Origin of the sequence: Prauserella cavernicola (assembly GCF_016595675.1) — a bacterium.
Lineage (GTDB): Bacteria > Actinomycetota > Actinomycetes > Mycobacteriales > Pseudonocardiaceae > Prauserella_A > Prauserella_A cavernicola.
In genome coordinates this window covers 57,672-113,477 of the sequence record NZ_JAENJH010000008.1, presented here as the reverse complement: position 1 = coordinate 113,477, position 55,806 = coordinate 57,672, and the positions used below count along the sequence as shown (strand labels likewise).

Here is a 55,806-nt window from a genome sequence, read left to right as displayed (position 1 = left end):
GCGGTGCAGGTGGGGATGAGGGCGTTGAGGGGCACGTAGGGGACGGCTCGGATGTTGCCGGGAAGGGGACCGAGCCGCCGTCGTGTCAGCTCGTCGATGGTGGCGACGATTTCGATGTCCAGTTCGGACAGTGCGGCGAGCGCGTCGCGGAGGTCGAAGGTGTAGCCGTCGAACCGTTCCGTCGCGGTGATGCCGAGGGTGAGTGCGACGCGCGGGTGTTCGGGCGGATGGTGCAGCCAGTCGGGAATCGTGGACGGTCCGCCGTAGGGGGTGTAGCGCAGGGAGGTGTAGTGCAGATCCGCCGGCATCCGGAGCGAGGGTGGGAACTGGTCGATGGTGAAGTGGCCGGTGATCATGTCCTCGGAGAAGTCGCTGCCGTAGCGGCGCGCGTAGGCGCCGAGCCAGTCGGCGAGTGGGTCGGCGCGGTCCTCGGGTGGCTGCTGGGCTTTGAGCCGGACGTAGAGCTCCCGGGTGCGGCCGAAGACGTCGATGCTCCACAGCAGTCTCGCGTGCGCGGCGCCACTGGCCTTGGCGGCGATGGCGCCCGCGTAGGTGGTGGGTTCCCAGATCACCAGGTCCGGTTTCCAGTGCCTGGCCAGAGTGACGAGGTCGTCGATCATGGGGAAGTTGACGACCTTGTGCCATCCGGCCACCGCCGCCTCGTAGCCGGAAAGCAGGCGCTGCCACGTCACCGGTTCCACGGAATCGGCCGCGGCGTAGGGCTCGAGCAGCCCCGGTCTGGTCACGGCGGTCCGCGTGGCGCCGTAGCGCATCGTCCTGGAGAACGCGTCGTCGGCCTTCAGCGGCACCGCGGTCAGTCCGGCCTCGGTCACCACGTCGGCGAAGCCCGGCTGGACCGCGAACAGGACCTCGTGGCCCTCGGTGCGCAGCGCCCACGCCAGCGGCACCATCGACAGGAAGATGCTGCGATCGGAGTAGGTGGTGAACAGCACGCGCATCGTTTCCCCGCTCCCGTCAGCCTGCGAGTGCCGGCGCCGCGGCGCGGTGGTCGGCGGTGAGCTCCTCCAACCGGGCGACGAGGTCGTTCGGGCTGGGCAGGGCCAGGAATTCCTCCCGGAGGTCGGCGGCGCGGTCGCTGAACGTGGGTTCGCCCAGCAGCCGTTCGGTGGCTTCTCGGATGGACCGTCCCGTGGCCTCGTCGTTGGCCAGGGAGAGACCGGCGCCGTGCCGGGCCAGCCGCCGCGCCAACTCGGGCTGGTCGAAGTGCAGGTGTACGGCCAGCTGGGGGACGCCGTAACGACAGGTGGTCGCAAGGGTGGCGGCACCGGCGTGGTGGATCACGGCGGAGCAGGTCGGGATCAGCGCGTGCATCGGTACGTACGGCACCGTGCGGACGTTGTCCGGCAGCTCGCCCAGCCGGGGGCGCTGTTCCTCCGCGACGGTGGCGACCACTTCGATGTCCAGAGTGGACAACTCGAGCAGGACGTCGCGCACGTCGATGCTGTAACCGTCGAAACGCTCCGTCGCGGACAGGCCCATCGTGAACGCCACGCGCGGCCGCCTCGGTGGCTCCCGAAGCCATCCCGGCACGACCGCGGGCCCGCCGTAGGGGATGTACTGCGTGTTCACGTAGCTCAGCCCGGCGCCATACATCTGCAACGAGGGTGGGAACTGGTCGATGGTGAACCCTCCGGTAGCCAGGTCCTCGGAGAACTCGGCACCGTAGGCGTTCGCGTTGCGCTCGAGCCAGTCGGCGAGTGGGTCGGCGCGGTCCTCGGGTGGCTGCTGGTGTGTGAGCCGGAGGTAGTTCTCGCGCGTGACGCCGAAGATGTCGAGGCTGAAGAGCAGTCTCGCGTGCGCGGCGCCGCAGGCTTTGGCCGCGATCGACCCGGCGAAAGCCAGCGGTTCCCAGATGACGAGGTCCGGCTTCCACTGCCGGGCGAAGTCCACGAGACCGGCGATGACCGGGACGTTGTTCAGCCGGTGCCACCATGTGACGGCGTCCTCGTAGCCGGAGCGCAGGTACTCCCACGTCGCGAGCTCGGGTTCCATGGCGGCGTCGTACGGCCGCAGCACGCCGACCCGCAGCGCGTCGTGCAGGTCGGGCTTCCACTCGACCAGCCGCCACGGGTCGCGGTCGCGGCCCACGGGGACGGCGGTGAGCCCCGCCTGGGTGATCACGTCGGCGAACCGTGGCTGGCTGGCCACCACCACCTCGTGGCCCGCGGTGCGCAGGGCCCACGCGTGGGGCGCGAGGTACTGGAAGATGCTCTTCTCGGGGTTGGTGACGAACAGGACTCTCATCGCGGCTCCCCGTGGCGACCGGTGCGGTACTTGGTGACCAGTTCCTCGAGCTGCGGCACCAGCTCGTTGGGTGTGGGCAGGTCGAGGAACTCGGCTCGGAGAGCACGGGCCCGCTCGCGGAAGCGTGGCTCGGTCAGCAGCCGGGACAGGTTCTCGCGAATCACCTCACCGCTCGCGGAGGCCGCCTCGACGACCCGCGAACTTCCCTGCGCGGCCAGCCTGCGCGCGAGCTCGGGCCCGTCGATGTCGCCCGGCAGGACCAGATGGGGCAGGCCGTGCAGCGCGACGGTGGACAGAGTGCCGAAACCCGCGTGGTGGATCGCAGCGGTGCAGGTGGGGATGAGGGCGTTGAGGGGCACGTAGGGGACGGCTCGGATGTTGCCGGGAAGGGGACCGAGCCGCCGTCGTGTCAGCTCGTCGATGGTGGCGACGATTTCGATGTCCAGTTCGGACAGTGCGGCGAGCGCGCCACCGAGATCGAAGGCGTAGCCGTCGAACCGTTCCGTCGCGACCATGCCGAGGGTGAGTGCGACGCGCGGGCGTTCGGGCGGATGGTGCAGCCAGTCGGGAATCGTGGACGGTCCGCCGTAGGGGGTGTAGCGCAGGGACGTGTAGTGCAGATCCGCCGGCATCCGGAGCGAGGGTGGGAACTGGTCGATGGTGAAGTGGCCGGTGATCATGTCCTCGGAGAAGTCGCTGCCGTAGCGGCGCGCGTAGGCGCCGAGCCAGTCGGCGAGCGGGTCGGCGCGGTCCTCGGGTGGCTGCTGGGCTTTGAGCCGGAGGTAGAGCTCGCGCGTGACGCCGAAGATGTCGAGGCTGAAGAGCAGTCTCGCGTGCGCGGCGCCGCAGGCTTTGGCCGCGATCGAGCCCGCGAACGTGGTGGGTTCCCAGATGACGAGGTCCGGCTTCCAGCGTCGCGCCAGTGCGACGAGGTCGCCGATCATCGGGAAGTTCTCCATCTGATGCCACCGGCTGACCTGTGTGCCGAACTCCGTGCGCAGGTACTCCCAGTCGACGTCGCCGGGTTCGCGGGTCGCGACGTCGTAGGGAGGCGGCAGCCCGAGTCTCCCGCTCTCCCTCCACTCCGGAGCGAGCTCGATCATGCGTTGCGGGTCGCGGTCGCGGCCCACCGGGACGGCGGTCAGCCCCGCTGTGGTGACGGTGTCGACGAACCCCGGTTGAACGGCGCACAGGACCTCGTGGCCCGCGGTACGCAGCGCCCATGCCAGTGGCGCCATGGCGAGGAAGTGGGTCTTCTCCGGGTAGGTCGTGACGAGGATGCGCATCGGGAGCCCCGGCGCTCAGCGGCGCGAGTCGCCCAGCTCGGCGGCGACCGCTGCCGCGGTCCGGTCGAGGCTCCCGATCAGGGACTCCCGCGGCGTCCACCCACAGGCCTGCTCGAACCTGGCGGGCGTCGCGACGAAGTCGACCAGATCCGTCGCCAGCGAGTGCTCGGCAGGCGGCACGGACAGCACCGGCACCGGTGGCAGCTTGGTGTGCGACGACACGACCTTCGCGATGGTGCTGAACAGGTCGAAGATGGAGGTCGCCTGTCCGGTGCCGATCGTCCAGTGTTCACCGGCCAGGCGGTCGGGGTGCTCGAGTGCGGCAACGAAGGCTCGCGCCGCGTCGTCGACACAGAGCATGTCGCGCTTCACCGTTCCGTCGTGCCACATCGTCAGCGGTTTGCCGGCGAAGGCCCGGCGCATCATGACCGCGACCACGCCGCTGTCGAGCGCGATGGGATCGGATCCCTGGCTGAACAGCGTTGCCAGCCGGAGCGTGATGCCCCGCACCAGTCCCTCCCGCGTCGCGGACTCGAGTGCCTGTTCCGCCTCCAGCTTGTGCCGGTCGTAACCGGTCAGTGGCAGATCAGGGCCGGTCCCGTCGGCGCTGGCCGCGGAGTGACCCGCCTGGGACACCGAGCCCGCGAAGGCGACGACCGGTGGCCGGGAGCGCCGCTGCGCGCGGATCGCCTCGATCACGTCGTGCACGAGGCCGACGTTCACGCGCTCCGCCACCCGGTCGCCGTCGGCGACCCGCCACGTTCCCGGGCCCGCGATGTGGGCGACGAGGTGGACGACGCTGTCGGCGTCCGCCACCGCGTCGGCCAGATGCTCACCCGTGGTCAGGTCGGCTTCCCGCACCTCGATCTCGGCCCGGCAGTCCGGCGGGGGAGTGCTCGGCCTGCGCCCGACCAGCCGCAGCCGCACGGGCTGGGTCGCGAGCTCCCGGGTGAGCGCCGTTCCGAGCATGCCGGACGCGCCCAGCACGGTGATCAGCGGAGCAGCGGTGCTGTCGGCCACGGAAATTCTCCTTGTCGTTTCCCGGGTACGGAGGTGCGCGATGCGGCCGGGGAAGCCGGGCATGGGCGCGAAGCGTTAGTGCGGTGGGGGTTCACGCCATTCCACAGTGTCCGGAAGCACGCCGTCGAGGAACCTGTCGACACAGGCGTCCCAGTCGTCCCGCGTGACCTTGTAGCTGTGCAGGTCCCAGTGCCGACCGCGGAAGTACAGGTGCTCGCGGAGGATTCCTTCCTGCTCCTCGGGATCGAGCGCCGTGCCGAACCCGCCGAAGCTGGCCTCGGTCGTCTGCAGGATCATCTTCTCCAGGTCGAACGTGGCGAAAGCGTAGTTGATCGTGAGGTGCGTCGCCTCGGAACCGACGCCGAACCTGGCCTTCGCGGGATCGAGGTAGATGCCCGAACGGATGTGCCCGGCAGGGGAGCGGGCCTGCAACGTGCTGAACCCGAGCACCTCGTTGGTGCCACGCCGAAGAATCAGGAACAGCGCGTCGAAGCGCCGCAGGGTCTCCTCCATCGGGACCGACGTACGCACGCTCTCGAATCCGGTGTCCAGCAACGTTCTGCGGAACGTCCCGTCGGTGGCGCTCGCGGGTACCAACTCGATTCGCCGGGAAGCCCGGTGCGGAAAGAGTGCTTCGGCGCGTGTCTGCACTGTTCGTTCCCTCTCGACGACGTGGTGGTCCCGCCAGCGGGACACCTCAGCCGGCCGGGTCCTCGACCGTCCGGGCACGATCCCAGTTCATCAGCTGCCGCGGCACGGGTAGCCGCTCGATCTCGTGCAGATCCGCCGCGGTGAGCTTGAGTTCCGCCGCGGCCGCGTTCTCGTCCAGCCACCGCAGCGTCTTCGTGCCCGGGATCGGGACGACGTTGTCGCCCTGCGCGAGAGTCCAGGCGATCGCCACCTGCGCCGGTGTCGCTCCGTGCCGCTCGGCGATGTCGCGCAGCCCTCGAAGGATGACCTCGTTGTCGGCCATCGCTTCGGGACTGAAGCGCGGGTCGCGCACCCGGGAGTCGCCTTCCACCAACGTGGAGCTGTCGACTTTGCCGGTCAGGTAGCCGCGGCCGATCGGGGCGAACGCGAGGAAACCCACGTTGTTCTCGCGTGCCCACACGAGCACGTCGTCGCGACTGTGCCGCGCCCACACCGAGAGTTCGTACTGCACCGCGGCGATCGGGTGGATCGAGTGGATGCGATCCAGCTCCGTCACGGTCCCGTGCGAGACCCCGAGCGCGCGGACGTGGCCGGCCCGCGCGAGATCCGCCATCGCGCCCCAGGTCTCCTCGATCGGCACCTCGGGGTCGACGCGGTGGAGCTGGTACAGGTCGATGACGTCGGTGCCCAGCCTGCGCAGGGAGTCGTGGCACGCGGCCTTGATGTGCTCCGGTCGGCCGTCGCGACTGAACTTTCCCGTCGGTTCGCAGACCAGTCCGCACTTCGTCGCGATCGAGACCGCGTGGCGCTGCCCGCCGAGTCCTTTCGCGAGCAGCCGTTCGTTGCTGAATGGGCCGTACACATCGGCCGTGTCGAACAGCGTGATTCCACTTTCGACCGCGCGGTGGATAACCCGGAGGGATTCCTGGTCATCGCGTTCTGAGGGGCCGTATCCGTGAGACATCGAACTGCAGCCGAGCCCCAGTACGCTCACTTTCAAATCCTGTGCCAGAAGAGTTTTGCGCATACCAACCTCTAGCTAGCTGAAGATGGCCGGAAGGCTCGTCCGCCCTGTGCGGGCCGCAAAATACTGTGGTGAATGAGCCTGCGAGAACTGTGCCCCACAACAGAAGTAGGCGCAACAACCCGCGAACTAACCGCGTTCCCGGGAGTCGAGATAGGGCCGCACCAGTTGCGGCGCGATGGTGCCCGCGAGCGGAGCACCGTCGACGTCGCGGACGTCGACCACCTTGTAGCCGCCGTCCCCGGCCGCCGTCGTGGCGACGACCGTGATCAGCCCGAGCCTGCGCTGGAAAATGGACTGGCGGAACTTGAGCCCGACCGTGGCACGCGTCTGCAGTGCCGCGGTGCTGCGGCTCATCAGGCCGCGTCTGGTCACGAGGTACCTGCCGACGATCGTGTGTCCCAGCGCGCGATACGCGACGACGGCGAGTGGGACCGCGATCGGGAGCAGCGCGGGTCCGAGCAGCCACGCCCAGCCGGGCACGAGTCCCGTCGTCGCGTGCAGCCAGGCGAGTACGCCAGCCGGGACGGCGGCGACGAGCAGTGCTCTGCCGAGCCTGCGGCGCAGGGCGTTGCCGGGGTGGCGGCGCAGCGGAGCCTCGAGTGGCCGAACGCCGTCGTCGAGCACGTCCACGGCCACCTCGCGGGCGAAGCGCACCGGGCCTCGCGGCAGGATCACGCTGGGCGGTTCGCCGCCCTGCAACCTGCCGAGCCCGGTCGAGATGACCATGGTGTCGGCGGCGCCCATCCATCGCCACAGCAGTGGCTCGCTGATCTCGATGCCGCGCAGTCGTTTGTCCTCGCGGTGCACCTCCCTGGTCTTGAGCAGCCCCTGGGTGGTGCGCAGGACCGAGCCGCGTTCGGTACTCACCCGGGTCAGCCGGAAGTTCCAGTTCTCGCTGAAGAAGAAGATCGCCAGCATGATGACGCCCACCACTCCCCAGAGCGAGACGCCGATGACGATCGTCCACAGCAGACCCAGCGAGTCCCAGTCGGTCAGGTTGGTGATCACCGACTTGACGTCGATGTTCACCGTCTGGCCGCCCCAGTAGGCAGACCAGAGCAGCAGCGCGGCGGCGAAGAACGCCCAGGCGTTGAAGAGGTTGTAGAACACCCAGCTCCGCCGGAGCGTGGCGATGACGTGCTCACTGCCCTCGTCGGCCGTCGCGCGGTGACCGAGGAGCTCGACGCGGAGCTGTTCCGCGCCTGCTTTCGACAGCGCGTCCAGATGCAGCGGAGCCTCGCCGGTCGTCGCGTTCTGGCCGGTTCCGACGGTGACCACGCGCAGTCCGCTGAGGCGGTGCCGCAGCTTGGCGCTGGCGTCGACGCTGCGGATGCGGTCCCTCGGCACCGTCCGGACCTTGCGCACCAGCAGCCCGGTGCGGCGTTCCACGCTGTGTTCGGTGATGCGGTAGCGGGTCTTGATCCAGCGCAGGGCGTCCTTGACCGAGCCGATGATGCCGATCGCCGTGACGATCGCGACCGGCCAGATGTTCCAGGGCGTGAACGGGACGTCGAAGACGAGGGTCGCGATCAGGGTCGGGATGAGTGAGACCACGAGCTTCACGGCGTCGACCCAGATCACCCGGCTGTGCAGTCGTTGCCAGGTGACCTCGGCGTCCGGTGGCTCGGTGGTGTCCGTGTCCGTGTCCGGGCCGGGAACCGGGGGAGCGGGAACGTGGGCGCTCACGTCGCGTCGCCCGTGGTCCGCTGGGTCACCCGGGACAGGTGCCCGGCCGCCTCACTGGCGATCTCGGCGTCCAGTCCGGTGATCTTGACCGGTCCCTGCGCCGACGCCGTGGTCACGGTGACCGTCGCGAGCCCGAGCAGTTGCTGGAGGGGACCGCGTTTGGTGTCCACGGTCTGGATGCGCGACGCCGGCGCGATCTGCCACTGACGCACCAACCATCCCGACGCCGAGTACACGCCCTCGTCAGTGGTCTCCCACCGGTGGATGAGAAACCGCCAGGTCGGCATGATCGCGACATAGAGGACACCGGCGACGGCGGTGCCGACCAGCAACTGGTCGATCGCGGGCCGAGCCGCCTCCGCGACGGCGCGCAGCGCGGCCAGCAGTCCGAGCACAACGCCCACGGTGATGACGGCGCGCAGGGTCCACCAGACGATGGCCCGCGGTGCGAGACGGTGGCGCGGCTCCCGCAGTCGAACCGGTGCCTCGTCGTCCACCACGTACTCGGAGTCGATCGGCGATGAGGTCATGACGAGATCCTGCTTCAGCGTCGAGAGAAGGAAAAGGCCGGCGAGGGGAGCCCGGCGGAGGGGCGACGTGTCCCGCCGGCGGGACCGGGCCTGGTCGGCGGGGTCGCGGAAACCCCGTCCTGGCAACGTTTTCTAGCAACCGCCGAGGGTCCGGAGTGCCGGATGTCGCGGTCGAGGACCGCGACATCCGGTGCGGAGGGCTTGCGCTTCGTCGGCGTGAACCTACTCTGGAGTCGGTAACTGACGGCGGCGCCGGTGGGCTGGGCGACGGGGTGGGGATTCGCTCGCGCTCTCCGGTCGCGGACCGTCGTATCCGGACTCCGGGTCACACCCCGTCGGGCTCCTGCCTGGAGCTCGCCGCTCGATCGAGAATGGAGACCATCCACGTCAGCAGGTCCTGCTCTGCCCTTTCGGCGGCGTCCTGCCACCGTTGCTTCTGGCTGCCGTCGAGGTTGACCTTGAGGTGCACCTCCTCCGCCTCACCGCGGGCGATGCGCCGGGTCTCCCTGATCCGCCGCCTGAGCTCGTTGCGCGACCAGCGACCGAGCTCGGCCTGGGTCAACCAGGACTCCTGGTCGGCCTCGGGAAGACTGGCCACTTCGGCGTGGTGCTGGAAACTGAGCCGTTGCCGCCTGCGTTCCGGCGGGAACCGGCGAGCTACCCACGCGTAGTTTCGCAGCGTCTGATAATCGAGCGAGGTCGCCTTGATCGCGTCCTTGTAACGGTTCGGGTACTCGACCTCGCCGTAGAGCAGCCAGTCGCCCAGCCACCACGCGGACGAGTTGGTGACGAGATAGATCTGTCTGCCGAGGTCTCGCCACGACTCGATCGGCAGTCCCTTCGGGATGCCGAGCATCGTTCGTTCTGCCTGTGCCTGGCCGTCGAGCTTCAGTCCTGCGCTCACGGACCGTGTTGTCGGAACTCGATGAGCCCTCGGGGCGGGCGTGGTCATGCCTTTGGTACTGAGCATCGGTCGTGACCCCCAGTGTCGTGTCTCTGCTCTGCGGCGAGACGGTGCCAACCGTGTCTCTACGACAGCTAGACACGATCAAAACGAGCAGGTGAGAGGGTGTGACCGACGGTCGTCCGATTAGACCTTTGTTCAGGCGGGTACAGGACCTGAGTCGTGATCACGGCCCGGACGGCTGCGGGCACGGGCCACGATTCTCGTTGGTGTCCAACGGAAAACGGCACGTTCTGGCCATTGCAGAAGACATCTCTGCTGATCGGGTGTATGAACGTCCCTACTGGAGTATTAGTCCTTTTGGGGTGTCTGATCACTGTTTGCTACGGAGTCCCAGGGCGCCGTTCCCAGCCCTGTTAGCTTGATCGGGTGAGCTGGTTCAACCACTGATGGCAGCTGTTTGGGCAAGCTCGACAAGTACGATCTGGGGGTGTGATAGTTGCCGAAGTCCATGAGCGTCTTACTGCTCGGGCCGGTGATCGCGCGCAGCGAAGGGACGGAGATATGTCTCGGCCCGCCGCGGCAGAGATCGGTCTTCGCCGTCCTCGCGGCGCACGCCAACCAAGTGATCACCCGCGAGGGACTCGTCAGTGCCGTCTGGGGCGCGAAAGCACCGGCGACCGCCGTCAACAGCGTCTACACCTACGTGTCGCGCCTGCGGAGCAGCCTCGAGCCCGCCCGGTCCCGGCGCGGCTCCTCCGAACTGATCACTTCCGACAGCGTGGGGTACGCCCTGCACCTCGGCAGTGAGCGAGTGGACACGGAGCGTTTCGACGACAGACGTGCCGAAGCTCGCGTTCTGGCAAATACCGGACAACTCGATAGCGCCGTGCAGCAACTCGACGCAGGCTTGGCGTTGTGGCAAGGCGAACCGTACGGCGGCGCGCTGGGTCCGTTCGTGGAGAGCGAACGTGTCCGGCTCGCCGAGCTGCGCCTGACCGCCGTCGAGGAACGCGCCGGTCTGCGCTACGAGCTGGGCCGGTACGCGGAGCTGGTCGGCGAGCTGTCCGCGCTCGTGCGGGTGCACCCGCTGCGCGAGCACCTGAGGCACCTGCTCATGTTGTGCTACACGGGCCTCGGGCGGCAGGCGGAGGCGCTCGCCACCTACCACAGCCTGCGCACGATGCTGGCCGACGAACTCGGCATCGAGCCGAACCCGCGGTTGCAGGATTGCTACCAGCAGATCCTGCGTTCCGGCGGGCCAGAAGGGCGGCGAGCGCCCGCTCGTGCGCTCGAGACGGCGTACACGGTCGTGGAGCCGGCGCGGGCCGCGGCGGCGGCGCTGACCGCGCAGCTTCGCCGTGGTGTTCCTGGTTTTGCGGGGCGCGCCGGCGAGCTCAAGCAGCTGCACGACGAGGTCGCCGCCAGTCAGGAACGCGGTGTCTCCCCGCTGGTGGTCCTGACCGGTGCGCCCGGAGCGGGCAAGACGGCCCTCGCCGTGCGGTTCGCCCGCGAGTCGGCGGAGTCCTTTCCCGACGGACAACTGCAGCTGGATCTGCGGGGCTTCTCGGGCGACGAGAGCCCGATGGACCCGGGCGAGGCCATGCGGCGCCTGCTCATGGCTCTCGGCGTCACGGTGTTGCCGGAGAACCCGGAACGACAGAAGGCGTTGTACTGTCGGCTCGTGTCGGGCAGGCGACTGCTGCTCCTGCTCGACAACGCGTTCTCCGCGGACCAGGTGCGTCCCCTCCTGCCCGACGGGCCGTCGTGCCTGGTCATCGTGACGAGCCGGTGCACGCTGTCCGGTCTGGGGGACACCGCCGGAGCCAGGTCGCTCGTCGTGGACGCGATGGAGCACGGCGACGCCCTCGAGTTGTTCCACACCGTGGCCGGTGTTCGGGTGCACGAATCGTCGACAGTGGCCGCGCTTCTCGAGGACTGCGGACATCTGCCGCTGGCGGTGCGGATCGCCGCGGCGCGCATCGGTCTCGCTCCGAACGCCGACTGGGCGCTGGCGCAGCTGCGTGGCAGGGAACTGATCGACGTGCTGCAGGTTCCCGGTGACCCGCAGTCGTCGGTGCGAGCCGCGTTCGGGCAGTCTCTTCGCGCGCTCGGCGACGACGCGGTGGCGCAGTTCGTCGCGCTCGGCAACCTGACCACTCCCACCTTCACCTCACTGACCGCCGCCAGACTCGCGGGCACCGCGTCGGGAGTCACGCGCGACGCGCTCGACGCCCTGATCGACGCGAATCTGGTGCGGGAGCCGGTTGAGGATCACTTCGTCCTCAACCCACTGATCTTCGCCTACACGCGTTACCTGAACAAGAGCAGCGAGACAACGCAAGGGCCGCAAGCCATGCCGGTGTGACGGTATGGTCCTGGGCATGTTGTCCACGTCGGCCCCCCTCGGGTTCGAGGCAGGCGTTCCTACGAAAGTAGGGCTGGTGTCCACTGTGGTATCGCCGCGCGGGACCCGGCTGCGACGGGCGACGCGCGGGTAGATGCCGGTAATGGAGCAGCGGTCACCACGAGCGCGGCGCAGGGACGCCCGTGCCTGGGTCGTCGACACGGCCTTGTTCCTGTTCGCTGTCGCAGACGGTGTCTTCACGGCCGTCACTCGCATCGAGTCGGTCGCGGCCGTCGACCCCGCGCTGTTCGTCGCGGACCAGGTGGTGGCCGTGCTGGGTTGCCTCGCGTTGTGGTTGCGGCGGCGCTGGCCGGTCGGTGTGGCGCTGGTGTTGGTGGCCGCGTCGACGTTCTCGGAACTGGTCGCGGGGGCGTTGTTCGTCGCGGTGTTCACGGTGGCCGTGCGCTGCTTGTTCCGGACGACGTGCGTCGTGTTCGGCCTCGGCCTGCTCGCGGCGGTGACCTACGGGCTGCTGCGGCCGGAGCCTGGGCTGTCGATGGCCGTCATGGTGATGCTCATCGCCGGGGCGATGGGCACGGCCGTGGGCTGGGGCCTCTTCGTGCAACGCAGGCGCAATCTCATCGAACGTGCACGCACGGAGGAACAGCTGCGCGCGCAGCACGCCCAGCTGGAGGCGCGTGAGGCGGTCGCGAGGGAGATGCACGACGTGCTCGGGCACCGGCTGACGCTGTTGAGCCTGCACGCGGGAGCACTGGAGTACCGGCGTGACGCCTCGCCCGACGAGGTCGCCAGTGCCGCGGCGGTGATCCGGCAGAGCGCGCACCAGGCGATGCAGGACCTGCGCGAGGTGATCGGTGTGCTGCGAACGCCCGTCGAGGAACTGCCACAGCCCACGTTCGACGACATCACGGGACTCGTCGCCGAGACCAGTGCGGCGGGCCTGCCTGTCCGCCTGGACAGCGACGTGGAGGCCTCGGTTCCGGACAAGGTCGGTCGTACGGCCTACCGCGTGGTGCAGGAGGCGTTGACGAACGCGCGCAAGCACGCGCACCTGGCGCGGACCACAGTGCGTCTCTCGGGCGACGCGATCGAGGGGTTGACCGTCGAGGTGGTCAACGCGGCGTCCACGGCAGAGGCGCAGACCGCCACGTCTGCGGGATACGGGCTCGTCGGGCTCACGGAGCGGATCGCACTGGCCAACGGCAGACTGGAGTACGGCCCGGACTCGGGTGGCGGCTGGCGGATCTGGGCATGGTTACCCTGGAAACCATGACGTCTCCGGAGTCTTCCACGATCGGGGTGCTCGTCGTCGACGACGATCCGCTGGTCAGAGTGGGCGTGAAGATGATGCTGGGCGGCGCCGCCGACATCCGCGTGCTGGGCGAGGCGGCCGACGGCACCGAAGCGCTCGAGCTTGTCGCCGACTGCGCGCCCGACGTCGTCCTCATGGACATCCGGATGCCGGTCATGGACGGACTCAGTGCCACCGAGCGGTTGCGTGCGCGGAAAGCCGCGCCCGAGGTCATCGTGCTCACGACCTTCGAGGCCGACGAGTACGTCCTGCGTGCGTTGCGGGCCGGTGCGGCGGGCTTCGTGCTCAAGGACACCCCGCCGGAGGAGATCGTGACAGCGATCCGGCAAGTGTCACAAGGAAACCCGGCGTTGTCGTCCGCGGTGGTGCGGCGGCTGATCGGCCGGATCGTCGAACCGGGAGCGACGTCGGCGAACGCGCGCCAGCAGAACGCCAGCGCGAAGCTGGAGCAGCTGAACCATCGGGAGCACGAAGTCGCGATCGCCATCGGTGAGGGAAAGCCGAACGCGGAGATCGCGGCGCAACTCTGCCTCAGCGTGCCGACAGTGAAGAGTCACGTGTCGAGCATCTTTACCAAGCTGAGGCTGAACAACCGGGTCCAGATCGCACTGCTGGCGCACGACGCGGGGCTGCTCGACGAGGACACCGGAAGCTGACCAGCAGTCCGTCTACTGTGGAGAACTCAGCTGCTCGCCGCGCGCGATCCTGATGATCTCGGAGTCGTCGTGGCGAGCGAGGCCCGCGCGCCTGCCCGCCAGGTAGAGCTGCTCCGCCGCCGAGGCCAGTGGAGTGGGGTGGTCGCCGGCGCGGGCGGTGTCGGTGACCAGTCCCATGTCCTTGACGATGATGTCGAGCGCGCTCGTCACCTCGTCGGTGCCGCGCACCATGCGGGCGCCGCGGTCGTCGAGCATGAACGAGGACGCGGCACCGCCGCGGATGACGTCCCAGGTGGTCTCCGCGTCGAGGCCCATCGCCTCCGCGAGCGAGAGTGCCTCGGCCGCGGCGGCGATGTGGACCCCGCACAGCAACTGGTTCACCAGCTTGACCTTCTGACCGTCGCCGGGCGCGGTGCCGACGTGTGGCGCGGTGCGGGCCAGTGCGTCCAGCAGCGGCCGGACGTGGTCGACGGCCTGTTGTGGCCCGCCGGCCATGATCAGCAGATCCCCGGTGCCCGCGCGCACGGCGCCGCCCGAGACCGGCGCGTCGACCAGCTCGATCCGCGCGCGGGACAGTCGCTGTGCCCACGGGCCGACGGGGCCGGGACCGACCGTGGCCATCACGGCCACGGTGCTGCCGGGTGCGAGTGCGTCCGCCGCGGCGTCCTCTCCGAACAGCACGCCCTCGACCTGCTCCGCCGTGGCGACCATGACCACGAGGACGTCCGCGTCCGTGGCCGCCGCGCCGATCGAGGCCGCCGGCCGTACCCCGTCGCCGGCCAGCGCCTCGGCTCTGGCCGGGTCGAGGTCGTAGGCGTGCACGTCGTGTCCCGCGCGTGCCGCGCAGGCGGCCATCGGGGAGCCCATGGCACCGAGTCCGACCCATCCCACTCGGGTCATCGTATGTCCTTTCTGGAGTGTCAGACAGCTTCGCGCAGCGTGCGCGCGACGTCGACGATCAGGTCCTCCTGGCCCACGATCAGGCCCCGCTTGCCCACCTCGACGAGCAGCCTGCGCACGTCGACGTCGTAGGTGCGGGCCGCCTTCTCCGCGTGCCGCAGGAAGCTGGAGTACACCCCGGCGTAGCCCAGCGTCAGCGTCTCCCGGTCGACCCGCACGGGCCTGTCCTGGATCGGCCGCACCAGGTCGTCGGCCGCGTCCTGCAGGGCGAACACGTCGCAACCGTGCTGCCAGCCCAGCAGATCCGCCACCGCGACGAAGGCCTCGAGCGGGGTGTTGCCCGCGCCCGCACCGTGCCCGGCCAGCGAGGCGTCCACGCGGTCGCAGTCCTCCTCGACCGCGGCCACGGAGTTCGCGACCGACAGCGAGAGGTTCTCGTGGGCGTGGATGCCGATCTCGGTCCCGGGGTCGAGCGTGTCGCGGAAGGCTCGCACGCGGGCTCGCACGGCGTCGGTGGTCAGCCGCCCGGCGGAGTCGGTCACGTAGACACAGTGCGCACCCGCGCGCTCCACCAGCCTGGCCGAGCTGGCGAGCTCGTCGGGTGGCAGGACGTGCGACATCATCAGGAAGCCCGACACGTCCATGCCGATGTCCCTGGCCCACTCGATGTGCTGCAGTCCGGTGTCGGCCTCGGCGCAGTGCACGGCGATGCGCACCGAGCGGATACCGAGCCGGTAGGCGCGGCGCAGGTCGTCGACCGTGCCGATGCCGGGAATGAGCAATGTGGTCAGTCGCGCCCTGGTGACGACCTCGGCGAGTGCGGCGATCCACTCGTCGTCGGTGTGGCTGGCCGCGCCGTAGGTCAGGGTGGATGCCGCCAGTCCGTCGCCGTGGGAGATCTCGATGGCGTCGACGCCGGCCGCGTCCAGTGCCGCGGCGATCCGCACGAGCCGGTCCTTGTCGATGCGGTGCCGGATGGCGTGCATGCCGTCGCGCAACGTCACGTCCTGGATGAACACCCTGGTCATGTCAGGCCACCTCGCTCTCGACGTCGCGGGCACCGAGCCGGGCGGTGACGTCGAGGGCCGCTGTGGTCATGATGTCGAGGTTGCCCGCGTAGGTGCCGAGGTGATCGCCCGCGCCCCGCACCTCCAGCGAGACCGCCACCTCCCAGTGCTCCCGCGACGCCTCGCCGATCAGGGTGCGCAGCGGTTCGTCCCGCTCGATCGGCCGGAACCCGACGTCCTGCTTGAGCCGGTAGCCGGGCACCCTGCCCGCCACGTCGGTGACCGCCGCCTCGACCGAGGAGGAGATCGCCGCGCAGCGGGTGTCGTCCAGCGCGTCGACGAGGCCGAGCACGGTGACGCGCATGGCCATCGGCGGATCGGCCGGGTTGAGCACCGTGACCGCCTTGCCCCTGCGGGCGCCGCCGATCCGCTGGATGGCCTGGCGCGTGGCCTCGGTGAACTCGTCGAGGTTGGCCCGGGTGCCCTGGCCCGCGGACGACGAGGCGATCGAGGCGACGACCTCCGCGTAGTGCACCGCCACGACGCCGCTGATCGCGTGGACGATCGGCACGGCGGCTTGGCCGGAACAGCTGACCAGGCCGACGGCGGGGCCGTCCGTCAGCTGGTCCAGGTTGACCGAGGGCACCACCATTGATGTCGTTGCCGCCGGGGTGAGGGCGACCAGCCGCCGCTCGTGCGGAGCGAGCACCGCCACGTGCTCGGTATGGGCGGCCGCCGTGCTCGCGTCCAGCACCACCGCGACGTCGGCGAAGGCGTCCAGTTCGACCAGCCCGGCCACGCCGCGGTCGGTGGTGGCCACCCCCAGCTCGCGGGCCATCGCCAGCCCGGGGGAGTCCGGATCGGTCCCGGCCACGGCCACCGGCTCCAGTCCGGGGTGCCGGTGCAGCTTCACGAGCAGGTCGGTGCCGACATGGCCCGGCCCGATGATGGCGACCTTCGTCGTCATGGCTCACTCCTCACTAGGGCTGCGCGTGCGGTGCTCAGTGGCTGGCCCGGGGTACGCCCGAGCCGCGCTTGCCACGCAGGAAGTCCAGGTCGGCGCCGGTGTCGGCCTGCGTGACGTGCTGGAGGTAGAGCTGCGTGTACCCGCCCGTGTCGGGGATCGGGTGCTCGCCGCGCACGGAGCGTCTGCGCTCCAGTTCGGCGTCGTCCACCTCCAGGTGCAGCCGCCGCGCGGGCACGTCGAGCTCGATCACGTCGCCGTCCTGGACGAGCGCAAGCGGTCCGCCCGCCGCCGATTCCGGCGCCACGTGCAGCACGACCGCGCCGAACGCGGTGCCGCTCATCCGGGCGTCGGAGATGCGCACCATGTCGGTGACCCCGGCGCGCAGCAGCTTGGCCGGGATCGGCAGGTTGCCCATCTCGGGCATACCCGGATAGCCCTTCGGTCCCGCGCCCTTGAGTACCAGCACCGAGTCGGCGTGCACGTCCAGCTCGGGGTCGTCGATGCGGGCGCGCAGATCGTCGATGTCCTCGAACACGACGGCGCGACCGCGGTGCACCAGCAGGTCCTTCTCGGCCGCGGACGGTTTGATGATCGCGCCGTCCGGGGCGAGGTTGCCGCGCAGCACCGCGATGCCCGCGTTCTCCTGCAGCGGATCGTCGACCGACCGGATGACGGGGGAACCCCAGCCTGTCGCACCGGCCACGTTCTCACCGAGGGTGCGTCCGGTGACCGTCGGCGCGTCGAGGTGGAGCCGGTCGCCGAGCCGGTTGATCACCACCGGAATGCCGCCCGCGTCGAAGAAGTCCTCCATCAGGTACCTGCCCGAGGGGACCAGATCGACCAGCAATGGCACGTCGGCGGCGACCGCGTCGAAGTCGTCGAGGCTCAGCTCGACACCCGTGCGACCGGCCACGGCCAGCAGGTGCACCACCGCGTTCGTCGAGCCGCCGATCGCCGCGTTGACACGAATCGCGTTCTCCAGCGACTCGCGGGTGAGCACAGTGGACAGTCGCAGGTCCTCGCGCACCAGCTCCACCGCCCGGTGGCCGGTGTCGTGGGCGAGGCTCCTGCGCCGCGCGTCGACGGCGGGGATGGCGGCGTTGCCGGTGAGCGCGAGGCCCATGGTCTCGACCATCGAGGCCATCGTCGAGGCGGTGCCCATGGTGTTGCAGCTGCCGTTGGAGCGCCACATGCACACCTCGGCGCCCACGAAGTCCTCCGGCGTCATCGTGCCGGCCCGCACCTGGTCGTACATCGCGTAGGTGCCGGTGCCCGACGGGAGCTGGACGCCGTTGCGCCGACCGGTCAGGGTCGGCCCGCCGGAGAGCATGATGCTCGGCAGGTCCACGCTGGCCGCGCCCATCAGCAGAGCGGGGGTGGTCTTGTCGCAGCCCGCCAGCAGCACGACGCCGTCCAGGGGGTTGGACCGCAACGTCTCCTCGACGTCCATGCTGGCCAGGTTGCGATACATCATCGTGGACGGGCGCATGAGCGTCTCGCCCAGCGACGTCACGGGGAACTCCAGCGGCAGCCCGCCCGCCTCGTACACGCCGCGGGCGACGTGCTCGGCGAGATCACGCAGGTGCGCGTTGCACGGCGCGAGCTGTGACCAGGTGTTGCAGATGCCGATCACGGGACGCCCGTCGAACATCCGGTCCGGCAGCCCCATCGCCTTGAGCCCGGAGCGATGGAAAAACCCGATCTTGTCCGCGCCACCGAACCAGGTCTGCGAACGGCGCTGCTCGCTCATCCCGCCTCCACCAGCTGCTCGCTGACCGAGCGAGCGGCCTCGTGCACGGCCTTGGTGATCTGGGCGCCGGACTTCTCGAAGGTGCTGCGGATGGTGGTCACCGAGATCGCGGCCACGGCGAAGCCCGTCGCGTCGATGATCGGCGCCGCGGCGCAGCAGACCTCCTCGACCAGTTCGCCGTCGTCGAGCGCGTAGCCCTTCTCCCGAGTGGTCTCCAGGCGCTCGCGCAGCTCGGCGATCGAGCCCGCGGTGAACCGTGTGTAGGGCGCGGGGTGGAAGTCGCGCAGGTAGCGGTCGCGGATGTCGTCGGGGGAGTGGGCCAGGATCGCCTTGCCCAGCGCCGTGGCGTAGGCGGGCACCTCGCTGCCCGGCACCGGCTCCACGCGGATGAGCTGGCGCGACGGCACGCTGTCGGCGTAGATGATGGAGCCCTGGTGCAGGGTCGCGAGGTTCACCGTCTCGTGGAACGCCTCGGCCAGCTCGATCAGCTTGGGCCGGGCGAGGTCGATCAGGCCAGTGCGGTCCTTCACGGAGTTGGCGATCGCGACCAGTTTCATGGTGAGCCGGTACCGCCGCGTCTCGGCGACGTGTTCGACGTAGCCGGCGCTCATCAGCGTGCTGAGCAGCCGGTCGACGGCCGGTTTGGACAGTGCCAGCTCGCGCGCGAGGTCGGAGACCCCGCCGGACTCGCGCCTGCCCAGTGCCTCGATCAGGCGCATGGCGTTCGCCACCGAGGTGACCTCCCGGTCCCGGCGGGCCGACGCAGCCTGCGCGTCGGGCGGATCCAGTGACACATCGACTCCTCATGGTTCGCGTCGCGACAGGACAACTTGCGGTGAGCTTATGGTTCGCCATGCGAGACGTCAATCCTCGCAAGAGCGGCCAGTCGGGATCATTTCGTTGACTTCGTCGCCGATGGATCCTACTTTGACTCGCTATACGAACAATTGTTTCGCTAGTCGGGTCGATCGGCTCGATGGAGGGAGATGCGGTGACGTACGAAATCGCCACGCTGCGCGGCGACGGCATCGGTCCGGAGATCACCGACGAGGGCGTCAAGGTGCTGCGCGCGGCCGCCGAGGTCACTCCGGGTCTCGACCTGGAGTTCACCCAGCTCGCGGGCGGTGCCGACCACTACGCCGAGCACGGCGAGGTCGCTCCGGACAGCACCTGGAAGACCATGCGGAGCGCGCACGCGATCCTGCTCGGCTCGATGGGACACCCCGATATCCGGATGCCGGACGGCACGGAGGCACAGGGGCACTTCATCGTCAACGCGCGCAAGTCGCTCGGGCTCTACGCGGGTGTGCGCCCGATCAAGCTCTACCCCGGCGCGCGTGGCATCGACCCGAACCAGAAGCACGTCGACCTGGTGCTGGTCAGGGAGAGCACCGAGGGCCTGTTCGCCTCCTTCGGCGGCGGCGCGGAGATCTCCGGCGAGGTCTACGCCGACACCATGATCGTCACGCGCAAGGGCACCGAGCGAGTCGCCCGCCACGCCTTCGAGCTGGCGCGCACCCGCAGTGGCAGGCCGCAGGACGGCGACCGCCGCGTGACCTGTGTGGACAAGGCGAACATCTTCCGCTCGCTGGCGTTTTTCCGGGAGGTCTTCGACGGCGTCGCCACCGAGTACCCGGACGTCACCGCAGACCACGCGCTGGTCGACTCCTTCGCGATGCTGCTCATCCAGCATCCCGAACGCTACGACGTGCTGGTCACCGAGAACATGTTCGGCGACATCCTGTCCGATCTGGCCGCCGCACTGGTCGGCGGACTCGGGCTCGCGCCCTCCGGCGACATCGGTGACGAGCACGCCATGTTCCAGCCCGCGCACGGGTCGGCGCCCGACATCGCCGGACAGGACAAGGCCAACCCGGTGGCCACCATCGTCTCCGGCCGCATGATGCTGGACTGGCTGGCGAGCCGGCACGACGACGACGCCCTGCGCGCGGCGGCCGATGTCGTCGAACGTGCCGTGGTGACGACCATGGAGTCCGGCGCGCTCACCGCCGACCTCGGTGGTGAGCTGAGCTGCTCGCAGTTCGGTGACGCGGTGGCGGCCACCGTGCGACGGCTCGCCGCGGAGGCCGGCTGATGCGTCTCGTGGCCGCGATGGCGGCGCAGGAACCGGCCGCCACCGCGGCCATCGGCCAGGGCCCGCTGCTGGGGCTCACGGTCGCGACGATCGTGATCGTCATCGTGCTCATCGCCTGGGCGAAGCTGCACCCGCTGATCGCGCTGATTCTGGGCTCCGCCGTGCTGGGCCTCGGTTCCGGGCTCGGCGCCGAGTCCACCGTGGCCGAGTTCGTGGACGGGCTCGGCGGCACGATCGGCGACATCGGTCTGCTGATCGCGCTCGGTGCCATGCTCGGTCAGCTGCTCAACGTGTCCGGCGCGGCCGACCGGCTGGTCGACCGCTTCGTCCACGCGGTGCCCGAGCGCGCCATTCCCTGGGCCATGGCGGCGATCGCGTTCCTCATCGGACTGCCGCTGTTCTTCGAAGTGGCGCTGGTGCTGGTGTTCCCGATCATCGTGCTCGTGGTGCGCCGCACCGGCGTGCCGCTGCTCAAGGTGGCCATCCCCGCGCTGGCCGCGCTCTCGTTGCTCAACGGGTTCCTGCCGCCGCACCCCGGCCCGCTGCTCGCCGTCTCCGCGTTCGACGCCGACCTGGGGCTGACCCTGTTGTACGGCCTGATCGTCGCGATCCCGACAGTAATCATCGGCGGCCCGCTGCTCGGCAACGTCCTGGCCAGGGTGGTGCCCTCGCCGCCGGTCGAGAGCCTGCCCTACGACCGGCGCGACGAGAACGACGACGAGGGCAACGACGAGAAGGACGGCGCTGGCAAGGGTTCCGGTGGTGCGCGGGTCGCGGCGCGCGAGAAGCCGGCGCTTCGCGTGCCGAGCATCGGCGCCACGCTCGCCACGATGTTGCTGCCGATCGTGCTGATGCTCGTCAGGGCGATCGCCGAACTCGTGCTGCCCGAGGGCAACGCGGCGCGGCGTTTCGCCGAGACCATCGGTGAGCCGACGGTCGCCCTGCTCGCCGGGTGCCTGCTCGCGATGGTCACCTTCGGGCTGGCGACGGGAATGGGCAGGCAGAAGGTCAGCGGCGTGATGGGCTCGGGCCTGCCGCTGGTCGCCGGAGTCATCCTCATCGTCGGCGCGGGTGGTGGCTTCAAGAACACGCTCGTCGCGACCGGGGTCGGCGACACGATCGCCGAACTGACCCGCGATCTCGGCCTGCCCGCACTGGTGCTGGCGTGGCTGCTGGCCGCGCTGATCCGCATCGCGGTCGGCTCCGGAACGGTCGCCATCATCACCACCGCCGGGCTGCTCGCGCCGTTGGCCACCGGGATGGACCCCAGCAACGCGGCGCTGCTCGCGCTCGCCGTCGGCGCGGGCTCGCGGTTCGGGTCGCACGTGAACGACGCCGGGTTCTGGATGGTCAAGGAGTTCCTGAACCTCAGCGTCAAGGACACCTTCCGCACGTGGACGCTGATGGACTGCGTGGTCTCGCTGGTGGCCGGAGCCGGAGTGGTGGCGCTCGGCGCGGTCGTCGGCTGAGCGCTCAACGAGGAAGTAGAGGGATTGCGTTGGGAATGCGAGACAGGGTCGTCGTGGTGACCGGGGGAGCGGGCGGCATCGGCCAGGCGTGCGTGGAAGCGGTTCTCGCCGATGGCGGGCTGCCGGTGGTGCTCGACGCCGCCCCCGGTCCGGCCTCCGGCACGGTGCCGCACCACCAGGCCGACGTCACCGATTCCGCGCGGCTGACGGAGGTGATGACCGACATCGGAGCCCGCTACGGCCGGATCGATGTCCTGGTGAACAACGCCGCGGCGGTCAGGGCGGGCGACATCGAGGAGACCGCGCTCGAGGACTGGACGACGCTGTGGGACGTCAACGTGCTCGGTTACGCCCGGGCGATCCGGGCCGCCCTGCCGTATCTGCGCGCCTCGCCCGCGGGCGCGATCGTGAACATGTCGTCGTTCACCGCGGCCGCGGGGTTCCGGCGGCGGGTCGCCTACGCCACGACCAAGGGTGCGATCGAGGCCATGACCCGGGCGGTGGCGGCCGACCTGGCGGCCGAGGGGATCACGGTCAACGCGGTCCGACCAGGCACAGTGGACACCGCTCTGCTGGCCTCGCTCGCGGCCAAGGCGCCGGACCGCGACGCCGCGCGCGCCACCTACGCCGCGCGCCAGCCCACCGGGCGGATGGTCGACGCGGCCGAGATCGCGCACGCGGTGCTCTTCCTCGCCGACCCCGTCAACCGGTCCACGACCGGAGCGGTGATCGCCGTCGACGGCGGGATCTCCGGCACGCGCAGCACTCCGATGGACTGAGGCGAGCCGGGTCAGCGCGACGGGAAGTACTCCAGCGCGATCCGGCCCGCGTAGCCGCGGGAGCGCAACCGGGTCAGGAGTCGGTCGAACTCGATGTGGCCGGTTCCCGGTTCGTGCCGCCCGGGGTGGTCGGCGACCTGGACGTGCACGATGCGCCCGGCGTAGGCGTCGATGTCGGCGTCGAGGTCCGATCCGTTGGCCGCCAGGTGATAGAGATCTGCCAGTAGGCCCACCGAGCCGTGAACGCCGGTCGCCGCGTCGACCTCGTCGAGTACGGCGACCGCGTTCGCCGCGGTCACCAGCGGGTAGGACGGTACGCCGCTGAGTGGCTCCAGCATGGGTACTCCGCCCAGCGGGCCCAGCCGCCCGCAGGCGTGCACGAGGTTGGCCACTGCCGTCGCGCGCTGCTCCGGTCCGGACAGGCCGGGACGGCGCTCGCCGAAGGGAACACAGAACAGTCGCACTCCGAGCCGCAGTGCCAGCTCGCGGATCACCTCGACGTGCTCGCGGAATTCCGCGCCGCGGTGGGGATGCGACAGGATGCCGCGTTCACCGGCGTCAGCGTCACCGAGGACGAAGTTCAGTGCGACCAGGTCCAGGCCGGCCGTCTCGATGGTGGTGGCGAAGTCGTCGAGCTCTATTGCGGACGGAACCGCGGTGCTGAACGGCCACCACGACTCCACGGCGGTGTAGCCGTCCCGGGCGGCGGCCGAGGGTCGGTCCCCCGTGGGCAGGCAGGCGTAGAGCGTGGACAGGTTGGCGACCGTCTCGGCCGGATCGAGCACGAAGACCCTCCTTGTCGCATATCGAAGCAATGCTTCGCTATGAGGAACAAACCGTTGCGTGACACTGAGAACTATCCGATATCGGCCGTTGACCCTCGACCCACGCCTGCTTAGCATAATCCGCACAGCGAATCTATCTTCACAATTCGAAACAACTACGGAGCCTCAATGAGGAAGCTACGTCTCGCTTGTCTCGGTCTCGCCGCGCTCGGGGCGCTCGTGCTGGTCGTCGGCCTCGTCGTCGGGGCACCCTCGGTCTGGCAGCCCGCTCTGGTGGTGACCGGGTTCGGGATCGCGATCGGACTGGGCGCACTGCCCGCGCTGTCCGGCTACCAGTACACGGGCTGGGTCATCGCGTGTGTCGCCGCCGCCCTGGTCTACCCCGGCGGATTCGAGAGCTGGGGCGGAGTCGAGCTCACCGACAAGTTCCTGATCAACACGATCATCCAGCTGGTCATGTTCGGCATGGCCATCCACATGCGCATCAACGACTTCAAGGGCGTGGCGCGTCAGCCGCGCGGCGTGCTGGTCGGCCTCTTCGGCCACTACCTGATCATGCCGACCACCGCCGTGATCCTGGTGCAGATCTTCGAGCTTCCCCCCGAGGTGGCGCTGGGCGTGATCCTCTACGGCTGTGTCTCCAGTGGGCTGGCCTCCAATGTGATGAGCCTGCTCGCCAAGGCGAACCTGGGGCTCGCCGTCACCATCACCGCGATGTCGACGATCCTCTCGCCGCTGGCCACGCCGGCACTGATGCAGCTGTTCGGCGGCACGATCGTCGAGGTCGGTTTCGTCAGCACGATGTTCGACGTCATCAAGATCACCGTGGTGCCGGTGGGTGCCGCGCTGCTCGTCGACTACCTGCGCACCGCGAGCCCGCGCGCCACCCGCGTCGTGAACATCGCCGCGGGCGTCTCCGCGGTCTGGCTCGTCGTCGGACTGAGCCTGTGGAACACGGTGACCGCAGGGCTGTCCGCCAACGCGGTTCTCGCGCTGCAGCAGGCCTGCTACGTCGCCGCCGCCATCATCCTCGCCAGGGCCTACTACGCGGTGGAGACCCACTACGCCTGGATCGGCCGCGCCATGCCGTACGTGTCGATGTTCGGGATCATGTACTACAACACCGTGGTCACTGCCGCGGCCCGCGACACCGTGCTCACCGTGGGCGGAGTGCTCCTGCTGATCGGTCTGATCCACAACCTGACCGGCTTCAGTTTCGGGTACTGGGCGGCGCGGGCCGCCCGGCTCGACATCCCGGCCTCGCGGTCGGTCTCCTTCGAGATCGGTATGCAGAACGGCGGCGCGGCCAGCGGGCTGGCGGCTTCGATGGGCATGATCGCCACCGCCGGAGTGCCCGCCGCCGTGTTCAGCCCACTGGGCAACGTCACCGGATCGCTGTTGGCGAACTACTGGTCGCGACGCCCGGTGTCCGCGGACACCCAGGACTCCGCACCGGATTCCGGTGCCGAACTCGCAATCGAGGAGAAGCGATGACGGGCTACGAGGTGCTCGCGGTCAAGTTCGGCGAGTGGCACACCACCAAGAGCGTGCTGTACCACTCGTTCCACGCCTACGACGAGCCCGACGCCGACGTGCTCATCGACTACTACTTCTGGGTCGTGCGCGACGAACGGCGCACGGTGGTCGTCGACTGCGGCTTCCGCCCGGAGGTGGCGTTGCGGCGCGGCCGGCAGCTCGTGACGCCGGTGCGAGAGGCGCTGAGCCGCGTGGACGTCGACCCGGACGACGTGTCGCACGTGGTGCTGACCCACTTCCACTACGACCACATCGGCAATCTCGACCTGTTCCCTCGTTCGACCGTGGTCACCGGCGCCGCCGAATACGGGTTCTGGACGGGCCCGACCGGGTCCCGCCCGCTGTTCGCTCCCGCCGTGGAGGCCGAGGAAGTGGCGTGGGTGCAGGAGGCCCACCACGAAGGGCGGTTGCTGCGGCTGCCCGAGGACGACCCGCGGCTGCCGGGTATCTCGTTCCACCAGGTGCCCGGCCACACTCCCGGCCAGATCGTGGTCGATGTCGAAGGAGCGAACGACCGGCGCGTGGTGCTCGCCTCCGACGCCTCGCACACCTACGAGGAGTTCAAGCTGGAGCGACCCTTCCACATCGCGTCCAGTCTGCCCGACATGTACGACGGGCTGGCCTGGCTCAACCGGATCCAGGGTGAGGCCGAGGTGGTGCCGGGACACGACAGTCAGGTGCTGAGCCGGTATCCGGCTGCCAAGGCCGACCCGGAGATCGCGGTGCGGATCGCCTGAACGACATCTGATCCACTGTGGACACAGCGGGCGGCGGCTAGGTGATCCTGACCGTGGCCCGGCCGAGCCAGTCCCGTGCTCGCCGGACGTAGTCCTGTGCGACGGAGGTCCTGGGCGCCCACGACTCGAACCCGTGCGGCGCCCCGGCGACGATGTCGAGGTCGCAGTCGACGCCCGCGTCGCGCAGTCGCTGGGCGTAGTCGGTGTCCTCCGCGTGGAACAGATCGATGTCACCGACCCCGATCCAGGCCGTCGGAAGGCCCGCGAGGTTCTCGCGTCGGGCGGCCGCCGCGTGTGGCGCGGTGGGCCGCCCGGGTTCGTGGCCGAGGTAGGCCGACCAGCCGAATCGGTTGTCGGGGTTGCTCCAGATCCAGTGCCGCAGGTCGTCGAGTTCGGTTCTGGCGGCCGTCCGGTCGTCGAGCATCGGGCAGAACAGGAGCTGGGCGCACGGTTGGATCCCGCCCCGGTCGTGGATGCGGTGGGCCAGGCAGGCGGCCAGTCCGCCACCCGCGCTCTGGCCACCGATCGCGATCCGCGCCGGATCCACGCCGAGTTCCGCGTACGAGCGCTGGAACCAGTCCCACGCCGCGGTGCAGTCGTCGATGGCCGCGGGGAACGGATCGTCCGGGGCCACGCGGTAGTCGACGGAGACCACGACCATGCCCAGTTCCCGTGCGGTGACGGCGCAGAACCTGTGGTCCTGGGTGTGCAGACCCGCGACGTAACCGCCGCCGTGGATCCAGAGGAGCCCGGCCCCGGAAGCGCCGGACTCCGGCCGGTAGACGCGGACGGTGCGGCCGTCCGCGTCGACGTCCTGGAACCGCACGCCGTCGATCGCGGTGTCGGGAAGGAACCGGCGCAGCATGGCCCGGGACAGGCGACGTAGCCAGCTCCAGCGCATCGGGAGCGCGGGAACCCGCCGGACGGCCCGGCGCAACTCGGGGTGGACCTTGGTTAGCTCCATGCTTCACTCCCCGCGGCCGCGCCCGATGATCTTGTCGTGATCACCGACAGCCTACCCGCGCGCGACAGACTGGGGCGGAATCGTTACGCCCCAACACAATTCGCGACGCACAGTGATCGTCGCGCCGGGAAAGGTGCGCGCGTGGTCCGGTCACCGACTGCCAGGACGCCGCGTCGAGCCGCTGACGGTGATAATGATCGTCTGCGTCGTGCTGTGGTCCGGGCTCTCGACGTTGTCGATCGCGCTGGGCGCGTCGCCGCGGAGATCATTCGGCGACGCCGGGATGGCGATTCGGGTCAGCCGCCGGAACCGGCGCTGAGACCGGTTCCGGAACCGCCGATGCCTACTCCGCGCCGGTGACCGCCGTCAGGCCCGCCGCCTCGATGCCCGCCACCGCGGCGGCCTCGTCGTTCAGCGACGCGTCGCCGCTGATGCCCACGGCGCCCAGCAGCTCACCCGAGGCCGAGCGGACCAGCACGCCGCCGGGGACGGTGAAGATCTTGCCGCCGGCCAGCGCGGCGACGGAGGTGAAGAACTCCGGCGAGTCCGCGGCGCGTGCGGCGATCTGCCGGTTGGTCATGCCCAGTGCGAGGACGCCGTAGGCCTTGCCGGTCGCGACGTCCGGCCGGGCGAAACCCGAGCCGTCCTGCCTGGCCAGCGCCACGACCGCACCTCCGGGGTCGAGCACGGCGACCGTGAGCGGGTTGAACCCCGCCTTGCCCCCGTGGTCGAGTGCGGCGCCGATGATGGTGTTGGCCTGCTCGAGCGTGATCGTCACACGTTCTCCCTACGCCGTTGTCGTGCTTCGAGTCTAGAGATCTTGGTCGAGAAGAACAGCGATGCCCTGACCACCTCCGCCGCACAGCGTCGCCACGCCTCGGCGCAGGCCGCGTCGCCGCAGTTCGAGCGCGCAGGTGAGGACCAGTCGGAAGCCGGTACCGCCGTAGGGGTGACCGAGCGCGATCGCGCCGCCGTTGGGGTTCACGCGGTCCGCGGAGATCCCCAGCTCGCGGCACGCGTGGATCACCACGCCCGCGAACGCCTCGTTGATCTCGAAGAGGTCGATGTCGGCGACGTCGAGGCCGGTGCGCTTCAGCAGGTCCCTGGTCGCGTTGCCCGGCTGTTCGTGCAGTGAGCTCGTCGGCCCGGCCGAGTAGCCCCAGCCCGCGATGCGCGCGAGCGGCCGCAGCGAGTGCCGTTCGGCCGCGGCGAGGGTGCCGACCAGGCCCACGGCCGCTCCGTCGGAGATCTGCGAGGCGTTGCCCGCCGTGATCGTGCCGCCCTCGAACAGCGGCGTGAGCGAGGCGAGCTTGTCCGGGTCCGAGTTCGGCCGGATGCCCTCGTCGGTGGCCAGGACATCCTGCTCCGGACCCGAGGCGGGGTCGCTCCAGCGGGGCAGCGGGGCGAGCTCACCGGTGGAGGCGAGGTCCGCGCGGCTCGCGCGCAGGTGGGACTCGACCGCCCACGCGTCCTGCTCCTCGCGGGCGATGTCCAGTGCGGTGTTGCGCCGGTCCGACAGCTCGGCCATCGACAGCCCGGAGATGTGGTCGAGCAGCGAGTCGTGCTCCAGCGCCGACCTCGGTTGCTCACCGGGAGGCGCGACCTGCGCCGCGCGCGACGACGAGTCGAAGCCGCCCACCAGGTAGAGGTGGCCCTCGTCGCGCTCCACCCGGCGGGTGGCGTCCACGACGGAGTCGACGCCCGCGAGGCAGGCGTTGTTGAGCGTGGTCGCCGGGATCTCGGCACCGAGGCCGGAGCGGTAGAGCGCGGTCCTGGCCGGGTTCGGCCCGTGGCCCGCCTGCATGACCATGGCGAACAGGGCGCCGTCGGCGTCGCTGACCCCGGGATGGCGTTCCCGCAGCGCGCGCAGCGACGTCCCGGCCAGCGCCATGGTGTCGTACCCGGCGAGCGCGCCGTTGTAGCGACCGTAGGGGGTGCGCAGACCACCGAGTACGTACGCGGCGGTCATGCCGGCACCTTTCCGTCGTCGAGTCGGGTGCCTCCGAGGCCGGCGAACTCCCGGAGGCATTCCGGGTTCGCCAGCGACGTGAAGCGGCTGAGGTCCTCGCCGGAGGCCGCCTTCCTGGCCGCGCCCTCCACGCGTTTTCCGTTGAGGGTGTAGGGGATCGCGCTCACCTGGTGGATCTCGGCAGGCACGTGCCGGGGAGAGGCCTGCCCCCGGATCGTCGCGCGGATCTTCGTGGCGAGCTCGTCGTCGAGCACCAGGCCGTCCTGCAGGACGACGCACAGCACGATCCGCTCGTCGCCACCGTGCTTCAGGCCGAAGACCACCGAGTCGCTGATCTCCGGCACCGACTCCAGCGGCCGGTAGACCTCGGCCGTGCCGATCCGGACGCCCTGCGGGTTGAGCGTGTTGTCGGAGCGGCCGTGGATGATCACGCCGCCGGACAGGGTCATCTCGGCGAGGTCGCCGTGCGTCCAGATCCCGTCGTAGGCCTCGAAGTACGCCTGCCGGTACCGCTCGTCGCCGCCCTCGCCGACGAACGTCAGCGGCATCGACGGGAACGGCCGCGTGCAGACGAGCTCACCGGGCACCCCGACCACCGACGAGCCCTTCTCGTCGAGCACGTCGACGGCCTGGCCGAGGATCCGGCAGCTCATCTCACCAGCGCGGACCGGGTGCAGCGGTGACCCGCCGAGAAACGACGAGAGCAGTTCCGTGCCGCCGGAGATCGGCGACAGCCGCGCGGCGGGCACCTGGGCGTGGACCCACTCGAACTGGTCGGCGCTCAACGGGGCGCCTGAGCTCAGGAAAGTCCTGATGGCGGAGAGGTCGTGGTGCTCGCCGGGCCGGTACCCCGCCGACTGCAGCGCCGCGAGGTAGCTGGGACTGGTGCCGAAGGCGGTGACGCCGCACTCCTGCGCGAGCCGCCAGAGCACGCCGTGGTCGGGCCGCCCGTCGACCCGCGGGATCGCGGCGTCGTCGTAGAGGACGATCGCGCCGCCCCGCACGAGGGTCAGCGCCAGCCAGTGGAACATCATCCAGGCGATGTTGGTGAACCACAGGGTCACGTCCTGACGGTGCAGGTCGGTGTGGAACGCGTGCTCCATCGTGAGCTTCAGCAGGATCCCGCCACCGGAGTGGACGATCGCCTTCGGTTTGCCCGTGGTCCCGGAGCTATACATCACCAGCGCGGGCGTGTCGAACGGGTGGGTGTCCCAGGTGAAACCGGTGCTCCGCGGCAGCTCGCCCGCCGCGAGCGTCGCGTAGTCGACGGTCGGGACGCCCAGGTCGAGCCCGGGGCCGGTGCTCTCGTCGGCGAGCAGCACCACCCCGCGCAGCGAGCCGAGCGCCGAGGCCAGGTCGGCCACGCGGTCGCGGTAGTCGTGGTCGCGGCCGTTGTACCGGTAGCGAGTGGGGGCGAACAGCACCGCCGGTGACACCTGGCCGATGCGGTCGAGCACCGCGTCCGCCGAGAAGTCGGGGGAGCAGGACGTCCACGTCGCGCCCACCGCGAGGGTGGCGAGAAACGACACGAGCGCGGGCTTGCCGTTCGGCGCGATGGTCGCCACGACCGAGCCCGGTCCGACCCCGGTGGCGCGCAGCCACGCGGCCACGGCCTCGGTCTCGGCCTTCAGCTCGGCGTAGGTGGTGCGGCCGCGCACGCCCTCGGCGCCCGCCTCGAACACCGCGGTGTCCCCGGGCCCGCCCGACAGCAGTGCGGCCGCGACGTTGACCCTGCCCTCGGGGAAGAACCGGCGCCCTGCCATGTCGGCGGCGCCGTTGTCGTCGACGGGGCCGAGGTCGACGGGCAGGTCGGTGAACTCGGCCGCCGCCCGCCAGAAGTCCGCGGGAGCCGACACCGACCAGCGCCAGAGCGCGTCGTATTCGCCGAGACCGAAGCCGAGCCGGGTGGCGAACCGCCCCAGCGCCGAGGCGGCCGCGGTGTCGGCGTCCGGTTCGGAGATGACTCGGTGACGGGCCACGATCTTCATCGTTCGGGCCTCCCAGTACGAAGAGGACGGTGCGGGTTCACGGTAGGTCGGGCGTGCGCGCCCGGGGAAGGCACAGTTGCGCCCGTCGCTCTGCACATCTGCACGCTCACCCAGGCCTGCTGGTCTCGGCGCGGGCATTACTGCAGCCCGGTGTGCGCGATTCGCCCTTGTCGTGGCACGCGGGTTTTTCGACAATTCCTCGAACGACCGGTTGCGAGGAGGCACACGAGCATGAGCGAGGCACAGTCCACCGATCCCTGGGCTCGCACGCGCAAGGGCAAGCCGAAGGTGGGGGACGTCGCCACTCGTCCGTACACCCTCACCATGGAGGACACCGAGGCGTGGGCGCGGATCAGCGAGGACTACAACCCGTTGCACTTCGACGACGCCGCGGCCGAGAAGTCGCTGTTCGGCAGGCGGGTCGGCCACGGAGGGCTGATGCAGGCGATCCTGCACGGAATCGCGGGCACCGATCTGCCGGGTCCTGGCACGGTCTTCCTCCAGCTCGACTGGAAGCTGAAGAACCCGATCTACTTCGACGAGACCGTCATCGGTGAGGTGACGGTGCTCGAGGTGCGCGACGACAAGCCGATCTGCAAGCTCGAGGTCTCGATCACCCGGCCCGACGGTGCCGTGGCACTGACCGGCACCTGCACGACCTGGACGTCGCAGCTCGACTGACCGCGCCGCGTGATCGCGCACCCGGGCTCCGGACGGTGGTCACCGTCCGGAGCCCGTGGTCGTTCAGCGGTGGTAGGTCGAGCCGACGTGGTCCTTCGGGAGCCGAGGACCGGTCCCGCCCAGGCGTTCCCGCAGCGTCGGGCCCCGGTCGGGAGCCACGGCCCGGCCGCGGCGGCGCAGCTCCGGCACCACGTACTCGGCGACGTCGGCGAAGGTCCCCGGCGTCACCGCGAAGGCCAGGTTGAAGCCGTCCGCGCCCGTCTCGTCGATCCAGCGCTCCATCTCGTCGGCGACGCGCTCGGGCCCGCCGACGGCCACCGGTCCGCGGCCGCCGACGGCGAGGTGCTCGGCGATGTCGGCCGTGGTCCAGTCGCGGTCGGGGTCGTCGGAGGTGAACACGGCCAGCGCCGAGCGGCCCGCGTCGGTCTCGGCGTAGCGCAGCGGCTGGTCGGAGGGCACGCCGGCCAGGTCGAGGCCGGTCCAGCCGCCGAACAGCGACAGCGCGGCCTCGCGCGAGGCCAGGTCCAGGTACGACCGGTACTTCGCCTCGGCGAGCGCGTCGGTCTCGGCGACGATCGGCGTCAGCTGGGCGTAGACGACGACCGAGTGGGGATCGCGTCCGGCGGCCTCGATCTGCTCCCGCAGCTTGGCGATGTTGCGGGCCAGCACCCCGGTCGACGGGCCCGACACGAACACCGCCTCGGCGTGCCTGCCCGCGAAGCTCAGCCCCGACGACGACGCCCCTGCCTGGAACAGCGTGGGTGTGCGCTGTGGCGAGGGCTCGCACAGGAACGCCCCGGGAACCGTGAAGTACGTGCCCTCGTGGTCGATGTCGTGCACTTTGGACGGATCGGTGAACAGCCCGCGCTCCGGGTCGTCGACGACCGCGTCGTCCTCCCAGGAGCCCTCCCACAGCTTGTAGCAGACCTCGAGGTGCTCCTCGGCCAGTGCGTAGCGCTCGTCGTGCGGCAGCCGGGTCAGGCCCAGGTTCTCGGCGGCGCTCGTGAGGTAGCCGGTGACGACGTTCCAGCCGACCCGGCCCTTGGTCAGGTGGTCGAGCGTGGTGAAGCGCCTGGCGAGACTGAACGGATGTTCGTAGCTGACCGAGGCCGTGATCCCGAAGCCGAGGCCGCGCGTGGCGGCCGCCATGGCCGAGACGGCCATCATCGGATCGCCCTGCGGCACCTGCACGCCGTTCGCCAGCGCCGCGTCCCGCGAACCGGCGTACACGTCGGACATGCCGAGCACGTCGGCGATGAACAGCGAGTCAAAGTCCGCCTCGTCGATGGTGCGGGCGAGCTCGACCCAGTGTTCGAGGTCGGTGTAGCGGCGGCCTCGGTCGTCGGGGTGGCGCCAGAGCCCGGAGGATTGGTGGGTGACGGCGTTCTGCACGAACGCGTTGAGCCTGATGGGCTTTCCTGACCGTCCCGAGTTGTCCACTGTACTTCCTTTCGGCGTGGAGACTTCAGAAGTGCGCTCGCCATCGAGCTTTCGAGGGCCACACTCGGTTTCCTGGAATGTCCACAAACCACAGACGCGGTGTTGCGGGACCGTTCGCTGTAGTATTGCTCCATGCTCGAGGCGCGTCATCGGGATCTGGGAACAATGTCGGGGTGTTCGTTGTGACGGGGTCTCAACGCGGCTTCGAGGATCCGGAGGAGATCGGCAGGCTGCTGACCGAGACGATCTGCGCGCAGCACCCGGACTACGCGGCCCTGTCTCCCGAGGTCTACGCCGACGTCGTGGACGCGAACGTCCAGAACGCCAGGTTGTACGCCTACGTCGTGCTGGAGGACAAGCGCCCCACACCCGCCCAGCTGGCCAGCCTCGCGGACGCCGCTCGCCGCCGGGTCGGGCAGGGCGTCACGCTCGAGAGCCTGCTGCGTGCGTACCGCATCGGCGCCCGCCGGATGTGGAAGGAGATGAGCGAGCGCAGGCCGGATCTCGACCAGCACGCGCTCACCGATCTGACCCTGAACTACATCGACTGGATCAGCACCACGGGCGAACACGCGTACCTCGGTGAGCAGCGCCGGTTGCTCGCCTCCGGCCACGACCGCACGCGGCTCTCGCTCGGGGCGCTGGTGGAGGACCACTTCACCACCGATGACGAGCGGGACGCCGCGGTCGGGGAGCTGGGACTGGACCCGGCGGGAGCGCACGTCGGCGCGGTCATCGCAGGTGCGCACACCGGGGTGGCGGTGCCGGTCGAGCAGCTGTGGGGCGTCCTGCAGTCCGTCCGGCGGTCCGCGCCGACGTCGGTCGCCGCGGTGCTGCCGCGGGGTGCGGTCGTGCTGTTCCCCGCCTCGGCCACCACGGGGATCTCCGAGCTCCTCCACCGCGCCCTGCAGTCCGCCTCCGGCCCGCACGCCGACGTCCTGCGCGCCGGGGTCGGCGAGCCACGGGCCGGTGCCGCGCAGATCGCCGCGACGGTGCGGGAGGCCGAGCGCGCACTGCTGCTCGGCGGCATCCTGCACCCGGGCAAGCCCGTGCACGGCTACGAGGACATCCGGTTCTTCGACCTGTTCCGGCAGGGCGAGCCGGTCGACGAGTTCGTCCGCGTGGTCCTCGGCGAGCAGCTGAAGGCCGACCGCGCGGGCCGGGGCAGACTGGACATGATCAAGACCCTGTACGTGTGGTTCACCCTCGGGATGAACCGCAAGGCCTCCGCCGAGCGGCTCGGCGTGCACCCCAACACGCTGGACAACCGCCTACGTCAGGCGACCAACCTGTTCGGGGTGGACGTGACCTCGCCGGAGCAGTCCTTCCGGTTCCAGCTCGCCGTGCGGCTCATCCCGTTGTGCAACCGCGCCGAGTGGCTGGACGGGCCACCCGCCCTGGCCGACATCCTCGGCGACGAGGGGGCCTAGCGAGCCGCGCCGGACCCGGATCAGCTCGTGCTCGCCCTGGCCAGGTTCCGCAGCGCCTCCAGGTCGGCGATCTCGATGTCGACTCCCTCGGCGGACTGCCGCCGGTGGTTCTCGAGCTCACGCTGCCCCGGCAGCTGCACCGGCCGGTCCGGGTCCGCGGCAGGCGTCGCCAGCAGGCGCGCCCTGAAGTCACTGACGCGCTCGGCCCGCTCCTCCGCCGAACCCAGCAGGGCCGTGTCGACGACGATGAAGAAATGCCCGAGGTCCTGCGGTTGTTCCGGGTTCTCGCTCCACGAGCTCACCCGGTCCAGGTACGCGGCCCCGGACAGCGCTCCCGCGAGCAGGTCGATCATCACCGAGAGCCCGTAGCCCTTGTGACCGGCGATGGGCTGGAGGAACCCGTTCAGTGCGGCCGCGGGATCGGTCGTGGGAACGCCCTCGGCGTCGGTGGCCCACGACTCGGGAATCGCCTCGCCCGCGGCCTTGGCGGCGCGGATCTTCGCCCGCGCCGCGACGCTGAGCGCGATGTCGGTGAGCACCGGGTCGCCGCCGGGACACGGCACGCCGATGCCGATCGGGTTGTTGCCGACCATCGTGGCCCTGCCGCCGTACGGCGCGATCGTCGTGGTGGCGTTGCTGGCGATGATCGCGGCGAAGCCCTCGCCGGCGGCCTGGTAGAGGTAGGGCATCACGGGTCCGAAATGGTTGCTGCCCTTGACGAACACGGCGCCGACTCCGGCCTCGCGGCCGCGCCCCAGCGCGCAGCGCAGCGCGCGGGTGCCGACGAGCGGACCCAGCCCGTTGTCCCCGTCCACGGTGGCGAGCGCGGGCGCGAGTCGTCGCACGGCGATGTCCGGCCGCGCGTTGACCCCGCCCGCGGCGATGCGCGAGAGGTACTGCGGAATGCGGTGCACGCCGTGGGTGTGGATGCCGAACAGGTCGGCGAGCAGGAGCACGTCGACGATCGGATCCCGGTCATCGGCGGGGATTCCCGACGCGGCGAGCGCCTCGTGGGACAGGCGGCGGACGTCGGCGATCGGGACGGGGCGAGTTGGCATAGCCGAACCCTGACAGGAGCGCCCAGCTGAAGACCAGCGCCGATTCGTGGACAGCGATATTAGCTCTGCTAATTTCGAGGCATGGACATCGATCTGCGCCGATTGTTCGTGCTCGAGGCGGTCGTGCGGCACGGGACGATGCTCGGCGCGGCCGAGGAGCTGTCGTACACGCAGTCGGCGGTGTCGCAGCAGATCCGCAGGCTCGAGGCCGAGCTCAAGACGAAGGTGCTCGAGCGGCACCCGCGCGGCGTCTTCCTGACCGAGGCGGGGCGGCTCGTGGTCGCCAGGGCGCGCGCTGTGCAGCGGGAGTTGCAGCGGCTGCGCAACGACCTCGACGACCTGGCGGGCGCGCGGACGGGAACGGTGCGGCTGGGTGTGTTCCCGACGTTCGCGGCGTCGTTGCTGCCGCTGGTCATCCGCCGCTTCCGCGAGCAGCACCCCGACGTGGAACTGGTGCTGCGCAACAGCCGGGGTGCGCCGCTGCGGGAGCTGCTCGAGGCGCGCGAGATCGACATGGCGCTGGCGTGGGACTACCCGTGGAACCGCGTCGACGACCCCGGCATGGCGACCCGGCCGCTGCTGTCCGACCGCAGCGTGCTGGTGCTGCCGAGGACGCATCGCTACGCCGGGCACCGGCGCGTCTCGCTGGCCGACCTCGCCGACGAGACCTGGGTGGTCAGGGCCGGTGGGCACCCGACGAGCGACCTGCTGGCCCGCTGCGCGGGCGCGGCGGGCTTCACCCCGAGGATCGCCGTGGAGGCCAACGACTATCCCGAGGTCCAGGCGATGATCGCGGGCGGCCTCGGCATCACGCTCTGCCCGGGCCTGGCGACCCAGCCGCTGCGCGAGGACGTCATCGTCACCGAGGTCGAGGCCACCGTGCCCGCCCGGCAGATCTACACGGCGCATCTCGCCGGACGCGAACCGAGCCCGGCCTACCGTGCGATGGAGTCGGTGATGGCCGACGTGGTGCGCGAATCGGTATAAGCATCAATTAACTCTGCCTCAACAGATTGATTCTGGTCTTCACTCTGACGCTGTCCTAATGTCGGGCGACCCCGGCTGTCGGACGGCGGCCGGACGCACTGCCGCGCTCGGCATTGAGACGAAGAGGTTGAGATGCGCCGCTTGCCCAGATCAGTCGTGCTGGCCGTCGCCGGCTGCCTTGCCGTGAGCGCGTGCGGAGTCACCGCGCAGGGGCGGCAGGAGACCGGCGTGCGCAACCTGACGATGGTGGTGGGGAACTCGCCGGGAGGCGGGTACGACACGATGGCCAGGCAGATCGCCGACGTCCTCGGCAAGGACGACATCGCCGCGGGGACGAGGGTGGTCAACGAGCCCGGCGCGGGCGGAACCGTTGCCCTGCAACAGCTCGTCAACGACGGCGGCTCTCGCGCGAAGGTGATGACCACGGGCGTGGCGGTGGTGGGCGCCGTGGTCACCAACAACGCGCCGGTCTCGCTGGCCGACACCACGCCGATCGCGCGGGTGCTCGAGGAGCCGATGATCATCGCGGTCGCGGCCGACTCGCCCTACCGGACACTGGACGACCTCGTCGAGGCCTGGCGCGCCGACCCACGCGGCATCACCGCCGCGGGAGGCGCCATCGGCGGGCCCGACTACCAGCAGGTGATGCTGCTCGCGAAGGCGATCGGGATCGACCCGACGACGGTCAACTTCGTGACCTACGACGGCGGGGGCGAGCTCCTGCCCGCGATCCTGGGCGGCAAGGTCGCCTTCACCGCCTCCGGCTACGCCGAGTGGGCCGACCAGATCGCCTCCGGCTCGATCCGTGTACTCGCGGTGTCAGGTGAGCAACGACTGTCCGAGCTCGACGCGCCGACACTGCGTGAACAGGGCGTCGATCTCACGTACACGAACTGGCGCGGGTTCGTCGCACCACCGGGCATCTCGGAGGACAAGCGGGCCCGCCTGGTCGAGCTGTTCGACCAGCTGCACCGTTCTCCGGAATGGCAGCGGGTGCTCGAGCGCAACGGCCAGCAGGACGCGTTCTCGGCGGGGCCGGAGTTCGAGGAGTTCCTCGACCGCCAGCAGGGCCTGGTGAAGTCGATCCTGGCCGATGCGGGGCTGCGGTGAACCGCGCGAGGCCGGGCATCCGGTCGGACCTGAGCGTGGTGCTGCTGCTGGTGGCGTTCGGCGGGCTGCTCGTCTGGGACACGCTGACGGCGCCCGCCGACGACATGCGGCGCGGGCCGGTGGGGCCTCAGACCATGCCGCTGCTGGTGGCCGGGGTGCTGCTGTTGTGCGCGGCCGTGCTCACCGTCGAGGCACTGCGCGGGCGGCGGCCTCGGGAGTCCGACGTGGACGCCACCGACTGGCGCACGTGGACGGCGGTGATCGGCGCGATCCTGCTGTGCGCCGTGGTCATCGACGTCGCCGGGTGGGTGCTCGCGGGCGGGCTCATGTTCTACCTGTGCGTCTACGCCTTCGGCAGCAGGCACTACGTCCGTGACCTCGTGGTCGCGGCGGTACTCGCACTCGGCTCGTTCTACCTCTTCTACAGCGGCCTCGGCATCGAGTTGCCCGCCGGAATCCTCCAGGGGGTGTTGTGATGGACGTCTGGCAGCAGCTCGCCGAGGGCTTCGCGATGGCCCTGACGCCGACCAACCTGCTCTACGCCGCGCTCGGTGTCCTGCTGGGCACCGCGGTCGGCGTCCTGCCGGGGCTCGGCACGTCGCTCACCGTCGCACTCCTGCTCCCGCTGACCTACGCGCTCGACCCGACCAGCGCGTTCATCATGTTCGCGGGGATCTACTACGGCGGCGCCTACGGAGGGTCGACGACGTCGATCCTGCTGAACACCCCCGGTGAGAGCTCCACGATCGTCACGGCGATCGAGGGCAACCTGATGGCCAAGAGCGGACGCGCGGCCCAGGCGCTGGCCACGGCGGCGATCGGGTCGTTCATCGCGGGCACCATCGGCTCGCTGTTGCTGGTGGTGCTGGCGTCGCCGATCGCGTCGCTCGCCATCCAGATGGGCGCCCCCGAGTACCTGTCCGTGATGGTGCTGGCGTTCGTCGCGGTCACGGCCGTGCTCGGCGCGTCGCGCGTGCGCGGGTTCGCCGCGCTCGGCATCGGGCTGATGATCGGCATGGTCGGTCTCGACCCGCAGTCCGGCCAGCAACGGCTGACCTTCGGCGTGCCACAGCTCATCGACGGTCTCGACATCGTGCTGGTCGCGGTGGCGATGTTCGCGATCACGGAGGCGTTGTGGGTCGCCTCGCGGCTGCGCACGGCGCCGGAGGAAGCGATCCCGGTGGGACGTCCGTGGCTGAGCGGGCGGGACCTGTCGCGGTCGTGGCGCCCGTGGCTTCGTGGCACGGTGTTCGGCTTCCCGTTCGGTGCGATCCCGGCCGGGGGAGCGGAGATCCCGACGTTCCTGTCGTACGTGACCGAGCGCAAGCTCAGCAAGCATCCTGAGGAGTTCGGCACCACCGGGGCCATCGAGGGTGTCGCCGGGCCGGAGGCGGCGAACAACTCGTCGGCGGCGGGGTCGGTCACCTCCATGCTCACCCTCGGGCTGCCCACCAGCGCCACCACCGCCGTCATGCTGGCAGCCTTCACGAGCTACGGCATCGCGCCGGGTCCACAGCTGTTGCAGAGCGAGAGCGAGCTCGTCTGGACACTGATCGCGAGCCTGTTCATCGGCAACGCGCTGCTCCTGCTGCTCAACCTGCCGCTCGCGCCCGCGTGGGCGAAGCTGTTGCGCATTCCCCGGCCGTATCTCTACGCCGGGATCGTGTTCTTCGCCGTGCTGGGCGCGTTCTCGGTCAACACGCAGGCGATCGACATCGCACTGCTCGCGGTGATCGGTGTACTGGGCTTCGTGCTCAGGAAGTTCGGGTTCCCCATCCTGCCGGTGATGATGGGCGTGATCCTCGGCCCCGAGGCCGAGCTCCAGCTGCGGCGCGCACTCCAGATCAGCGACGGCGACGTCACGACGCTCGTGTCCAGCCCCATGACGATCGGCGTCTATCTGGTGATCGCCGTGGTGATCGCCTGGCCGCTGCTGCGCTGGCTGGTGGGCAGGGTCCGCCGGGCCACCGGCGATCGCCCCGATGTCCAGGGCGATCGCCGGTCGTGAGGCCCGGCTAGGGAAAGACGGGTGGTACCCAGGGCACGCCGATCGACAGCACCCAGATGGCCGTGAGCGTCGCCGGCGCGAGCACGATGAAGTACATCAGGGTGTAGCCCACGATGTTGCGTGCCTTGAGTCCCACCAGCCCGAGCAGCGGGAGCATCCAGAACGGGTTGATCAGGTTCGCCAGCGACTCCGTCGAGCTGTAGACCTGGACCAGCCAGCCGAAGTTCGTCTGGCTCTCGGTGGCCGCCTCGAACACGTACGGCGCCTCGAGAGCCCACTTCGCGCCCGCGGACGGGACGAACAGGCCCATCACGATGGAGTAGATGCCCACCACGACGGGAAGCCCGATGTACTGCCCGGCCCAGGTGAAGGCCTCGGCGAGGTAGTGCGACAGGGACATGTCCGCACCATTGGTGGCGGAGACGAGGATTCCCGCGATCCCGGCGTAGACGGGGAACTGGATGATCACACCGGAGGTGGCCGGGGTCGCCCTGGATGCGGCCTGCACGAACGACCGGGGGCGCCAGTGCAGCAGCAGCGCCAGCGTCAGGATCAGGAAGTTGTAGGAGTTGAGGTCCGAGACCGCGCTGAGCGGGCCCTCGGAGATCACCTTGCCGATGATCCAGACGGCCATCGCGCCGCCGATGACGATCGACAGCAGCGGGCTGTACTCCAGCCATTCGCCCGGCCGGGACCGCTTCTGGTCGGCGGGTTCGTCGGTGACGTCGACGCCGAGGTCGGCCGCGGTCTTGATCCGGTCGCCCGTCGGGGCGGTGTAGTAGGCGACGAGCACGGAGACCGTTCCCATCACCAGCAGCAGCACGCCCGAGCGCCAGCTGAACATGGTCTGCGTGAGCGGGATGTAGCCGGAGATCTCGTAGAGCGTCTGCGGCACGCTCTCGGGGGTGGCGTGCAGCAGCGCCGGTGCCGACGACAGCCCGAGCAGGCACGTCGCGCCGATGCCCATGAACCCGGCAGCGGACGCGGCGCGGTAGTCCACCCGCAGGTCCTTCCTGCGTCCCATCGCCCTGGCGAACAGGCCACCGACGATGAGCGAGAAACCCCAGCTGAGCAACGAGGACACCATCGTGCAGAACGCTACGAACGCGACCGCGCCGCGCGCGGTGCCCGGCTTGGCGGCCAGTCGCTCGATGAGTGTGCGCACCGGCTTGGAGCTGGCGAGCGCGTAGCCGCCCACGATGATGATCGCCATCTGCATCGCGAAGGGCAGGAGGTCCCAGAAGCCGTTGCCGAACGACGACATCACGGTGGCGGGCGTGGAACCGATGGCGATGGCGGCGACACCGACGACGACGATCGCCAGCAGCGCGATGACGAAGGTGTCGGGGAACCACTTCTCGACCCACGACGCCGACCGAACGGCGAGTGGCTCGAGCGAGAAGCGTGAGCGACGGCGGGCGCCGCCCGCCTCGACATCGGCGAGGGTGTGTTTGTCCGGCTTGGTAGACATCGGTGTCCTCGGGGTCCGGTAGCAACGCTGCGTACGGGAAAAGGGTTCCGGCCGCGTGCGCGGAGGTCGTCCGCCCACGCGGCCGGCGGGGCTCGTGCCCTCAGGGGTTGCACATCACGGCACGGCCCACGATCTCGCCGCGTTCCAGTGCCGCGAACGTATCGTTCACTTCGTCGATCCCGATCCGGCGGGTGATCAGCGGCTCGGGACGGGCGTGTCCCGCGTCGACGAGACGGAGCAGGTCCGGCATGTCCTGCCGGGTCCGGGCACCGTAGGAGCCGTGGATCGACACCCGGGAGCGGACGACCTTGTTGATCGGCACGGCGGCGTCCCGCAGGCTCAGCCCGACCGGGACCATGCGCCCGCCGTCGGCGGTCGCGTTGATCGCCTGCCGGAAGGTCTCGGGATGCCCGAGCGCCTCGAACGCGACGTCCACGCCGCCGGGCACGAGGTCCCGGATCGCGTCGACCGGGTCGGTCTCGCGCCCGTTGACGCAGTGCGTCGCGCCCGCCCTCGCCGCCGCGTCGAGCTTGTCGGACGCGAGGTCCACCGCGACGATCTCCGTGGCGCCGTGGGCCTTGGCGAGCTGGATGATGTTGAGCCCCACCCCGCCCGCCGCGAACACCGCGATCCGCTGGCCGACGCGCAGGTCCGCGCCGTGCCGGATCGCGCCGAAGGCCGTGAACGTGGCGCATCCGAGGATCGCCGACTCCACGAGGGGAAGCGAGGCGGGCAGCGCGAACACGTCCGTCGCGGGCACCACCGCGTACTCGGCCATGCCCGACATCGAGAACATCCGCAGCTCCGAGCCGTCCGTGCGGCGCAGGCGGGTGGTGCCGTCGTAGAGCGTGCCGTGAGTGCGGTTGACGCCGAAGAAGCTGGTGCACAGGTCGTCGCGGCCACGGGCGCACTGCGCACAGGTCCCGCAGGGCATGACGAACGCGGACACCACGGGAGTCCCGGGGCCGGGAACCGTGTCGGCGACGCCGGGCCCGTGCGCGACGACCTCACCGGAGATCTCGTGCCCGATCACCGCGGGCCGGGGAAAAGGGATGTTGCCCTTCACGACGCTGAGGTCGCTGTGGCAGATGCCGCACGCGGCGACCTTCACGAGCACTTCGCCCGCGTTCGGCTCCGGGATCGGGATCTCTTCGACGGCGACCTTGTCGGATCCGTCGACGAGGACTGCCGCCCGCATGAGCTCGGTCATGTGACTCCTTCGTCTCTTCGGGGTCGCGCGGTCACCAGCGGGTGGTGATGACGCGCTGGCGGGTGAAGAACCGGACCCCGTCGTCGCCGTACATGTGCGAGTCGCCGAAGAGCGAGGACTTCCAGCCACCGAAGGAGAACCAGCCGACGGGCACGGGGATCGGGACGTTCACGCCGATCATGCCGATGTTGGTCTCGGTCGAGAACCGCCGCGCCTCGGCGCCGGAGCCGGTGAAGATCGCGGCGCCGTTGCCGAACGGGTTGTCGCGCACGAGCTGCATGGCGTCGTCGACGGTGTCGACCCGCACCACGGCGAGTACCGGACCGAAGATCTCGTCGGTGTAGACGGACATGTCGGTGGTGACGTTGTCCACAAGGGACGGACCGATGAAGTAGCCCTCACCGCCGAAGCGGTCGTGCTCCCTGCCGTCGACGACGATCCGCGCTCCGGCCTCGGCGCCCGCTGCCAGGTAGCCCGCGACCTTGTCCCGGTGCTGCTCGGTGATGAGCGGGCCGAAGTGCATGCCGTCCTCGAGTCCCGGGCCCACCTTGACGTCGGCGGCCAGCGACTGGATCTTGTCGATCATCGTGTCGGCGACCTCGTCGCCCACGGCGACCAGTACCGAGACGGCCATGCACCGTTCCCCGCCCGCGCCGTAGGCGGCGCTGACCGCGGCGGCCGCCGCCGCGTCGTGGTCGGCGGAGGCGGTGACGACCAGGTGGTTCTTCGCCCCGCCCAGCGCCTGCACGCGCTTGCCGGCGGCGGTGCCCTTCTCGTACACCAGCCGGGCGATGGGTGTGGAGCCGACGAAGCTGACCGCGTCGACGCCGGGGTGCTCGAGCAGGGCGTTCACGGCCACGGCGTCGCCGTTGACGACGTTGAGCACGCCGGCGGGGACTCCGGCCTCGGTCAGGATCTTCGCCAGCATCACGGTGGCGCCGGGGTCCTTCTCCGAGGGCTTGACGAGCACGGCGTTGCCGCACGAGAGGGCGTTGGCCAGCATCCACAGCGGCACCATGACCGGGAAGTTGAACGGCGTGATGCACGCGGCGACGCCGATGGGCTCGCGCGTGGAGTGCACGTCGACCCCGCGGGCCACGTCGGCGCTGAAGTCGCCCTTCAGGTTCGAGGGCAGCCCGCAGGCGTACTCGATCGACTCCAGGCCGCGCTTGACCTCGCCCCTGGCGTCGTCGAGGGTCTTGCCGTTCTCCTCGACGATCAGGCGGGCCAGGTCGTCGAGGTGCGCGCGGATGGCGTTGCGGACGTCGTACATCACCGCGACGCGCGCGGCCAGCGGCATCGCCGCCCACTCGAGCTGCGCGGCCCTGGCCACCTCCACGGCGGCGTCCACGTCGTCGGCCGTGGACATCCCGACCTCGCGGACCTGCGCTCCGGTGGCGGGGTCGCGCACCGGCAGCCTGCGGTCGCCGCTCGGCGCGGTGTCGGCGCCGCCGACGAAGTTGCCGATGAGCTCACCCGGGGTGAGGTCCGGCGCCCCGGAGGCGCCCGGGGCGCCCGCCGCGGGCGAGCCGCTGTCCGAGATGCTCATCTCGAGTGCCATGCCTGCCGCTCCTTCGTCCGTCGAGAGTCCGGGCGGGAGGTGTCCCGCACCCGGACGGCTGTGTCACGGAACCCGACGCTAGGCGTGCATCTATCCACCGACAATGAGCAGATCAGCGCTGTGGTGTGCAAAGATGCACGGGTGATGACGGCTGACGACCTCCGGTACTTCCTCTCCGTCGCCCGCCACGGACGGCTCGCCCGCGCGGCCGAGGAGCTCGGTGTCGACCACACCACCGTCGGCCGCAGGCTCACCACGCTGGAGCGCGAGCTCGGCCAGCGCCTGTTCGACCGCAAGCCCAGCGGCTGGGTCCTCACCGAACCGGGACAGCTGCTGGTGGAGCCCGCCGAGAAGGTGGCGGCGGCCGTCGTCTCGGCCCACGAGCTGCTCGGCGGCCGGGGCGCCGAACTACAGGGCAACGTCCGCGTCCTCACCCCGGACAGCTTCGGCGCGTTCCTGCTCGCGCCCGCGCTGTCCCAGCTGCGGCAGCGGCACCCCGCGCTGACCATCGAGATGGTGACCGCGACCGTGCACCTGAGCCAGAGCGTGCGCACCTTCGACGTCGCGGTGACTCTCGAACAGCCCACCTCGCCGCGGGTGCAGGGCCGGTTCCTGAGCGCCTACAAGCTGGGGCTCTACGCGACCGAGGACTACCTCGGCTCCCGCCCGCCGATCACCACGGTGGACGATCTCAGCGGCCACGGGCACACGATGATCTCCTACGTCGAGCAGCTGCTGGACGTCGTGCCGCTGCGGCGCATCCACGACGCCCTGCCCAGTCCTGCGCAGATCCAGTCCACCAACATCTTCGCCCAGTGGCAGGCCGCGGCCGCGGGAGTGGGGATCGCCGCGCTGCCGAAGTTCATCGCCGAACCCGACGCGCGGTTACGGCCCGTGCTGCCGGAGCTCGAGTTCGAGGGCGGCTACTGGCTCGTCCTGCCCCGTGAGCACGTGCGCCTGGCCAGGGTGCACGCGGTGATCGGCGCCATCGACGAGATGATCACGGACCGTCAGCGCGACCTGCTCGGCCTTGCGTGACAAGGGAAATCAAGCGCGCTCACAATTCGCGTGGCGTTGATTGTGGACATGTCCCGATGACATGATGCGAACACCGTTGCGATAGTTGAGGAGTCCTGGTCCGCCGCGTCCCGCTGGAGTGTCCATGCAGAGTGAGTTCGCCGAACGTCGGCTCGCCCCGGTGACCGATCCCGCGACGCTGCGGCGCGCCTTCGGCTGCCATCCGAGCGGCGTCGCCGCGGTGTGCGCCGAGCTCGGCGGAGAACCGGTGGGCATGGCGATGAGCTCGTTCACGTCGGTCTCGCTCGACCCGCCGCTCGTGCTGGTGTGCGCCGACCTCGCCTCGGCGACCTGGGTGCGGCTGCGCACGGCTGCCCGGATCGGCGTCAGCATCCTGGCCGACGCCCACGACACGGCGGGCACGCAGTTGTCGCGCAAGCATGGCGATCGCTTCGCCGGACTGGCGGTGTCCACGTCCGCCGACGGGGCCGTGTTCCTCGACGGCGCGAGCGTGTGGCTCGACTGCAGCATCCACGAGGAGGTCCCGGCGGGCGACCACGTGATCGCGCTGCTGCGCATCGAGTCCCTCAGCGCGCGGCCAGAGACCGACCCGCTGCTGTTCCACGGCTCGCGCTTCCGCCGGATCGCCGCGGCGTGACACCGGCCATCCAGCGGCTGCTCATCGCGGCGGTCCAGGTACTCGGGCTCGCGGTCTGGTTCTCGGTCTCCGCCGTCGTGCCCAGCCTGACCCAGGACTGGGGGATCTCCGCGAACGGAGCCGTGTGGCTCACCGCGTCGGTGCAGCTCGGGTTCGTGGCTGGCGCGGTCGTCTCGACGACGCTCAACCTGGCCGACCGCGTGCCGCCGCACCTGCTGCTGGCGGCGAGCGCGGCGGCGGCCGCGGTGTGCACGCTGGCGGTCGCGTTCTGGGCGACCGGCTTGGACGTCGCCGTGCCGCTGCGGTTCCTCACCGGCGTTTTCCTGGCGGGCGTGTACCCGGTCGGGATGAAGCTCATGGCGTCGTGGTCCGAGCGGGCCGCGAGGGGTAAGGCACTCGGCATCCTCGTCGGCGCGCTCACGCTCGGCTCCGCGCTGCCGCACCTGATCAGCGGGCTCGGCTCGTGGGACTGGCAGGTCGTGCTCGTCGTCGCCGCCGCGGCGAGCCTGACCGGTGCCGTCGTCGCGGCGCTGTGCGTGCGGCCCGGCCCGCACGCGGCGGCCTCGGCACCGGTGCGCAACGCCTCCTACGCCATCGGCATGTTCCGGGACCGCGGCCCGAGACTGGCCAACCTCGGCTACTTCGGTCACATGTGGGAGCTCTACGCCCTGTGGACGTGGATTCCGTCGTTCCTGCGGGCCAGCCCCGCCGCGGACGGCCTGCCGGTGTCGGCCGAGGTCGCGGTGTTCGCGACCATGGGACTCGCGGGTGTCGCGGGATGTCTGGTGGGCGGCTGGGGAGCCGACCGGTTCGGCCGCTCGCCCGCCGCCGTCACCGCGTTGGTCCTCAGTGGACTGTGCTGTCTGGTGTCCCCGCTGGCGTTCGGCGCGGCCCCGGTGGTGCTGCTGGTCTTCTGCGCGGTGTGGGGCGCCGCGGTGATCGCCGACTCGGGTGTGTTCTCGACCGCGCTGTCCGAGACGGCCGACGCGCGCTACGTCGGCACCGCCCTGACCGCGCAGACCGCGCTCGGGTTCGGCCTGACCGTCGTGAGCATCCAGCTGGTGCCGCTCGCCGTGGACATGATGGGCTGGAGGTGGGCCTTCCTCGTGCTGGTTCCCGGTCCCGTGCTGGGGGCCATCGCGATGAGGTCCTTCGGACGCCGCCGCGCGACGCACCAGGAAGTTTTCTAACCTCACGACCAACCGCACAACAACGTCGAGGAGAGGAGGCCGTGATGGCCTCGAACGCAGGACTGCAGGTCGACCCCCAGCTCCGGCAGTTCGTCGAGGGGGAGTTGCTCACCGGACTCGACCTCGGCCCGGAGGCGTTCTGGCACGCGCTCGCCGACCTGCAGGCGCGGTTCGCCCCCCGGATCTCGGAGCTGCTCGCCCGCCGTGACGAGCTGCAGGCCCGGATCGACGACTGGCACGCCACCCACGGCGCCGGCACGCCCCAGCAGTACCGGGCCTTCCTGGTCGAGCTCGGCTACCTGCTGCCCACCGACGACGCGGCCCCGATCTCGGTCGGCGACGTCGACCCGGAGATCGCCGAGATCCCCGGCCCGCAGCTCGTGGTGCCCGCCACCGTGCCCCGCTACGCACTTAACGCCGCCAACGCCCGCTGGGGCTCGCTCTACGACGCGCTCTACGGCACCGACGCGCTGCCCAGCGACCACGAGCTCGCGCCGGGCTACGACGAGCAGCGCGGCGCCCAGGTGATCGCGGCGGCCGACGCGCTGCTCGACGAGCTGTTCCCGCTGGCGGCGGGCTCGCACGCGGAGGCCCGGAGCTACACGGCCGACGAGCGGGGCCTCGTCGTGTTCCTGCCCGGCGGGGAGACCGGGCTGGCCGACAGCGCCCAGTTCGCCGGGTTCCGCGGCGCGGACGGGGACGGCCGAGGCGGCGTGCTGCTGCGCCGCAACGGGCTGCACGTGGAGCTCACCATCGACCCGGCCCACCGCGTCGGCAGGCAGCACCACGCGGGGGTGGCCGACGTCCTGCTGGAGTCGGCGATCACCACGATCGTCGACCTGGAGGACTCGGTCGCGACCGTCGACGGCGAGGACAAGACCAACGCCTACCGCACCTGGCTCGGCCTGATGACGGGTGAGCTGACCGCCACCTTCGTCAAGGGCGGCAAGGAGACAGTGCGCAGCGTGCACGCCGACCGCGAGTACACCGGCGCCGGGGGCGACCCGCTCACCCTGCCCGGCCGTTCGTTGCTGCTGGTCCGCAACGTCGGCCACCACATGACCACCAGCGCCGTGCGCACCGCCGACGGCGCCGAGGTGGCCGAGGGAGTGCTCGACGCGCTCGTCACCGCCGCGGCCGCGCGGTACGACCTGGCAGGCGCCGGCCGCCACTCGAACTCGCGCGCCGGTTCGGTGTACATCGTCAAGCCCAAGCAGCACGGGCCCGACGAGGTCGCCCTGACCGTCGAGCTGTTCGCCGCGGTGGAGGAGAAGCTCGGCCTGCCCGCGAAGACGCTCAAGATCGGCATCATGGACGAGGAGCGGCGCACCAGCGTCAACCTCGCCCACGCCGTGGCCGCGGCGGCCGACCGGGTCATCTTCGTCAACACCGGCTTCCTCGACCGCACCGGCGACGAGATCCACACCTGCTTCGCCGCCGGGCCGGTGATCCCGAAGGGCGACATGAAGTCCTCGGTGTGGCTCGGCAGCTACGAGGACCGCAACGTCGACGTCGCCCTGGGATCTTCGTTCGCCCACCGGGCTCAGATCGGCAAGGGCATGTGGGCCAAGCCCGCGGCGATGGCCGACATGCTGGAGCAGAAGGTCGCCCAGCCGCGCCAGGGCGCCAACTGCGCCTGGGTGCCCTCGCCCACCGCGGCGACCCTGCACGCGCTGCACTACCTGCGCACCGACGTGCACGGCGTGTGGAACGAGCTCGCCGGGCGGGCCACCGACCGCGACAGGCTGCTGGTCCTGCCGCTGCTCGACCGCGAGCTCTCCACCGAGGAGGCGACGCACGAGCTGGAGACCAACGCGCAGTCGATCCTGGGCTACGTCGTGCGCTGGGTCGGGCTCGGAATCGGCTGCTCCACCGTGCCCGACCTGGAGGGCGTCGGGCTGATGGAGGACCGCGCGACGCTGCGGATCTCGTCGCAGCTGATCGCGAACTGGCTGCACCACGGAGTCGTCGACGAGCGGACCGTCCGCGACACCTTCGCCAGGATGGCCGCGCTGGTCGACGAGCAGAACGAGGGTGAGCCCGGCTACCCGCCGATGGCCAAGGACCTCGAGGGCAGCGAGAGCTTCCAGGCCGCGCTCGAGCTCGTCCTTACCGGGCGCACGGAGCCCAACGGCTACACCGAGCGCGTGCTCACCAGCTGGCGGCAGAAGGCCAAGCAGCGCGCGTGAGCCGCATCCGAACCAGGGCAGGGAGAACACGATGAACGCCGTACCCACCGCGCTGCGTGCGCTCGCCGATGGCCGGGCCGTGGTCGTGAGCGACGCCGACGGAACCGGGTTCGTCGTGTTCGCCGCCGCCACGGCGAGCCCCGGGCTGCTGGCGTTCACCGTGCGCCACGGCTCGGGCTTCGTCCGGGTGGCACTGACCGGGGCCGCGTGCGACCGCGTGCGGTTGCCCGCGATGTGGCCGGGCGGCGACCGGCAGCGGGTCACGGTCGACCTGCGGGCCGAGGGCACCGGGATCTCCGCGACGGACCGGGCTAACACCATCGCCGCGCTCGCCTCGGACGAGTCCGATGTGGACGACTTCACGCGACCGGGCCACGTCGTGCCCGTGCTGGCGCACGCCGGGGGAGTGCTGTGTGTACCGGCGGTCCCGGAGGCCGCGGCCGACCTGGCCAGGCTGGCCGGGCTGCCCGCGGCCGGAGCACTGTGCGAGATCGTTTCCGTCGAGCGGCCGGTCGAGCTGGCTCGCGGCGAGGAGGTCGGCCGGTTCGCCGCCGCACACGGGCTGGTACACCTCGACGTCGACGCCGTGGTGCGGCACCGCCTCGCCACCGAGGCGCCGCTGCGCCGCACCACGGTCGTCTCGCGGCCGACCGGGCACGGCGAGTGGGAGGTCGTGCGCTTCGACGACCGGCTCGACGAGCGCTACGACGCCGCCGAACCCGGCTCGCGGTGGCCGTCGCCGGTGAGCTCCACCGCGTCCTGAGCCTGCTCGCCGACCCAGGCCTCGACGGAGGTCACGTGGGTGCCCTGGCGGGGAAAGACCTTCTCGGTCAGCACCCGGTGGACCTCGGGGTCGGGGTCGGCGCAGCCGTCGGCCAGCACGGTGAGGCGGTAGTCGAGGTCGGCGGCCTGGCGCAGGGTCGACAGCACCACACCGCTGGTGGACAGTCCGGCCAGGACCAGGTGGCCGACACCGGCGCCGCGCAGGACGAGGTCGAGGTCGCTGCCGGTGAAGGCGCTGATCCGTTTCTTGGTGACCACGCTCTCGCCGGGCCGCGGCGCGACCGAGGGGTGGATCGCGGCGCCGGGATCGTCGTCGGTGAACGCGCCGTCGGGCAGCGCGCTGAAGAACGGGCTGGACTTGGCCTCGGGATGTCCGGCGCGGAAGCCGACGACCGCGTACACCACGGGCATCCCCGCGGCGCGGGCCGCGGCGACGGCGCGTGCCACGCGCTCCGGGTAGCCGGGATCGGCGTCGGTGATGCGGGCGACGATGACCTGCTGGAGGTCCATCACGAGCAGGGCTGAACGGGTCACGTTTGCTCGATCGCGGGCATCTGTCCAGGCTAGCCGAGGCACGCGCGTGGGTCGCACCGGCAGGTGATTCTGGACGAACGGGCACAACGCCGCACTCGCTCGTCGCGTCTCCCGCACATGACATCAATTGCTGTGCGTTCGGGGGCGATGGTCGCGGTGCTCGGTGCCGCGCTGGCGGTGACGGCTGCTCCGGCCGGTGCGTCCGGGGACGTGGTGACCGAGGTGAGCGAGGCGGACCGGGACGCCGCCGTGTCCTACTGGACGCCGGAGCGGATCGAGGCTCTGTCCTCAGAGGACCGGCTGGCACCCGCCGAGAAGATCGGCACGGAGTGGGAGGGGGCGCCGCCTCCGGGACTCGGCAGGTTGTTCTACACCTCGACGCCGGGCGGCGACGGGTCCTGCACGGCCACCGTGGTGCCCAGTTCCTCCAAGGACGTCGCGTTCACCGCGGGGCACTGCGTGAACGGCGGGCTGACCCCCGACGACACGCCCATCGAGATCACCAACGTGGTCTTCGCGCCTGCCTTCGACGACGGCAAGGCCCCGCACGGCCTCTTCCCCGTGCGGGCCTACGCGTGGCCCGACACCTACGGCGGCCCGATGGCCTCCGCCGACGACGACGCCGTGCTCGCCGTGGACCCGGTGGACGGCAAGCACGTCCAGGACCTCGTCGGCACCCAGGACATCTCGTTCGACGAGGTGCCCTCGCCGGTGGACAGCACGATCGTCGGCTACCCGGCGTCGAAGCTGACCCGCGGCAAGTCGCCTGTGTCGTGCGAACTGCCCGCGACGTTCGAGTCCAATTCGGTCTACTCGTCGTGGACGTCCGACTGCGACATGGCCGGTGGCTCGAGCGGCGGGCCGTGGTTGCGGGACGTCGATCCCGCCACCGGCAAGGGCACGATCTTCTCCGTCACCAGCAAGGGGACGACGAATCCCGACGGCACGACGGAGGACCTCAACGCGGCCGCCTTCACCGACGCGGTACGCGGCCTCTACGAGCGCGCCGGGGATCTCTGACCCGTCGCACATCGTCCGTCCCGCGCCGGTTCACCGGCGCGGGACGGACTCGCTACGACGGGAGACCTCCAGCTCTCCCGGTGTAGTCCGCCGAAACGGTGAACCACGTGGACCCGATCGGGCTATGGTTCAGACCTGATGCGGCACCGGCGATACGCGTGTCGAGTTCTCGCCAATCCCGGCTGCGCGAGGGAAAGCGGTGTCACACCTGCTGGTCCCTGGGGCACAGTTCGCCGGTGCGCTGCCGTCCACCAGTGACACCACGTCACATGTTCACCCCGAACAATGTCACGCCCGATCGGTGACGTGGTCGCACTGGCAGCGGGGCGCCGACTCCGGTGAGATCAAGTCATGACTTCGACAGCGGTGACCGGCCCGGCCGCGACCCGCCTGTGGCGAAGCACCTGTCCGTTCCGGTGCGCCGAGCCGGACTCGACGCCCGGTTGAGCACCACCCGCACCTCACCACGTACGGAGGAGCACATGAAGAAGACCAGAGTGGCCGCGAGCGCGGCGGCCGCCGTCGCGCTGACAGCCGCGCTCGCGGGCTGCGGAGTCGCGGAGGGAGCCGATGCCGGCGCCGTCGCCACCGCCGACGACCCGGTGACCCACGCCGAGAACGAGCGGGTGCCCGAGGGGGCGTCCTGGACGCAGCACTACTTCCCGTCCTCGGACGGGTCCGATGTGGAGCTGCACGCGGACGTCCTGCTCCCTGAGGGGCTCGAGGAGGGTGAGCAGGTTCCGGTCATCCTGTCGACGGGTGCCTACTTCGGCCACTCCGGCCAGATCGTGGACGAGGGCTGGGAGCAGACCGGCCCGTCGCCGCGGTTCAACGACTTCATCGAGGGTGCCGACCTGATGGAGCGCGGCTACGCCTTCGTCATGGTGGACCTGCGTGGCTTCGGCGGCTCCAGCGGCTGCCTCGACGCCACCGGGGCGGGCGACCAGGCCGACATCAAGGCGGCGCTCGACTGGGCGTCGAGCCAGCCGTGGTCGACCGGGTCGGTGGGCACGTACGGCAAGTCCTTCGACGCCATCACCGGCCTGATGGCCAACAACCTCGACCACGACGCGCTCAAGGCCGTCATCGCGCAGGAGCCCATCTGGGACTTCTACCGCAACATGCGCTCCAACGGCGTGCCGCGCTCGACGATCGTCAGTGTGGCCAACACCTACGAGCAGATCGCCTTGCTGCCGCAGCTGCCCGACGACGACGAGCGCTACCGGGCCAACGCCGAGTACGAGAAGGCGCACCCGGAGTGCGGCCTGCTCAACCGGGCCGGCTACCAGACCGCGGATCCCGAGGCGGAGTACTGGAAGACCCGCGACTACGCGAGCCAGGCCAAGGGCACCGACACGCCGCTGCTGTTCACCCAGGGCACCCTGGAGTGGAACACCGAGCCCGAGGGGATGCAGGAGTTCCTCGAGAACCACGAGGGCCCGCAGCGCGGCTGGATCGGCCCGTGGGACCACAAGCGCGGCAACGACAAGGCCGCCGACGGTCGCCTGGAGATGGGCCGCGAGGGCTGGTTCGAGGAGACGATGAGCTTCTACGACCAGTACCTCAAGGGCGAGGAGCCCACCAAGGACTACCCGAACTTCGCCGTGCAGGACAACACCGGCGAGTGGCGCACCCAGGACACCTGGCCCGTCCAGGACCGCTCCGAGTCGATCAGCCTCGGTGGAGGATCCTATGTGGACGACGGCGCCGAGCCCGAGGCCTCGCCCGAGGGCAGCTTCGTGAAGTGGTCCGAGCCGGTCGGTGAGGCCACCCGGATCACCGGCACGCCCAGGGTCTCGCTGAACACCCAGGGCCACGGCAACGTGATGGTGAAGCTCCACGACGTCGCACCAGACGGCACCGCCGTCATGTTCGACGAGCAGGTCGCCACGGTCGGCTCGGGCGAGGCGGAGTTCGACCTCAAGTCGACCGACTGGACCCTCGCGAAGGGCCACTCGCTGGCCGTCGAGGTCGGCACGATCGAGTCCGGGCCGCTGAGCGACTGGATCGACACGCCGTCCTACCAGACGATCACCGTCGACGACGCCCAGCTGGAGCTGGCGCTCGACAACCCGGCCGATGACCAGAAGGTCCCGGGTGAGCAGGCGGTGTACCTGGATCTCTACAAGCAGATGTACACCAAGCAGCTGTCCGTGGGCGACCCGTCGTTCACGCTGCCGCCCGCCCAGGGCTGAGGCCCGGCGCGCAGTACCACCGGCAGGCCCCGGCACTCGCAGCGAGTGCCGGGGCCTGCCGCTGTGTCAGGACCGCCTGCGCAGCGCGGCGCGGTCGATCTTGCCGACCGGGTTGAGGGGCAGCTCGGTGAGCAGCGACACCCGCTCGGGCACGTACGCGCGCGACAGCTCGGCCCGCACGTGCTCGCGCAGCTCGTTCTCGGACGGCGGGTCCGAGTCCCCGGCCGGAACCACGTAGGCGTGCGGCACCTGGCCGAGGTCCGGATGCTCGGCGCCCACGACGGCGCAGTGCGCCACCCCCGAGTGCCGGGCGAGCACCGCCTCGATCGCCCCGGGCGCGAGGTTCTCGCCGCCCCTGATGATCACGTCCTTGATGCGGCCGCTGATGGTGAGGTAGCCCTCGGCATCGAGCCTGCCGAGGTCCCCGGTGTGCAGCCAGCCGTCCCGGACCGGGTTGTCCTCGCCACCGACGTAGCCGCTCATCAGCGTGGGTCCCGCGATGCGGACCTCGCCCTCCTTTCCGGTGCCCAGCAGCGTGTCGCCGCCGGGCGCGAAGATCCCGATCCGCTGCCCGGCCAGTGCCGTGCCCACACTGCCGGGACGAGCGAGTCCCGGAGGGTTCATCGTGGAGGTGCACGTGGCCTCGGACAGTCCGTACGACAGCACGAGCGGCACGTCGAACGCCGCCTCGATGCGGGCCTGCTGCTCGGGCGTGATGGGCGCCGAGCCGCAGCGCAGGAAACGCAGCCGCCTGGGCCGGTAGTCGTCCGGCAGGTGCTCCAGCGCGCGCAGGTACATGGTCGGCACGCCCGTCACGATGGTCGGGTCGTGCTGTGCCAGTTGCGCGGGCAGCGCCGCCGCGTCGAAGCGCTCGACGAGCGTGATCTCCGAGCCTGCCAGCAGCGGGGCGATGAGCTGGTTGTTGACACCGTTGGTGTGGTGCACCGGCATGAGGTGCAGCAGCCGGTCGTCCGGACCGAGCGCCGTGCGCTCCAGCACGCCGTCGGCGTTGGCGCGCAGGTTCGCGTGCGTCAGCTTGATGGCCTTGGGCTGTCCCGTGCTGCCGGAGGTGAACAGCATCATCGCGTGGTTGCCGTTGGCGGGGTAGGGCAGTGGCGAGCTCCGGTGCGACGCGGAGAAGAGCTCGTCGAGCGGCCGGGCCGCCGCGTCCGGCACGGAGAAATCGCCCGTGCCGCCGACGAGGACCCGCTCGATGCCGAACAGGCGCATCCGTTCCTCGGTGGCCCGCGGGCCCAGCCTCGGTTCCAGGAAGGACGCGCACACCCCGGCTCGCAGCGCGCCGAGGAAGGCCGCGACCCCCTCCGGCGACTTCGGCGCGGCGATGCCGAGCACCGAGGCGTGTGGCAGGTCCCAGGAGTGGATCGTGGCCGCGGCGCGCGCGACCCGCTCCGCGAGGTCGCGATAGGACACCTGCCCGAACGTGCCGCTCAGCGCGACGCGCCCGTGCTCGGCGTGCTCGTGCAGTGCCTGCTCGACGCGCTCGGCGAACGACGCTGCCGTCATCGCAGTGCCACCGCGGCGTCGCGCTCGAACGCACCGAAGGGGTCCAGTTCGAGCAGCGCGGCGGCCTCGCGGTCGGTGGGTGGTTCGGTCGGGCGCGCGTGCGTGGTGTCGACGGCGAAACCGGTGCGCTCGATCACCTCGTTCAGCGTGACGTCCGGATGCCACGAGTCCAGCCGCAGCCGCTCGCCGTCGTGGACGAACACCGAGATCGGGGTGACCACGCCGTGCATCCCGCCCGACGCGGTGACGAAGTCGAGCTGCTCCACCAGCACCCGGCGTGAATGCTCGGTGCGCCACGTGCAGCTTCGCCGTGCCGTCGGCAGCATCACCGCCGCGCCGCCGCCACCGGGCAGCCGCACCTTCGGATGGTGCCAGTCGCCGATGCACGAGACGTTGGTGCGCCCATGCCCGTCGATCTGGGCGGCGCCGAGGAAGCACAGGTCCATGCCGCCCCGCGCGCAGAGGTCGTAGAAGTCCTCGTTCGCGAAGATCGACCGTGAGCCGTGGGTCAGCACCGGGTCCGAACTGGACAGTGGCGCGTAGGGTGGTTCCGGGTCGACGCCGCCCGCGACGTTGAGGTAGGTGAAGTCGAACTCGTAGGCCTGTTTCGCCAGCAGGCACGCGAGCATCGGGAAGCTGGAGTTCACGCCGCTGAAGGTGACCTCGTCCGGCCGGACGAAGCGAGCGAGGTTGGTCACGAGGTAGGAGAAGGGGGACCAGTCGGTGCTCATGCGGGCTGGCTCCTCGTCGTCTCGGGGGCACGGTCGAGGTGCGCGGTGAGGCTGTGCTCGTCGTCGGTGAGGTAGTCGCTCACGGCGTCGTAGTCGATGCCGTAGCCGGGCGAACACGATCCCGGCCACGCGCCGCCGGGGACCACGGCCGCGGCCGTGACGAGAAAGTGCGGCACCAGCGTCAGTTCCGGGCGGGCGCTGAACTCGGCGGCGTCGACCACCCGCTCGGCCACCACCAGCACCTTCTTCGCGGAGCGGGTCATGATGCGGTCCCAGTGCGTCGTCCCGAATACGCGCGCGTCGCCCTGCTCGGTGATCTCGTTGACGTGGATCACCGCCACGTCGGGCCGGATGGGCG

General features: G+C 70.4%; 49 protein-coding genes (1 of these 49 cut by a window edge). 21 read left to right on the top strand and 28 right to left on the bottom strand.

Annotated features, from left to right (window positions below; all coding sequences use genetic code 11):
• The 9 genes from JHE00_RS26290 to JHE00_RS26250 form a co-directional block, all read right to left on the bottom strand.
• A partial coding sequence (locus JHE00_RS26290; RefSeq protein WP_200322995.1) for a nucleotide disphospho-sugar-binding domain-containing protein occupies positions 1-959 on the bottom strand: 959 nt, incomplete at its 3' end.
• 16 nt (positions 960-975) lie between these two features.
• Complete coding sequence (locus JHE00_RS26285; protein WP_200322993.1) at positions 976-2,265, bottom strand: activator-dependent family glycosyltransferase; 1,290 nt, start codon at positions 2,263-2,265, stop codon at positions 976-978.
• Positions 2,262-3,551, bottom strand: coding sequence for an activator-dependent family glycosyltransferase (locus JHE00_RS26280; protein WP_200322991.1), 1,290 nt, complete (start codon positions 3,549-3,551; stop codon positions 2,262-2,264). The genes JHE00_RS26285 and JHE00_RS26280 overlap by 4 nt, the downstream gene beginning before the upstream one ends.
• A gap of 15 nt (positions 3,552-3,566) precedes the next feature.
• On the bottom strand, positions 3,567-4,571 hold the full coding sequence (locus tag JHE00_RS26275; RefSeq protein ID WP_307832118.1) for an NAD-dependent epimerase/dehydratase: 1,005 nt from the start codon (positions 4,569-4,571) through the stop codon (positions 3,567-3,569).
• A gap of 75 nt (positions 4,572-4,646) precedes the next feature.
• Positions 4,647-5,222: a GNAT family N-acetyltransferase gene (locus JHE00_RS26270; protein ID WP_200322987.1), complete on the bottom strand. Its 576-nt coding sequence runs from the start codon at positions 5,220-5,222 to the stop codon at positions 4,647-4,649.
• A gap of 46 nt (positions 5,223-5,268) precedes the next feature.
• A complete protein-coding gene (locus JHE00_RS26265) occupies positions 5,269-6,249 on the bottom strand; it encodes an aldo/keto reductase (RefSeq protein WP_200322985.1) in 981 nt (326 codons plus the stop codon).
• 126 nt (positions 6,250-6,375) lie between these two features.
• Positions 6,376-7,935, bottom strand: coding sequence for a PH domain-containing protein (locus tag JHE00_RS26260; protein ID WP_200322983.1), 1,560 nt, complete (start codon positions 7,933-7,935; stop codon positions 6,376-6,378).
• Positions 7,932-8,465, bottom strand: a complete 534-nt coding sequence (locus tag JHE00_RS26255; RefSeq protein ID WP_200322974.1) for a PH domain-containing protein — start codon at positions 8,463-8,465, stop codon at positions 7,932-7,934. The genes JHE00_RS26260 and JHE00_RS26255 overlap by 4 nt, the downstream gene beginning before the upstream one ends.
• A 325-nt stretch (positions 8,466-8,790) precedes the next feature.
• Complete coding sequence (locus tag JHE00_RS26250; RefSeq protein ID WP_307832117.1) at positions 8,791-9,369, bottom strand: LmbU family transcriptional regulator; 579 nt, start codon at positions 9,367-9,369, stop codon at positions 8,791-8,793.
• Positions 9,370-9,880: 511 nt separating this feature from the next.
• On the opposite strand from JHE00_RS26250, the gene JHE00_RS26245 reads away from it, so the two are divergent.
• The 3 genes from JHE00_RS26245 to JHE00_RS26235 all read left to right on the top strand — a co-directional run bounded on the left by JHE00_RS26245 (position 9,881) and on the right by JHE00_RS26235 (position 13,705).
• A complete protein-coding gene (locus tag JHE00_RS26245) occupies positions 9,881-11,737 on the top strand; it encodes an AfsR/SARP family transcriptional regulator (protein ID WP_200322965.1) in 1,857 nt (618 codons plus the stop codon).
• 142 nt (positions 11,738-11,879) lie between these two features.
• Positions 11,880-13,010: a sensor histidine kinase gene (locus JHE00_RS26240; RefSeq protein WP_200322955.1), complete on the top strand. Its 1,131-nt coding sequence runs from the start codon at positions 11,880-11,882 to the stop codon at positions 13,008-13,010.
• A complete protein-coding gene (locus JHE00_RS26235; protein WP_200322953.1) occupies positions 13,007-13,705 on the top strand; it encodes a response regulator transcription factor in 699 nt (232 codons plus the stop codon). The genes JHE00_RS26240 and JHE00_RS26235 overlap by 4 nt, the downstream gene beginning before the upstream one ends.
• 12 nt (positions 13,706-13,717) lie before the next feature.
• On the opposite strand, the gene JHE00_RS26230 is transcribed toward JHE00_RS26235, so the two are convergent.
• From JHE00_RS26230 to JHE00_RS26210, 5 genes are read right to left on the bottom strand one after another with little or no spacing between them, the layout of a single operon-like run.
• On the bottom strand, positions 13,718-14,605 hold the full coding sequence (locus JHE00_RS26230) for an NAD(P)-dependent oxidoreductase (RefSeq protein WP_200322951.1): 888 nt from the start codon (positions 14,603-14,605) through the stop codon (positions 13,718-13,720).
• A 20-nt stretch (positions 14,606-14,625) separates the two neighbouring features.
• Complete coding sequence (gene dmpG, locus JHE00_RS26225) at positions 14,626-15,633, bottom strand: 4-hydroxy-2-oxovalerate aldolase (protein WP_200322949.1); 1,008 nt, start codon at positions 15,631-15,633, stop codon at positions 14,626-14,628.
• Position 15,634: 1 nt separating this feature from the next.
• A complete protein-coding gene (locus tag JHE00_RS26220; protein WP_200322942.1) occupies positions 15,635-16,579 on the bottom strand; it encodes an acetaldehyde dehydrogenase (acetylating) in 945 nt (314 codons plus the stop codon).
• A gap of 34 nt (positions 16,580-16,613) precedes the next feature.
• Entirely contained in the window at positions 16,614-18,329 is a 1,716-nt protein-coding gene (locus tag JHE00_RS26215) for an IlvD/Edd family dehydratase (RefSeq protein ID WP_200322939.1), read from the bottom strand.
• Positions 18,326-19,123 (bottom strand): IclR family transcriptional regulator, encoded by a 798-nt coding sequence (locus JHE00_RS26210; protein WP_200322937.1) that lies wholly within the window; start codon positions 19,121-19,123, stop codon positions 18,326-18,328. The genes JHE00_RS26215 and JHE00_RS26210 overlap by 4 nt, the downstream gene beginning before the upstream one ends.
• Positions 19,124-19,320: 197 nt before the next feature.
• Here JHE00_RS26210 and JHE00_RS26205 point away from each other — a divergent pair, with 197 nt between their 5' ends.
• Genes JHE00_RS26205 through JHE00_RS26195 form a run of 3 tightly spaced genes read left to right on the top strand, consistent with a single transcriptional unit; the run spans position 19,321 to position 22,672 of the window.
• Positions 19,321-20,424, top strand: coding sequence for an isocitrate/isopropylmalate dehydrogenase family protein (locus JHE00_RS26205; RefSeq protein WP_200322935.1), 1,104 nt, complete (start codon positions 19,321-19,323; stop codon positions 20,422-20,424).
• Entirely contained in the window at positions 20,424-21,893 is a 1,470-nt protein-coding gene (locus tag JHE00_RS26200) for a GntT/GntP/DsdX family permease (RefSeq protein ID WP_307832116.1), read from the top strand. Before JHE00_RS26205 ends, JHE00_RS26200 begins: the two co-directional genes overlap by 1 nt.
• Before the next feature lie 35 nt (positions 21,894-21,928).
• On the top strand, positions 21,929-22,672 hold the full coding sequence (locus tag JHE00_RS26195) for an SDR family NAD(P)-dependent oxidoreductase (RefSeq protein WP_200322933.1): 744 nt from the start codon (positions 21,929-21,931) through the stop codon (positions 22,670-22,672).
• A gap of 11 nt (positions 22,673-22,683) precedes the next feature.
• On the opposite strand, the gene JHE00_RS26190 is transcribed toward JHE00_RS26195, so the two are convergent.
• Positions 22,684-23,457, bottom strand: a complete 774-nt coding sequence (locus tag JHE00_RS26190; RefSeq protein WP_307832115.1) for a hydroxypyruvate isomerase family protein — start codon at positions 23,455-23,457, stop codon at positions 22,684-22,686.
• Positions 23,458-23,625: 168 nt separating this feature from the next.
• Here JHE00_RS26190 and JHE00_RS26185 point away from each other — a divergent pair, with 168 nt between their 5' ends.
• On the top strand, positions 23,626-24,951 hold the full coding sequence (locus tag JHE00_RS26185; protein ID WP_200322931.1) for a bile acid:sodium symporter family protein: 1,326 nt from the start codon (positions 23,626-23,628) through the stop codon (positions 24,949-24,951).
• Positions 24,948-25,730 (top strand): N-acyl homoserine lactonase family protein, encoded by a 783-nt coding sequence (locus JHE00_RS26180; RefSeq protein WP_200322929.1) that lies wholly within the window; start codon positions 24,948-24,950, stop codon positions 25,728-25,730. The genes JHE00_RS26185 and JHE00_RS26180 overlap by 4 nt, the downstream gene beginning before the upstream one ends.
• 37 nt (positions 25,731-25,767) lie before the next feature.
• Here the strand turns inward: JHE00_RS26180 and JHE00_RS26175 are convergent, their stop codons facing one another.
• The 4 genes from JHE00_RS26175 to JHE00_RS26160 all read right to left on the bottom strand — a co-directional run bounded on the left by JHE00_RS26175 (position 25,768) and on the right by JHE00_RS26160 (position 30,642).
• Entirely contained in the window at positions 25,768-26,694 is a 927-nt protein-coding gene (locus JHE00_RS26175) for an alpha/beta hydrolase (RefSeq protein ID WP_200322927.1), read from the bottom strand.
• Between the two features lie 343 nt (positions 26,695-27,037).
• Positions 27,038-27,472, bottom strand: coding sequence for a GlcG/HbpS family heme-binding protein (locus JHE00_RS26170; protein WP_200322925.1), 435 nt, complete (start codon positions 27,470-27,472; stop codon positions 27,038-27,040).
• A gap of 33 nt (positions 27,473-27,505) precedes the next feature.
• Positions 27,506-28,663, bottom strand: a complete 1,158-nt coding sequence (locus JHE00_RS26165) for a thiolase family protein (RefSeq protein WP_200322923.1) — start codon at positions 28,661-28,663, stop codon at positions 27,506-27,508.
• Positions 28,660-30,642: an acetoacetate--CoA ligase gene (locus tag JHE00_RS26160; RefSeq protein WP_200322921.1), complete on the bottom strand. Its 1,983-nt coding sequence runs from the start codon at positions 30,640-30,642 to the stop codon at positions 28,660-28,662. The genes JHE00_RS26165 and JHE00_RS26160 overlap by 4 nt, the downstream gene beginning before the upstream one ends.
• A 240-nt stretch (positions 30,643-30,882) precedes the next feature.
• Here JHE00_RS26160 and JHE00_RS26155 point away from each other — a divergent pair, with 240 nt between their 5' ends.
• Positions 30,883-31,332 carry a MaoC family dehydratase gene (locus JHE00_RS26155; RefSeq protein ID WP_200322919.1) on the top strand — a complete coding sequence of 150 codons (450 nt, stop codon included), beginning with the start codon at positions 30,883-30,885 and terminating at the stop codon, positions 31,330-31,332.
• A gap of 63 nt (positions 31,333-31,395) precedes the next feature.
• Here the strand turns inward: JHE00_RS26155 and JHE00_RS26150 are convergent, their stop codons facing one another.
• On the bottom strand, positions 31,396-32,772 hold the full coding sequence (locus tag JHE00_RS26150; RefSeq protein WP_307832114.1) for an LLM class flavin-dependent oxidoreductase: 1,377 nt from the start codon (positions 32,770-32,772) through the stop codon (positions 31,396-31,398).
• Positions 32,773-32,954: 182 nt separating this feature from the next.
• Between JHE00_RS26150 and JHE00_RS26145 the strand changes: the two genes are divergently transcribed.
• Positions 32,955-34,202 (top strand): PucR family transcriptional regulator, encoded by a 1,248-nt coding sequence (locus tag JHE00_RS26145; RefSeq protein WP_200322915.1) that lies wholly within the window; start codon positions 32,955-32,957, stop codon positions 34,200-34,202.
• Positions 34,203-34,222: 20 nt separating this feature from the next.
• On the opposite strand, the gene JHE00_RS26140 is transcribed toward JHE00_RS26145, so the two are convergent.
• Positions 34,223-35,260 (bottom strand): Ldh family oxidoreductase, encoded by a 1,038-nt coding sequence (locus JHE00_RS26140; protein ID WP_200322913.1) that lies wholly within the window; start codon positions 35,258-35,260, stop codon positions 34,223-34,225.
• Positions 35,261-35,341: 81 nt separating this feature from the next.
• Between JHE00_RS26140 and JHE00_RS26135 the strand changes: the two genes are divergently transcribed.
• From JHE00_RS26135 to JHE00_RS26120, 4 genes are all read left to right on the top strand, one after another.
• Entirely contained in the window at positions 35,342-36,247 is a 906-nt protein-coding gene (locus tag JHE00_RS26135; RefSeq protein WP_200322911.1) for a LysR family transcriptional regulator, read from the top strand.
• 141 nt (positions 36,248-36,388) lie between these two features.
• Positions 36,389-37,357: a Bug family tripartite tricarboxylate transporter substrate binding protein gene (locus JHE00_RS26130; protein ID WP_230425004.1), complete on the top strand. Its 969-nt coding sequence runs from the start codon at positions 36,389-36,391 to the stop codon at positions 37,355-37,357.
• Complete coding sequence (locus JHE00_RS26125; protein WP_200322907.1) at positions 37,354-37,833, top strand: tripartite tricarboxylate transporter TctB family protein; 480 nt, start codon at positions 37,354-37,356, stop codon at positions 37,831-37,833. The genes JHE00_RS26130 and JHE00_RS26125 overlap by 4 nt, the downstream gene beginning before the upstream one ends.
• Positions 37,833-39,365 (top strand): tripartite tricarboxylate transporter permease, encoded by a 1,533-nt coding sequence (locus JHE00_RS26120; protein WP_200322905.1) that lies wholly within the window; start codon positions 37,833-37,835, stop codon positions 39,363-39,365. The genes JHE00_RS26125 and JHE00_RS26120 overlap by 1 nt, the downstream gene beginning before the upstream one ends.
• A 7-nt stretch (positions 39,366-39,372) precedes the next feature.
• On the opposite strand, the gene JHE00_RS26115 is transcribed toward JHE00_RS26120, so the two are convergent.
• The 3 genes from JHE00_RS26115 to JHE00_RS26105 form a co-directional block, all read right to left on the bottom strand.
• Positions 39,373-40,836: a short-chain fatty acid transporter gene (locus tag JHE00_RS26115; RefSeq protein ID WP_200322898.1), complete on the bottom strand. Its 1,464-nt coding sequence runs from the start codon at positions 40,834-40,836 to the stop codon at positions 39,373-39,375.
• Positions 40,837-40,936: 100 nt separating this feature from the next.
• Positions 40,937-42,046 carry a zinc-binding dehydrogenase gene (locus tag JHE00_RS26110; protein WP_200322896.1) on the bottom strand — a complete coding sequence of 370 codons (1,110 nt, stop codon included), beginning with the start codon at positions 42,044-42,046 and terminating at the stop codon, positions 40,937-40,939.
• Between the two features lie 31 nt (positions 42,047-42,077).
• Complete coding sequence (locus JHE00_RS26105) at positions 42,078-43,607, bottom strand: CoA-acylating methylmalonate-semialdehyde dehydrogenase (RefSeq protein WP_230425003.1); 1,530 nt, start codon at positions 43,605-43,607, stop codon at positions 42,078-42,080.
• Positions 43,608-43,751: 144 nt separating this feature from the next.
• Between JHE00_RS26105 and JHE00_RS26100 the strand changes: the two genes are divergently transcribed.
• The 5 genes from JHE00_RS26100 (at position 43,752) to JHE00_RS26080 (ending at position 49,424) form a co-directional block, all read left to right on the top strand.
• On the top strand, positions 43,752-44,645 hold the full coding sequence (locus tag JHE00_RS26100; protein WP_200322894.1) for a LysR family transcriptional regulator: 894 nt from the start codon (positions 43,752-43,754) through the stop codon (positions 44,643-44,645).
• Between the two features lie 124 nt (positions 44,646-44,769).
• On the top strand, positions 44,770-45,282 hold the full coding sequence (locus JHE00_RS26095) for a flavin reductase family protein (protein WP_200322892.1): 513 nt from the start codon (positions 44,770-44,772) through the stop codon (positions 45,280-45,282).
• Entirely contained in the window at positions 45,279-46,472 is a 1,194-nt protein-coding gene (locus JHE00_RS26090) for an MFS transporter (RefSeq protein WP_200322890.1), read from the top strand. The genes JHE00_RS26095 and JHE00_RS26090 overlap by 4 nt, the downstream gene beginning before the upstream one ends.
• Positions 46,473-46,516: 44 nt before the next feature.
• Positions 46,517-48,661, top strand: coding sequence for a malate synthase G (locus tag JHE00_RS26085; RefSeq protein ID WP_200322888.1), 2,145 nt, complete (start codon positions 46,517-46,519; stop codon positions 48,659-48,661).
• Between the two features lie 31 nt (positions 48,662-48,692).
• The gene (locus tag JHE00_RS26080; protein ID WP_200322886.1) at positions 48,693-49,424 is read left to right on the top strand and encodes a 3,4-dihydroxy-2-butanone-4-phosphate synthase; all 732 of its coding nucleotides are present in this window, start codon (positions 48,693-48,695) and stop codon (positions 49,422-49,424) included.
• On the opposite strand, the gene JHE00_RS26075 is transcribed toward JHE00_RS26080, so the two are convergent.
• Complete coding sequence (locus JHE00_RS26075) at positions 49,364-49,978, bottom strand: cysteine hydrolase family protein (protein ID WP_307832113.1); 615 nt, start codon at positions 49,976-49,978, stop codon at positions 49,364-49,366. The two genes, JHE00_RS26080 and JHE00_RS26075, sit on opposite strands and share 61 nt — an antisense overlap.
• A 117-nt stretch (positions 49,979-50,095) precedes the next feature.
• Here JHE00_RS26075 and JHE00_RS26070 point away from each other — a divergent pair, with 117 nt between their 5' ends.
• Positions 50,096-50,998, top strand: coding sequence for a trypsin-like serine peptidase (locus JHE00_RS26070; protein WP_230425002.1), 903 nt, complete (start codon positions 50,096-50,098; stop codon positions 50,996-50,998).
• A gap of 482 nt (positions 50,999-51,480) precedes the next feature.
• Entirely contained in the window at positions 51,481-53,193 is a 1,713-nt protein-coding gene (locus tag JHE00_RS26065) for a CocE/NonD family hydrolase (protein WP_200322884.1), read from the top strand.
• A 66-nt stretch (positions 53,194-53,259) separates the two neighbouring features.
• Here the strand turns inward: JHE00_RS26065 and JHE00_RS26060 are convergent, their stop codons facing one another.
• The 3 genes in view from JHE00_RS26060 to JHE00_RS26050 are tightly spaced (each overlapping or abutting the next) and all read right to left on the bottom strand, a layout consistent with a single transcriptional unit that may run on beyond the window.
• Positions 53,260-54,717, bottom strand: coding sequence for a class I adenylate-forming enzyme family protein (locus JHE00_RS26060; RefSeq protein WP_200322876.1), 1,458 nt, complete (start codon positions 54,715-54,717; stop codon positions 53,260-53,262).
• The gene (locus JHE00_RS26055) at positions 54,714-55,448 is read right to left on the bottom strand and encodes a CoA-transferase subunit beta (RefSeq protein ID WP_200322874.1); all 735 of its coding nucleotides are present in this window, start codon (positions 55,446-55,448) and stop codon (positions 54,714-54,716) included. The genes JHE00_RS26060 and JHE00_RS26055 overlap by 4 nt, the downstream gene beginning before the upstream one ends.
• Positions 55,445-55,806, bottom strand: partial view of a CoA transferase subunit A gene (locus JHE00_RS26050; protein ID WP_200322872.1) — the 3' end only. Its footprint extends 463 nt past the window's final position; only the last 362 of its 825 coding nucleotides appear in the window; its start codon lies beyond the right edge, outside the window; its stop codon occupies positions 55,445-55,447. Before JHE00_RS26050 ends, JHE00_RS26055 begins: the two co-directional genes overlap by 4 nt.

Coding starts and splice junctions, on each gene's coding strand:
- JHE00_RS26285 (WP_200322993.1), bottom strand. CDS start 2,265: ATGAGAGTCCTGTTCGTCACCAACCCCGAGAAGAGCATCTTCCAGTAC.
- JHE00_RS26280 (WP_200322991.1), bottom strand. CDS start 3,551: ATGCGCATCCTCGTCACGACCTACCCGGAGAAGACCCACTTCCTCGCC.
- JHE00_RS26265 (WP_200322985.1), bottom strand. CDS start 6,249: ATGCGCAAAACTCTTCTGGCACAGGATTTGAAAGTGAGCGTACTGGGG.
- JHE00_RS26255 (WP_200322974.1), bottom strand. CDS start 8,465: ATGACCTCATCGCCGATCGACTCCGAGTACGTGGTGGACGACGAGGCA.
- JHE00_RS26245 (WP_200322965.1), top strand. CDS start 9,881: ATGAGCGTCTTACTGCTCGGGCCGGTGATCGCGCGCAGCGAAGGGACG.
- JHE00_RS26240 (WP_200322955.1), top strand. CDS start 11,880: ATGGAGCAGCGGTCACCACGAGCGCGGCGCAGGGACGCCCGTGCCTGG.
- JHE00_RS26235 (WP_200322953.1), top strand. CDS start 13,007: ATGACGTCTCCGGAGTCTTCCACGATCGGGGTGCTCGTCGTCGACGAC.
- JHE00_RS26230 (WP_200322951.1), bottom strand. CDS start 14,605: ATGACCCGAGTGGGATGGGTCGGACTCGGTGCCATGGGCTCCCCGATG.
- dmpG (WP_200322949.1), bottom strand. CDS start 15,633: ATGACCAGGGTGTTCATCCAGGACGTGACGTTGCGCGACGGCATGCAC.
- JHE00_RS26220 (WP_200322942.1), bottom strand. CDS start 16,579: ATGACGACGAAGGTCGCCATCATCGGGCCGGGCCATGTCGGCACCGAC.
- JHE00_RS26215 (WP_200322939.1), bottom strand. CDS start 18,329: ATGAGCGAGCAGCGCCGTTCGCAGACCTGGTTCGGTGGCGCGGACAAG.
- JHE00_RS26200 (WP_307832116.1), top strand. CDS start 20,424: ATGCGTCTCGTGGCCGCGATGGCGGCGCAGGAACCGGCCGCCACCGCG.
- JHE00_RS26195 (WP_200322933.1), top strand. CDS start 21,929: ATGCGAGACAGGGTCGTCGTGGTGACCGGGGGAGCGGGCGGCATCGGC.
- JHE00_RS26185 (WP_200322931.1), top strand. CDS start 23,626: ATGAGGAAGCTACGTCTCGCTTGTCTCGGTCTCGCCGCGCTCGGGGCG.
- JHE00_RS26180 (WP_200322929.1), top strand. CDS start 24,948: ATGACGGGCTACGAGGTGCTCGCGGTCAAGTTCGGCGAGTGGCACACC.
- JHE00_RS26175 (WP_200322927.1), bottom strand. CDS start 26,694: ATGGAGCTAACCAAGGTCCACCCCGAGTTGCGCCGGGCCGTCCGGCGG.
- JHE00_RS26165 (WP_200322923.1), bottom strand. CDS start 28,663: ATGACCGCCGCGTACGTACTCGGTGGTCTGCGCACCCCCTACGGTCGC.
- JHE00_RS26155 (WP_200322919.1), top strand. CDS start 30,883: ATGAGCGAGGCACAGTCCACCGATCCCTGGGCTCGCACGCGCAAGGGC.
- JHE00_RS26140 (WP_200322913.1), bottom strand. CDS start 35,260: ATGCCAACTCGCCCCGTCCCGATCGCCGACGTCCGCCGCCTGTCCCAC.
- JHE00_RS26135 (WP_200322911.1), top strand. CDS start 35,342: ATGGACATCGATCTGCGCCGATTGTTCGTGCTCGAGGCGGTCGTGCGG.
- JHE00_RS26120 (WP_200322905.1), top strand. CDS start 37,833: ATGGACGTCTGGCAGCAGCTCGCCGAGGGCTTCGCGATGGCCCTGACG.
- JHE00_RS26115 (WP_200322898.1), bottom strand. CDS start 40,836: ATGTCTACCAAGCCGGACAAACACACCCTCGCCGATGTCGAGGCGGGC.
- JHE00_RS26110 (WP_200322896.1), bottom strand. CDS start 42,046: ATGACCGAGCTCATGCGGGCGGCAGTCCTCGTCGACGGATCCGACAAG.
- JHE00_RS26105 (WP_230425003.1), bottom strand. CDS start 43,607: ATGGCACTCGAGATGAGCATCTCGGACAGCGGCTCGCCCGCGGCGGGC.
- JHE00_RS26100 (WP_200322894.1), top strand. CDS start 43,752: ATGACGGCTGACGACCTCCGGTACTTCCTCTCCGTCGCCCGCCACGGA.
- JHE00_RS26095 (WP_200322892.1), top strand. CDS start 44,770: ATGCAGAGTGAGTTCGCCGAACGTCGGCTCGCCCCGGTGACCGATCCC.
- JHE00_RS26085 (WP_200322888.1), top strand. CDS start 46,517: ATGGCCTCGAACGCAGGACTGCAGGTCGACCCCCAGCTCCGGCAGTTC.
- JHE00_RS26080 (WP_200322886.1), top strand. CDS start 48,693: ATGAACGCCGTACCCACCGCGCTGCGTGCGCTCGCCGATGGCCGGGCC.
- JHE00_RS26070 (WP_230425002.1), top strand. CDS start 50,096: ATGACATCAATTGCTGTGCGTTCGGGGGCGATGGTCGCGGTGCTCGGT.
- JHE00_RS26065 (WP_200322884.1), top strand. CDS start 51,481: ATGAAGAAGACCAGAGTGGCCGCGAGCGCGGCGGCCGCCGTCGCGCTG.
- JHE00_RS26060 (WP_200322876.1), bottom strand. CDS start 54,717: ATGACGGCAGCGTCGTTCGCCGAGCGCGTCGAGCAGGCACTGCACGAG.
- JHE00_RS26055 (WP_200322874.1), bottom strand. CDS start 55,448: ATGAGCACCGACTGGTCCCCCTTCTCCTACCTCGTGACCAACCTCGCT.